The following is a 57479-nucleotide window of genomic DNA, read 5'->3' as shown; positions in this document are numbered from 1 at the left end:
TGCGGAACGCGCGCTGCAGAAGCTCGTTCATGCTGCGGCATCCGAAGGCATCCTCGAACCCGGGTTCGACCGAGGCCACCGTCTCAACGACCACCGCCTCCAGGAGCCGGAGCGCGTCTCCTGCACTACGCAGAACGGCCAGCTTTGCAGCATCCGACAGGCCCACGATGGAGTCCGCGCGCACCAGCGCACCGAGATCGGAGACGACCTCTTCCAGGACGACCGCAGGGCTGTTCATACCTCCCATTCAACACGGGGCCACCGACATTCCAGCCCTGAATTCTCGCTGGTCAGAGAATGATTCTGCCTGTTCTGGTCGGCCTCCCTCCGTCGATGACAGAGGGAGGCCGACGACTCACCTCACCACGCAGGAACGCGAGTTCTCCCAGCCCCAGCCGTCGCCATCGGGGTCGGATGCCGCGCTCGCGCAGTACGGGTATCCGTTCGGGGCAGTGCCGCCACCGGTGCGCACGACGCAGGAGCGCGAGTTCTCCCAGCCCCAGCCGTCACCGTCCGGATCGGATGCCGCGCTCGCGCAGTACGGATACCCGTTCGGAGCCGTTCCACCTCCCGTGCCGCCACCGGCACCGAAGACGCTGGCGATCTGCGGCGCGCGCGCCCTGAGGCCGTCCGCGCCGTTGATGAAACGGTCGCCCCATGGCGTGAGCGAGGAGGCGTTGAAGCCGTTCGCCATGTCGAGGTACTCGACGCCGCCGCTGTTGCCCGACCACGACCAGCCGAGCATCCCGATGCGGGTGCTGCGGGTGTAGCTCATGATGGTCGCCTCGTCAGGGTTGCCGTCGGAGTGATCGATGCCGAACTCGCCGACCATGAGCGGCAGCCCGCGGCTGCGGAACGAATCGATGTACGCGCGCACCTCGGCCGCGGTGTCGAAGACGCCGTACATGTGCACGCTGAACACCGTGTTGCCGTCGGCCGCGGCGACGGCGCCCGCGTTGTCGCGCATCGTGAACGACCAGTCCTGCCCCCAGTTCGGGGCGTCCGCGATGAGGGTGTGCGTGATCCCCGCCGCGCGCAGCGTCTGGATCGCCGAGATCGTCGCCGACGTCCAGTTCTGGTAACCCGCGTTGCCGAACGGCTCATTGCCGAGGTTGATCATCACGTACTTCTCCTGGCCGATCAGCGCCTGCTTGATGCTCGTCCAGTACTGCGCCGCCGCGGCGAGCGTTCCGGCAGCGGCATCCTCTCCGTAGCCGGTGGTGTCGTGGTTCTCCAGGATGCAGACGAGCTGGTTCTCCTTGCACTTCGAGATGATGCTGGTCACCTCCGATGCCGACGTCGTGCCGTACCGGCCGCCGCTGATCACGACGCGCACGGAGTTCGCCCCGGCGGCGCGGATCGCGGCGAACGAGCCGGTCTGGTCCGGGTACCAGACGTGGGCGTGGTTGATCCCCTGCGGGACGAACTCCGTGCCGTTGGCGTCGAGGATGCGACCACCGCTCACCGAGAATCCGGTAGTCGCGGCAGTGGCCGCCGTGGGGGCGGCGGCGAGCGCCGCCAGCGCGATCACCGCGCCGATCAGAAGTGCGAACAGGCGTTTCATCATTGATCTCCTTCGCTGCGAGCGTCAGCGCTCGCGTTGTGGGGTCCAGCAACTGCGGCCGCGTGGCGAGGCGGCGGCAGCCCGGTCAGCGGGCGCTGACGAGGTCGGTAGACACCGCTCCGGTGGGGCGCGGGGTCAGAAACGCATCCCATTCCGCGTTCTGCGATGTCTTTCTGACCTCGCATCGTCGCGAAAGGGGAAGGGCGGCCAGGAGGAACGGTCAGGTGGCGGTCTGGGCCAGGTACCTCTCCCGCAGGTACGCACCGGCGGGCTTGCCATAGGGGCAGTAGTCGTCGTTCGAGCCGGCCTCGTCGAGCGCGTACAGCGTCGCGGGCCAGTCCCACAGCATGAAGCCGCGCATCCAGGGGCGCGCATCGCACGCGTCGAACATGGCCCGGTAGTAGCGCAGCTGCTCCTCGCCGGAGGGAGCGCCGACGAGGCTCCAGTCGTTCGGCTTCTCGGGCGAGCCCACGCGCGAAGGACACCCGGCCTCCATGAAGAAGAACGGCTTGCCGGATGCCTCGACCACCCGCTCGATGCGATCGAGCTCGGCATCCCACCGGTCGATCGGGTAGTAGCCGCTCGAGGTGATCACGTCGACGGCGTCCCACCAGGTGACGTGATCCTCCTGGTACTTGTCGCAGTTGTAGGTGACGATGCCGGAGTACACCTCGCGCACGGCCGCGATCAGCGCGCGCCACTCACTCTCCCGCGAGTCGGCCCGCACCATCTCGCAGCCGATGCAGAGCATCTCGCAGCCCTCAGCTTCGGCGATGCCGGCGGCGTGCAGGATGAACGCGGTGTACGAGGCGAACCAGTCGGCCCAGCTGGGCTCACCGGGAACGTCCCAGTCGAAGAAGCCGATGTAGGCGCGCCAGGTGCCGTCGCTGACGTTCACGACCGGCTTCAGGCACACCTTCAGCCCGTGTGCCTTGGCATCGCGGATGGCTCCGACGATCTCCTCCTCGGTGACGGTCGGCGCCTGATCCCAGGGCATCTCGGTCGACTGCGCCGTGGCCTGCTCGACCGCGTACGCGATGGCCGTCCAGTTCACGCCGTGCTCGGCCATCGCGGTCATCGACTCGGATGCCGCATCCGCGGCCCACGTGCCGCGGATGCCGGTCCATCCCCACGTCATGCCGGCCACGTAGGGGGCGAGGGCGTCAGTCACAGCGCGACCAGCTCGTTCGCGGTGCGGACGACGCTCGCCGAGATGAACGCCTCGGCATCCACGCCGGCCGGATGCCGCACCACGAAGGTCGCGGTCTCGCCGGGCAGCAGCGTCACCAGGCCGTCCTCGGTGAAGGCGGCCGGGTCGACCTTGTCGACGAGCAGTGAGAGATCGCGAACCAGGTTCGCCGCGGTCACCCGCACCTCGGTGCCGCCCTCGACCGGCGTCGTCTGGAACGACAGCGACGCCGCGGCGAGCGCCGAGTCGCGCGGCTCGGCGTAGAACCAGAAGCCCCGCTCGCCGGCATCCACCACGAGCACCTCGGTGGAGGCATCCGCCGGAGCCGTCACCGATGCATCGAGCGCGATCGTCGCCGCACCCCATGCCTCGACCCTGAACGGCACGTCCACGGTCGCCAGCGAGGCGCCGTCGAACGACAGGCGCCGCACCGCCAGCGCGCCCTCCCACGCGGAGGCGCTGTCGTTCGAGAGCACCGCAGCCAGCCCATCGCGCCGCGGCTGCACCGACACCACGCGCGGCGCGAACGCCAGCTTGAGCGCATGCCACAGCGGCTTCAGTCGCTCGTCGCCGTCGATCGCGGCCCATGAGGTGACCGGCCAGCAGTCGTTGAGCTGCCAGACGACGGCTCCCATCGTGTGCGGCGCCGAGGAGCGGAAGTGCTCCAGCGCGAAGCGCACCGCGTTCGCCTGGTTCAGCTGCATCGCCCAGTGCCAGCTCTCCATGTCCCTCGGCATCCGGTAGTGCGGGAGCAGCCCGTTCGTGAGCTTCGTGTTCCCCTCGAGAGCCTTCTGGTGCACGACCATGCCGGGCGACTCGGGGGTGAGAGGCGAGTCCGAGACCGACCGCACCAGCGTCGACCAGGCTGGCGGACCCTGCCAGCCGAACTCGGCGACGAAGCGCGGGCGCTGGTCGCGGTAGGTCGGGTAGTCGAGGCGGTTCCACTGCTCCCACAGGTGCATGCTGCCGTGCGACTCCGCATTCGGATGCTCGCCGCCGGGGCTGAACGGGCTGCCGGGGCTGTACGGCACCTGCGGGGCGAGCTCAGCGACCAGCTTCGGGAAGAGCTCGTGGTAGTAGTACGCACCCCAGGTGCTGCCGTCGAGGGAGGTCTTCCACCCCCAGTCCTCGAACCCCCACAGGTTCTCGTTGTTGCCGGTGAGCAGCACCAGGGAGGGGTGCGCTGCGAGCCGGGGGATCTGCTGGCGCGCCTCGGCCTCGATCTCGCTGCGCAGCGGCTCCTCCTCCGGGTACGCCGCGCAGGCGAACAGGAAGTCCTGCCAGGTCAGCAGGCCCAGCTCGTCGCAGAGTTCGTAGAAGTCCTCGGACTCGTAGATGCCGCCGCCCCACACCCGCACGAGGTTGAGGTTCGCGGCGACGGCCTGACGCAGCCGGCGCTCGTACCGCGCGCGATCGACCCGCACGGGCAGGGCATCATCCGGGATCCAGTTGACACCCTTCACGAAGATCGGCCGCCCGTTCACGACGAGCGTGAACGGGGTGCCCTCCGCATCCGGCGCGGTGTTCCACTCGACGGTGCGGAACCCGACGCGGCGGGTCGTCTCGTCGAGCACGCCGTCGTCGTGGCGAAGGGAGACGGATGCCTCGTACAGCGGCTGCTCGCCGTGACCGACGGGCCACCAGCGCTCGGCGTCGGCGGCCTCGACTGCGACCGAGGCGCTGTCCCCGACGACCTGCGCCGAGACACTCGATCCGCCGAGCGACGCCACGACCGTGAGCGGCGAGGTCGCGGCATCCGCCCGCTCGACCTCGATGTCGATGTCGACCCGGCCTCCGACTGACGTGGGGGCGGCCGCGAACCGGGCCTCCGCGATGCGCGCGACCGACCAGGACTCCAGGCGCACCGGTCGCCAGATGCCGGAGGTGTAGGTGGCGATGCCCCAGTCCCAGCCGAAGTTCGACGCGGACTTGCGGATCGCCTCGTACGGCAGCGGATATGGGCGTGGGCGGGCGCCGAGCTCGAGGCTCTGCGCGTTGGCGTACCGGATCGGCGAACGGAAGGCGACCTCGAGCGAGTTCGCGCCCTCGACCAGCAGGGCCCGCACGTCGACGCGGAAGGAGCGGTGCTGGTTCGCCGTCTCGAGCACGACCTGCCCGTTGAGGCGGACCGTCGCCGCGGTGTCGAGACCGTCGAACACCAGGTCATGCCGCTCGTGCGCGTCGGGCGCCCAGTCGAAGCTCGTCGCATACGTCCAGTCGACGAGGCCGATCCAGGCGAGGAGCGCCTCGTTGTCGTCGAGGTACGGGTCGGGGATGAGGCCGGCCGCGAGCAGGTCGGTGTGCACGCAGCCCGGCACGGCGGCCGGCACGGCATCGGGGAGCGCGAACGTCTCCGGCACCGGTCCGGATGCGGCGGTGAGGCTCCATCCGGAGTGCAGGTCCCGGCGGATCGGGGCGATGAGCGTGGTGGGAAGGTCGAGGGTCATTTGACGGCTCCGGAGGTGAGGCCCTTGTAGATCCATCGCTGCAGAAGCAGGAACGCGATGAGGGTCGGGACGATGACGATGAGTGCGCCGGCGGAGATGATCTCCCACTGCGAGCCGAACGGGCCCTTGAACCGGAACAGGGAGGTCGAGATGAGATCTTCTGAGGGCAGGTAGAGGAACGGCGAGTAGAACTCGTTGTACACCGCGATGCCCTTGATGATCACGACCGTTGCGATCGCGGGCTTGAGCAGCGGCAGGATGATCCGCCAGTAGATCGTCCACCTGTTGGCGCCGTCGATCATAGCCGCCTCGTCGAGCGAGACGGGGATCGACGCCATGAACTGGATGAACAGGTAGATCGCGATGATGTCGGTGCCCATGAAGAGCAGGATCAGTGCGGCCTTGGTGTCGTAGAGCCCCAGGCCGTTGATCACCTGGAAGGTCGCGACCTGACTCGTCACGCTCGGAATGAGCGTCGCCACCAGGAACAGGCCCATCACGAGCTTGCGTCCACGGAACTCGAACCGGTCGAGCGCATACGCGGTCATCGTTCCGAGGATGATCGTGCCGACCAGCGAGACGCCCAGCACGATCAGCGTGTTCACGAAGCCGATGAGCATGTCGCCCCGGGTGAACGCGGTGACGAAGTTCTCGAAGTTGAACCAGTTCTGCGGGGGTTCGAGCGCGCCCGTGGCACCGTACTCCTGCGCCGTCTTGAGGCTCGCGAAGACCACGGAGACCAGAGGCAGCAGCGTGCACAGCGCCGCGATGATCAGGCTGAGGTACTTCGCGGTGCTGGCCGAGACGCCTCGCGCACGGATGGCGACCAGGTCGGGTCCGCGGCGCGTGCGGCCCCGCGGATTGACGGCGGGGTTCGTGGTCGTGGCGGTCATGTCAGATCCACCTTCTCGTCGGGGAAGAGCCTGCGCTGGATCCAGGTGACCGCCAGCACGATGAGGAGCAGCACCACGGCCATCGCGGAGGCGAGGCCGACCTGGCGGAAGTTGAACGCGGACTGGATCGTCTGGATCACGAACGTCGACGTGCCGTTGGCGCCGCCGGTCATGATGAACGGGATCTCGAAGACGCTGAGGGAGCCGGCGACGGCGAGGATGAAGGAGAGCCCGATCACACGGCGGATGCCGGGGAACACGATCGCCCAGAACTGCTGCCATCTGCTGGCGCCGTCGAGTTCGGCTGCCTCATAGAGCTCACTGGGCAGAGACTGGATGGCACCGAGGAACAGAACGAAGTTCATGCCCATGTAACGCCAGACACTGGTGCCCGCGAGCGACCAGTTGGCGATGTCGGGGTCGCCCAGCCACTGCGGAGACTCGGAAACCCCGAACCACGACAGCACCGTGTCGAGCGTGCCACCCGGCTGGAACAGGTAGAGGAAGACGAAGCCGATCGCGACGCCGTTGATCAGGTAGGGGAAGAACAGGATGCCGCGGAACAGGTTCTGGAACCGTGTCGAGAAGCTGAGGATCGTGGCGAAGTAGAGAGCGAGGCCCATCTGCACGAAGGAGGCCGCGAAGTAGTACAGGCTGACCCCGAACACCTGGAGGATGCGCGGATCGGTGAACACCTGAACGTAGTTGTCGAGTCCGATGAAGTTCTTCTCGAGGTCGAGCCCGTCCCAGTCGGTGAAGCTGTACCAGATCAGATTCACCGCGGGCCAGTAAGTCAGCAGCAGCAGCAGGCCGACGGCAACGGCGATGAACAGGTACGGCGTGAGCCGCCGCATCACCTTTCCGCGCGTCGCGCGGGTCGTGGCGCGGCCGGAGGGCCGCTCGATGCGGCCCTCCGGTGCGCTGCCGACGACCGTCTCCGGTGTCGTCGTGATCGCCATCGTCACACTCTCCGTCGCGTCGATTCAGTCCGTCACTCGGCGAGCTTCGCGACCGAGGCCGCCCAGCGCTCGTTGAGTTCGGCGAAGTAGCTCTCCTTGTCGCCCTCGGCGGCGCCGCGAGCGATGTCGACGAGCTTCTGACGGTAGATCTGGCCCCACAGGTCGATCTGCGAGTCGTTGGACACGTCGCTGAGCAGGCTCTCCTCACCGGCCGGTGCCGGGTTGGTCTCCATGAGCTCGACCTTCTCCACGGTGAAATCGCCCAGGTTCGCGGGAAGCTCCTTCTCGCTGACGGTCGAGATCATGCCCTGGGTCTCGGTGAAGCCCGAGTCCTCGATGAGCCACTGGATGAACGCCCACGCCGCGGCCTTGTTCTTCGAGTGCTTGCTGACACCGAGGTTGTAGTCGCCGCCGATGATGGAGTACTGCGTGCCGTCGACGGTGGAGGGGAAGGCCATGTAGCCGATGTCGTCGGCCGACGCCCCGTTGTCCTCCGCAGCCGCCTGCATCTGCGAGATGGCCCACGATCCGAGCGTCATGGCCGCGATCTTGCCGGTGCCGATGTCGATCTTGGACTGCTCCCAGTTGGTCGTCAGCGGGTCGGGCTCGGTGAGGCCGGCCTCGACGGCGTCATAGAGGAGCGAGTCGATCGCGTAGATGTCGGTGCCCTCGGTCCACGGAGCATCGTCCTTGGCCATGTGGATGCCGGCGTCAGGGTCGTTGGTGATGGAGCCGAGGTTGCTGAACGCCTGCGACAGCGGCCAGCCGTCCTTGTAGTTGGTGTAGAGCGGAATCGCGTCTGTACCGTCCTTGACCTTCTTCAGAGCGTCGAGGAACTCGTCGTGCGTCTTGGGAAGTTCTGTGACGCCGGCCTCTTCGAAGACCTTCTTGTTGTAGAGCACGCCCTGGGCGTTCCCGCCGATGGCAAGGCCGTACTGGGTGCCGTCGTAGGTGTGCGTGTTCAGGAACCGGTAGGTCTCGGCGAAGTCGCTCGTCTCGCCGAGCGGCTCGAGGAACTGCTCGAACTGGCTGGGCTGCATGGTCGGGATGCCGATGACGTCGCCGTAGTTCTTCGTGGAGAGGCGGGTCTTCATCTCCCCCTCGTAGTCGGTGATGCCCTCGAACGTGAGCTTCACGTCGGGGTACTCCTTGTTGAACTCCTCGGCGTACGCCTCGAAGGTGCCGTCCTCGACGAGGTCGGTGCGCCAGGTGACCACCTTGACGTCGCCCTTCACCTCGCCGTCGATCGTGTTGTCGGGGTCGCTCTCGCCACCCGCCGAGCATCCGGTCAATGCGATCGCCGTCACGGCGAGCGCCGCTGCTGCCACCACTGTCTTCTTTGCCATGTGAGGACTCCTGTCAGGTTCACCCTTGAACTGGGGCCGCCCCGGTGTGCCGTGGGGCTGCTCGGGACAGATTAGGCCGCGCTGTAAGCGTTTCGCAACTAAATGTCAGCGCTGTCCGACGCAAGATCGAAGGCGAGATCCATGCCCTAAATCGCTTTGAACTGGCTTTTTAAAGTGGCGCAACTCTTGACGTACCCAGCTAATGTCGCGTAAATGTCCTTCGATAGACATATCGACATCGCCTTTGCTAGGCTCTCCCTGCGGAACGCGAGGCGAAGGAGCGGACATGGCAGTGCAGCCCAGGGCGACGCTCGACGACGTCGCCCGCCTCGCCGGCGTCAGTTCGAAGACCGTCTCCCGCGTCTACGCCGATCGTGAGCTCGTCGCGCCTGAGACCGTCGAGCGAGTGCTCAGCGCCGCGAAGCGGCTGCGCTTCCGCCCGAACACGCTGGCACGCAGCCTCCGCCGCGGAGGCGCCACGAACGCCATCGGCTTCATCATGGGAGATCTCGGCAACCCGTTCTACTACAAGGTCGCCTCGGGCATCGAGGAAGAACTGCGCAGCACCGGCCACGCACTCATCGTCGCGACCACCGACGACACCCCTGACGGCGAGGAGCGGGTGGCCGACGCCCTGCTCGCGCAGCGCATCGGCGCCCTCCTGCTCATCCCGGTGGCCGACGATCAGTCGTATCTCGAAGGTGAACGGCAGCTGGGCACACCCGTCATCGCCCTCGATCGTCCGGCTCGCAACCTCGTCGCCGACTCGATCGTGCTCGAGAATCGCCGAGGCGCCCATGATGCGACGGTGCGGCTTCTGGAACTCGGCCACCGGCGCATCGCCTACGCCTGCAACCCCGCCGACGTCTACACGCAGGCCGAGCGCCTGCGCGGCTATCGCGAGGCCATGGCCGCATACGGCGTGCGTGACACCGCTGAGCTCGAACGACTGGCCGACGACAAGTCGGTGCAGGGCGAAGACATCATCGGCGCTCTTCTCGACGAACCAGACCCGCCGACCGCGATCCTCACCGGCAACAACAGGATGACCATCGGCGCGCTGCGCGCCTTCCGCGCCCGGCCGGGCCGCACCGAACCGGCCCTGATCGGCTTCGACGACTTCGACACCGCCGACGTGCTCGGCATCACCGTGGTGTCATACGATCCCGTCGAGCTCGGCCGTCGCGCGGCGAAGCTCGCCATCGCACGCATGGCCGAGCCGACCGGCTTCACCAGCCAGATCGAGCTTCCGACCTGGCTGGTCGAGCGCGGCTCCGGCGAGCGTCCCCCCACCCCTGAAGGAGATAATCGATGACCACCCCGCTCGTGCACCTCGAGGCTCACGGCACATCCGTCATCATCGACCCGGCCGGGCAGGGGTTGCCCCGGGTGCTGCACTGGGGCGCGCCGATCGGGATCCGTCTCGACGGTCACGACGACGCCCTGCGCGACGCACTGTCGCGCCAGAGCGCGCCCCGCACGCTGGATGCCCCCTGGCAGGTCTCCCTCTCGCCGCAGGACGCCGATGCGTGGAGCGGACGACCCGGCATGCAGCTGCGCTCCGAGGGCGTGCTGCTGCGTCTGCGCTGGTCTGTCATCGGGGCGGATGCCGAGGCGGATCGCTGCACCTTCACGGCAGTCGACGAGGCAGCCGCGCTCGAGCTCACGATCACGCTTCTGATCGAGGCCGGAGGCGTCGTGCGCGTCGATCAGCGTCTGCGGCACACCGGTGCGGCCGGGTCGCCCTCGGTCGAGGCGGATTGGCTGGAGAGCATCCTCCCGGTGCCGACGACGACGGACCATCTGCTGACTTTCGACGGACGCTGGGCGCGGGAGAAGCGCCCCGTCGTGACGGCGATGCCGGCGGGATCCACCGTGCGCCAGTCCCGGCGCGGACGCCCCGGCCATGACTCGCCGACGCTGATGGTCGCCGCGGAGGGCGTGCCGCGCTGGTCCGATGGCCGGCTGTGGGCCGCGCACGTCGCGTGGTCGGCCGATACCACCTACCGTGTGGACCGGGTCACCGACTCGTTGACCCAGCTCGGCGGCGGAGAGGTGCTGCGCCCCGGAGAGATCGTGCTCGCCCCCGGCGAGGAGCTGGCGGCGCCCTCCGTGCTGTTCGCCCACTCCGAGGCCGGGCTCGACGGCATCGCCGCGGCGTTCCACACGCTGCTGCGTGCTCGCACCGAGCATCCGTCGTCCGTGCGTCCCTTCGTGCTCAACACGTGGGAGGCGGTGTACTTCGACCACGATCCGGCGAAGGTGACGGCTCTCGCAGAGCGGGCGGCATCCGTCGGCGTCGAGCGGTTCGTCCTCGACGACGGCTGGTTCTCCGGCCGGCGCGACGACAGCACGAGCCTCGGCGACTGGGTCGTCGACCGCGAGGTGTGGCCCGACGGTCTCGGCCCGCTCGCCGCCCGGGTGCACGAGCTCGGGATGCAGTTCGGCCTGTGGTTCGAGCCGGAGATGGTGAGTCTCGACTCCGACGTGGCGCGGGCGCATCCGGACTGGCTGCTGCACGACGTGCGCCACCTCGAGCACGACAGGTCGCTGTCCTGGCGCGGGCAGTTCGTGCTCGACTTCGCGAACCCCGCGGCCTACGCGCACGTCTTCGGTCAGATCGACGCCCTCGTCACCGAGCTCGGCATCGACTTCATCAAGTGGGACCACAACCGCGACCTCGTCGAGAGCGTGCACGACGGCCGCCCCGGCGTGCATGAGCAGACCCTCGCGACGCACCGCATGTTCGACGAGCTGAAGGCGGCGCACCCCGGGCTCGAGATCGAATCGTGCTCGTCCGGCGGGGCGCGCACCGACCTCGGAATGCTCGCCCATGCCGACCGCGTATGGGCCAGCGACTCCAACGATCCGGTGGAGCGACAGGACATCCAGCGCTGGACCGGGCTGCTGCTGCCGCCCGAGCTCGTCGGCGCGCACGTCGGACCCGCCGAGACGCACAGCTCGGGGCGCGTGACCCCGCTGTCGTACCGGATGGCCACGAGCCTGATGGGGTCGGCCGGGCTCGAGTGGGACATCCTCGGCTGCTCCGACGAGGAGACCGCGGCGATCGCGCGTTTCACCTCTCTCTACAAGGAACTGCGGCCGATCGTGCACGGTGGCCGCACCGTGCACGCGGATCTGCGGGATCCGGCATGGCGGGTCACCGGGTTCACGACGAAGGCGGCGGCCGTCTACGTCATCGCCACCGTCGCGAGCCTGGAGGACATGCGCGCGGAGCGCCTCCGACTAGGCGGCCTGGACCCGGCCAGGAACTATCGTGTGCGCGTGCGCCGGGAGATCGGCGAGACGAAGTACGGGTGGGCGGCGCCGGAGTGGTTCACCGGCGACGGCATCGAGCTCCCCGGAATCGTGCTCGCCGAAGTGGGCCTGCAGCTTCCGGCGCTCTGGCCGGTGCAGGCTTTCGTGCTGCACGTCGAAGCGGTCTAGGGTACGACGGTGGGAACAGGTGCGCACCCGAGGCAGACGGTCACGATCGCCGAGATCGCCACGCGCGCCGGCGTTTCCCCCGGCGCCGTCTCGTTCGCGCTCAACGGACGCAAGGGGGTCTCCGAGAGCACCCGGGCCCGCATCCTCCTCGTCGCCGATGAGCTCGGCTGGGCGCCCGGAGCGGCGGCCAAGGCGCTGACCGCGAAGAAGACGAACAGCTTCGGTCTCGTGCTCGCACGCGACCCGATGAACCTCGGCGTCGAGTCGTTCTTCATGCAGTTCTTCGCCGGAATGGAGAGCGAGCTGTCTCCGCGCGGCTACGGCCTGCTGCTGCAGGTGGCTCCGGACTCGGAGAGCGAGCTGAAGACGCTCCGGCGCTGGCGCACCACCAGGCGCGTCGACGGCATCCTCCTCGTCGACCTGCACGTCGACGATCCGCGGGCCGAGTACTTCGCGAAGCATCCGGAGTTCCCCTCCGTGGCTGTCGCGGACCCGACCGCGGCACCGGGCCTCACGTCGGTGTGGACCGATGACGCCGAGGCCATGCGCGAGGCGGTCAGGGCGCTCGCCGCCCTCGGACACCGTCGCATCGCGCGTGTGGCAGGCCTGTCCGAACTCGCTCACACGCAGATCCGCGATGCGGCGTTCCATGAGGAGATCGCAGCCCTCGGGTGCGAGGGGATGCTGCTGCGCACGGATTACTCCCCGGAGGAGGGGACGCGGGCGACCGAGCGGGCGCTGGATGCGGAGCATCCGCCGACCGCGTTCGTCTACGACAACGACATCATGGCCATCGCGTCGCTCGGCGTGTTCTCCCGGGCCGGTCTCCGGGTGCCGGACGACGTCTCGATCATCGCCTGGGACGACTCGCTGATCTGCCGGCACATGGTGCCGAAGCTGACGACTCTCAGCCACGACGTCGTCGCCTTCGGCGCGCACGCCGCACGGCGACTGTTCGATGTGCTCGGCGGCGCGACTCCTGCCGCATACCTCGACTCGACGCCCCGGCTCGAGGTGCGGGAGTCGACCGGAGTGGCGCACGGCTGACAGCGTCGGCACTCAGCCGGCGAGGGTGAGCAGCATCCGCGCGAGCGCATAGCGCGTGTGACCTCGGGAGGTGCGCGGGTCGTAGCCGAGGGTGTCGACGAGCGCCGTGAGCCGCTCCTGCACGCTCGAGTGGTGCCTTCCCAGCCGCGTCGCGGCGGCGCGCACGCTCTGCTCGTCGACGACGGCATCCAGCAGGTCAAGGCTGCGCGTGTCCAGGCGCGCGAGCGCTGTCACGTCGGGATGCGGGGCGCCGGAGTCCGCCGTCTCGGCGACGATGAGGGCCGCCCCGAGGTCGGCTGCATGGATCATCCGCTCCGAAGGTCTGGACAGTCGCGCGGCGACGAGGGCTGATGACCAGGATGCCGGCAGCTCGACGCTCGGGCCGGAGATCCCGACCCCCAGGCGCAGATCGGCGAGGTCGTCCCACGCGTGCGCCGCCTCAGTGGCCGTATCCAGGATCGTCGCGCGCGTGAGCCCGTGGCGCGTGGCGACGATCGCGGACGGATGCTGCGGCAGCGGCGCCGGGTCCGGCGGGGAGGCGACGACCCGCACGGCGCCGGTCGGCAGCCGCAACCGTGACACCGCCGACGCCCGTTCGTCGGCGTTCGCGTACGAGCTGATCGCGAGCTCGACGGCGCTCTCCGCACCGAGGGTGCGACGGGCCCGGATGATCGCGAGCGCCAGTGCGAGCCGCTCGAGGATCATCGCGTCGTTCGTGTGCGGTTCACCGGTGCGTTCGATCCAGACGACGGCTTCGGGCCCGCTCTCCCGCAGCGTCCAGGCGTCTCCGGGGTCGACGGGATCCATGCGCACGCCGTCGGCCCGCACTCGGATGATCTGCCGGCCGTCGCGCTGCCCGACCGTCGTCCCGCTGAGCACGGCGGCCCCGCGCAGCATGCTCTCGACACCGACTGAGTGCTGAACGAGCGCGTCGAAATAGGAGACGACTTTGAGCGTCTCGCTCGCATCCGGGTCGAGGGCGGTGAGCCGCCCCAGCAGATCTTGCATCGTCGGGCTCCATCGCGCGGGAGTTCCACACTATGGGGTCAGGATCCGACCCCATAGTGCAAGTGATCAGCCCAGCAGGCGGTTCACCCAGTTGTCGCGTGCGGCGGCGCTCGCCTGAGATACGGCCGCGTGCGGCGCGAAGGAATCGAACGCGTGGAAGCCACCGGCCCACACGTGGAGTTCGGCCTGGACGCCGGCGGCCCACAGGGCCGTGGCATAGGCGACATCCTCATCGCGGAACACCTCGGCGCTGCCGCAGTCGATGTAGGCCGGCGGGAGCCCGGAGAGATCGGTCGCCCTGGCGGGTGACGCGTAGATCGAGACGGCATCCGTACCGCGACGATCGCCGAGAAGGGCCGTCCAGCCGATGACGTTGGAGCCGCGGTCCCACACTCCGATGCCGTCGATCTGCTGCGCCGACACGGTCGAATCGCGGTCGTCGAGCATCGGGCAGATGAGCAGCTGTCCGATGAGAGCCGGCCCCTGTCGATCGCGGGCGATCAGCGCAGTCCCGGCGGCGAGGCCTCCGCCGGCGCTGCCGCCGCCGATCAGGACTCGGGCCGGATCGATGCCGAGCTCGCCGGCGTGGTCGACGGTCCAGATCAGCCCCGCGTAGCAGTCCTCGACGGGATAGGGGTCGGGGAACTCAGGTGCGAGGCGGTACTCGACCGTGACGATGACGCCGTTGAAGCGCTCCGCCCAGTCGAGGAAGGCGGTGACCCCGAGCCAGCGGCTGCCGACGATCATGCCCCCGCCATGAGTGTGGAAGAAGCCGGGACCGGTGCCGACTCGGCCCTCTTTCTCGATCACCGAGACGATGATGTCGTCACCCTCGTGGCCCGCGATGGTCACATCGCGCCAGACGAAACCGCGCTCGGACAACAGCCGGAAGGTCTCGTCCTCCCCGGTGAGAATCATCCCCTGCCTCATCAGCGGGATCATCTCGGCCGTGAGCGTCGGAGGCATCTGCTCCAAGACCAGCGCGAGCGCCGCCTCCAGCTCGGGATCGAAGGGGGGTCGGGCGAGCGTCTCGGTCATCGGAACTCCTTTGTCACTGGGTCCATCGCCACCCGAACGGTGACGCTCGCCCCAGCTTCGCTCTACGCGATTCCGAGGGTAACCCGCCGTGCGAGGCCGATCCGCCGTCGGATGACCGCCGAGTGGCGGGTCCTACGCCGTTCGGTCGATCGGGACGCGATGGATGCCGAGATCGGTGCGACCGGGAAGCAGATCCGCTCGGAGCGCTCGGGTGCCGTGGTACTCACCGTCGCGGAGTCGGCGATACGGGCGGCTCGGCGATTCGTCGCGGATGCCGGAGAGCCGTTCGACCAGCCGCGCGCTCTCGTGCTCGACCCCCGTCGGCTCCAACCCGTCGGCGTCGTGGACGACGTGCAGGTCGAGCGGCTCGATCCCGGTGTACCAGAGGGTGCCATGGGTGAGCGGGAACAGCAACGAGTCCACGTCTCCGCTCACGCCCCGTTCCCCGATGGAGCGTTCGTCCTCACCGGCCGTCACGATCACGAGGGCACGGCGCCCGGTGAGCAGGCCGTCGCCGTAGCGCAATGGCAGACCGGTGCGCGGATCGACCGGACCGTAGGCGAACCCATTGGTCAGCACGCGATCGAACCACCCCTTGAGGATCGCCGGGGGTCCGTACCACCACAGCGGGAACTGGAGCACGACGAGATCGGCGGCCTGGAGCTTGCGCTGCTCCTCGCTCACATCGGACGGCACCTGGCCCTCGGCATACGCCTCGCCCATGAGGTCGACGACGCTGCCCTCCCTCCCCTGCGGATCGCCCAGATCCTGGGCCGCGAGGACGGGGTCGAACCGCTGACGATAGAGGTCGGTCGTCGCAACGTGGTAGTCGCGCGACAGCGCCTCCACCCCGTCGCGGAACAGCCGGGCGTTGAACGAGTTCTCCTGGGGGTGCGCGTAGATCCAGTGGACGGACGGACGTGATGCGGACACGGATGGCCTTTCTTCAACGGGATTCAAGGACAGAGGGCTCGGGTGCGCGCCTCCAGAGCGGCAGGAGCGCTGCGGCGACGACCATCCCGGTCGCGACGAGGAGCGCGACGATGAAGCCGCGAGTCCCGACGATCGAGGCGATCGTGCCGAGCACGGCGATTCCGAGGCCGCCGCCGAGGGCGAAGCCGACCTCCTGGATCGCCCCGACCTGGCCGGCGTCGTCTTCGGTCGTCACGTCGAAGAGGGTCGTCGCGGCGAGCGTGGCCGCGACGCCGAACCCCACTCCGACCAGCACGAGCGGGATCGCGACGAGATCGACCCCTGTCGCGAGCCAGGCGAGTCCCGCCCCCTGCACCATGAGCGCCAGCACCGTCAGCGCGGGTGACGTCAGCCAGCGGAGGAACAGGGGTGCGAGCACTCCGCCGAGCGCGATCGCCACCGCCTGCGGAAGGATCGCGATCCCGGCTTCGGCCGCGCTGTACCCACTGACATCCTGCAGATGCAGACTCACCAGGAGCACGGATGCCGTCGACACGCCGCTGCTCGCCACGATGCGCACGATGGCAGGGCTGAACCCGGGTACGCGGAAGAGTCGCATGTCGATGAGGGGTTCGCGCAGGGTGCGCTGGCGGCGGATGAAGAACACGAGCGTCACGACCGCGACGAGTCCTGCGATGCCCGCGGCGAGCGGAGCTGCGAGCACCTCGTGCAGGGCGAAGACGAGAGCCCCGAGGGCGACGATCGACGACACGATGCTGAGGATGTCCCGCGACGGTGGCCGCGAGCTGCGTGAATCAGGCACGAGCCAGATCGCGAGCACGCCGGCGACGACCGCGAGCGGCACGCTGCCCAGCAGCAGCCAGCGCCACCCTGGGCCCTCCGTGACGAGCCCGCCGAGTACCGGACCCAGAGCGCTGCCTGCGCCGAAGGTCGCGGTCCACAGCCCGTAAGCCAGCACGCGCTGGCGTGCGTGATAGTGCGCCCCGATCGTGGCCACGACGCCGGCCACGACGAAGGCCTCGGCGACGCCCAGGAGAGCCCGCACCACGACCAGCAGCATCCCGTCCTGGGCGAACCCGCCCACGACGTTGAGCACCGCGAAGCCGGCGAGCCCGAAGAGCACGATCCGCTTGCGCCCGAACGCGTCGCCGATCCGCGCGGCGACGATCAGCGTCGCGGCAAGAGAGAGGGCATAGACGTCGACGAGCCAGAGGGCGCCGCTCTCACTGAGGGTGAGGTCGCCTCGGATCGCCGGCAGCGCGGTCGACATGCTGCTGATCGCGAGGGCGCCGATCAGGATGCCGAGAAGCAGCGGGATCATGGCAAGCCACGGGTGGAGGGTCGAGCGGGGCCGAGCGGCTGTTGCGGGTGTCGAGAAGGTCACCATGTCAGTCTCGCGGGCGGGTACACTTCTAGCAAGTACGGTCATTCAGGGTACATAGTGACCTTTTGGATACTATGACGCAGCGGAAGGCAGTCCGATGAGGGAGAAGACGGAGCGCATCATCCGGGAGTGGGGAGACGCGTGCGACGCCGAGGTCTCGATCGCGGTGCTCGGCGGAGCCTGGAAGCCCAGCATCCTCGGCCTTCTCGACCAGCACGAGGTGCTGCGGTTCGGCGAGCTCAGCAGGCTGCTCGACGAGCCGACCGCTCGCGTGCTGACCCGACAGCTGCGCGAACTGGAAGACGACGGGCTCGTCATCCGCACTGTCTATCGGCAGGTCCCGCCCAAGGTCGAGTACCGGCTGAGCGACCTCGGCCGGGGGTCGACGCCGCTCGTCGAGGCGCTGACGAGCTGGGGCGGTCGCTACGCCGCGCACCAGCGGCGCGAGCTGGCACAGACGGCAGCCGAACCCGAGCTGCTCGACGAGCTCGAGACCGCCGACGCGCGCTGACCCCCGGGTTCCTTCTGCGGTTCGGGCCGCGGGATGATCGCCTGAGGCCGTCGCCAGCCCGTCTGAAACAGCCGACATGCCGCCGATAGACTGGGAACCATGTCCAAGGTCCTCCAGTCCCTGCCCGTCGGCGAGCGCGTCGGCATCGCCTTCTCGGGAGGGCTCGACACCTCCGTGGCCGTCGCGTGGATGCGCGAGAAGGGCGCGGTGCCCTACACGTACACCGGCGACCTCGGGCAGCCCGATGAGGGCGACATCGACTCGATCCCGGGCCGCGCCCTGGAGTACGGTGCCGAGGCCGCGCGGCTGATCGACTGCAAGACCGCCCTGGTCGAGGAGGGCTTCGTCGCCCTCGCCTGCGGCGCCTTCCATATCCGCTCCGGCGGCAAGACCTACTTCAACACCACGCCCCTCGGCCGCGCGGTCACCGGCACGCTGCTGGTGCGCGCGATGAAGGAGGACGGCGTCGACATCTGGGGCGACGGCTCCACCTACAAGGGCAACGACATCGAGCGGTTCTACCGCTACGGCCTGCTCGCGAACCCGCGCCTGCGCATCTACAAGCCCTGGCTCGACGCCGATTTCGTCACCGAGCTCGGCGGCCGCAAGGAGATGAGCGACTGGCTCGTAGCCCACGACTTCCCGTACCGCGACTCCGCGGAGAAGGCGTACTCCACCGACGCCAACATCTGGGGCGCGACGCACGAGGCGAAGACGCTCGAGCACCTCGACGTCTCGCTCGAGACCGTCGACCCGATCATGGGCGTCAAGTTCTGGGACCCGTCCGTCGTCATCGACACCGAGGACGTCACCGTCACCTTCGAGAAGGGCCGCCCGGTCGCGCTCAACGGCGTCGAGTACTCCGACCCGGTCGCACTGGTGAACGAGGCGAACACGATCGGCGGACGCCACGGCCTCGGCATGAGCGACCAGATCGAGAACCGCATCATCGAGGCGAAGTCCCGCGGCATCTACGAGGCCCCGGCAATGGCGCTGCTCTTCATCGCGTACGAGCGCCTCGTCAACGGCATCCTCAACGAGGACACCCTCGCCACCTACCACGAGCAGGGCCGCCGCCTCGGCCGCCTGATGTACGAGGGCCGCTGGCTCGAGCCGCAGTCGCTGATGCTGCGCGAGTCGATCCAGCGCTGGGTCGGATCCACGATCTCCGGCACCGTCACGATCCGCCTCCGTCGCGGCGACGACTGGACCATCCTCGACACGGTCTCCCCGAACCTCTCCTACGGTCCGGAGAAGCTCTCGATGGAGCGCGTCGGCGACGCCGCGTTCGGCCCGGTCGACCGCATCGGACAGCTCACGATGCGCAACCTCGACATCGCGGACTCCCGTGCCCGCCTCGAGTACTACGCGGGTCTGGGACTCGTGGGCGGCGCAACGGCCGAGCTGGTCGGACGCGTGGCGGCCGGCGAGTCGAGCGAGATAACCGAAGCCGTCCACGGCTCGATCTCCGAGGCCGACGAGTCCCTCGCCGATGCTGTGGACACGGCATCCGAGGGCGCAGCCTTTGACTCCGGCACCGACTGACGCTTGTTCTGCAATGGGGGCGGATGCTGCGGCATCCGCCCCCATTGCTGTGAGTACACCGAACTATCTTGCACACAACTGTGCATGATAGTTACGATGGACGCATGACCATCCGTGCACCCCGAAGTGATGCCAGAGCGAACCGCGCCGGCATCCTCGCCGCTGCGATCGAGACGCTCGCCCACGATCCACACGCCTCGGTCGATGTGATCGCCCGCAGTGCCGGCCTCTCGCGCCGCACCCTCTACGGACACTTCGACGACCGCGATGCGCTCATCCGCGAACTCATCGCGAACGGCGCCCAGCGCTTCAACGCGATCGCCGAATCTGTGGCCGACGCCGACTCCCGGCTCGCCCTCGCCCGCCTCACGGCGCGCCTCTGGCAGGAGGCCGCTCACGTGCAGGTCACCGCCGCGCTCGCACTCGACGAGACCCATGTCGAGCACACGGCCCTCGCCCTCGCCCCGCTGCGCCGCACGGTCGCCGCCCTCGTCCGCCGCGGACAGGACGACGGCAGCTTCCGCACCGACCTCACGGCGCCGACGCTCGCCCGGCTCATCGAGGAGATGGCGCGCACGGTCGTCGCGCGCACCGACGCGGCGAGCGCGGGTGCCGCGAGCCTCGCCGTCCGCGCGGTGCTCTCGATCGCCGGGCTCTCCTGGCGCGAAGCCGACGCGCTCCTCTCCGCGCACCCCGACCTCACCGAGATGCCCGCATGAGGGTCACCCTGCACGACGTCAGCAAGGGCCGCGGCGGGCAATCGCTCCCCACGACGAGCCTGGAGTTCCACACCGGCGCCGTGCGCTTCGCGATCGCCGAGACGGAGCAGCGTCCCACGGTGCTCGGGCTCATCGCCAGCGGCCGGATGCGGCCGGAGACCGGACGGGTGAGCATCGACGGCTCGCCGAACGCCCGAGCGCTCCGGCGCGCGGTGGCACTCGTCGACGCTCCGACCGTCAGCGATCCGCATGCCGACATCGCCCTCGCCGGGGTGGTCGGCGAGGAGCTCATGTTCGCCGGCGTCGGTGCGACGCCGCTGCACGCCCGGCGCTGGCTGAAGAACCTCGGATTCGCCGAGCTGGCCTCGGTGCCGATCGGCGACGTCGACCCCGCCGTGCGGGTGCGCATCCTCTGCGAACTCGCGATCCTGCGCGAGGGCGTCCGCGCGATCGTGCTCGTGTCGCCCGACCGGCACGGCGGCAGCCCCGACGGCTGGTGGCGCATCGCCGCCGAGTTCGCGGACCGCGGCTACGCCATGCTCGTCATCGTCGGCGGTGCCGCCGCCGTGGCGCTCGAGCGGATGCAGGAGCTCGGCGCCGTCAACGCGACCGGCCCCGTCGAGCCGCTGGTGCTCGAGTCCGTCGCCGACGCGGCACCGGCCGCGACATCCGCCCCCGAAGAAACGACCGAGAACGGAGCGGCGCGATGAAGGTCCCCGCGATGATCGCCGCCGAACTGCGGCGCCTCACCTCCAGCAGGATGGGCATCATCGCGCTCGTCGCGCTGGTCTGCGTGCCGATCCTGTACGGCGGCCTGTACCTCTGGGCGAACCAGGACCCGTACAGCCGCTTCCCCGATGTGCCGGTGGCCCTCGTCGTCGAGGACGACGGCGCTCCTGCTCCGGCGACGGGCGTCGACCCGTCCACCGGCGCGGTGCCGGCGTCGACCACGACCGTGAACTACGGCGACGACGTCGCCGACAACCTGATCGAGGGCAACGCCTTCGACTGGCAGCGGATGACCGCAGACGAGGCGGCGGATGCTCTGCGCGAAGGCTCGGTGGATTTCACCGTGACCATCCCCGCCGATTTCTCCACGGCTCTGACCTCGGCCGCAGGCGATGACCCGCATCAGGCACGGATCGAGCTGGAGACCAACGACGCCAACAACTACCTCGCCTCCTCGATGGGGACAGCCGCGGTCGAGAAGATCCGCAGCTCGGTGGCTGAGATGGTGGGCAGCGAGGCGGCGGAGCGTCTGCTCACTGGCCTCAGCGACGTGCGCGACAGCCTGATCTCCGCCACCGATGGCGCGACGCAGCTCACCGATGGGGCGAACACCGCCGCCTCCGGCAGCTCCACCCTCGCGGACGGGACCGCGCAGCTGGCGACCGGCACCGCCCAGCTCGCCGCCGGAGCGAACACTCTCGCCGCCGGCGCGCAGCAGGTCAGCGACGGCAACCGGCAGCTCGCCGACACCGCCGACCACGCCGGGGCCGTCGTCCAGCAGGCGGCGGAGGCACTGCCGCAGGTGCGCGCCGACCTCACCGATGCGATGGTCGCGCAGGGGTTGAGCCCAGAGCAGATCGACCAGGTGCTCGCCGCCCTCGATCCGCTCGCCGGGCGGCTGCAGGACGGGAACGCCCAGGTGCAGACCGCGGTCGGCAAGATCGACCAGCTCGCGGATGGCGCGGCCTCCGTCGCATCCGGAGCATCCGAACTCGCCGGCGGCGCCGGCACCATCGCCACCGGGGCCGCGTCTGCGAACGACGGCGCCGGACAGCTGCGCGACGGCCTCAGCACGCTCGCCGCCGGCACCGCCCAGTTGCGTGACGGCCTCGCCGGAGGCGTCGACGCGATCCCGGCATCCACTCCCGACCTGCGGACTCTGCAGGCCGACACCATCGCCGACCCGGTGAAGGTGTCCAGCGACAAGGTCGCCTCCGCCGAGGACTACGGCGCAGGGCTCGCCCCGTTCTTCGCCGCGCTCTCGGCCTGGATCGGCATCTACGCGCTGTTCCTCATCGTGAAGCCGATCTCCCGCCGCGCGATCACGGCTCTGCACTCCCCGATCCGCATCACCCTGGCCGGGTGGCTGACCCCGGCGATGCTCGGCGCGGTGCAGATGCTCGGCCTCATGGGCATCCTCGCGATCACCCTCGGCTTCACGTTCAACCACCCGCTGGGCACCCTCGGCGTGATGTTCGTCGCGTCGGCGACGTTCGCGGCGATCATCCTCGCGCTGAACGTCTGGCTCGGGTCGGTCGGGCAGTTCCTCGGCCTGGTGCTGATGGTGCTGCAGCTGGTGACGGCCGGCGGAACCTTCCCCTGGCAGACGCTGCCCGCGCCTCTTGCCGCCCTGCACCACGTGCTGCCCCTCGGCTATGTCGTGGATGCGATGCGCCAGCTCATGTACGGGGGCAACCTCGCCAGAGCCGGGTGGGATTTCGCGGTCCTCGTTCTGTGGATGGTGGGCGCCCTCGTGCTGGCGATGATCGGGGTGACCCGGATGACGCACCGTCGCACTCTGCGCGACCTGCAGCCCAGCCTGATCGGGTGACCGCGGATCGCGAGCCTCGGAAAACGCCGGGTGGCGGGTAGGATTCGATGGCGCGCACCCTGAAACGCGCACCGGGACTCGGTGGCACTGAGTTCCAGCACGCTACCCGAAAGAGCTCTCAACGATGACGACTGATTCGCAGGCGACCACTGCACCCTCGAAGCCACCGCTCGGGGTGCGCATCGGCCGCATCGCGTTCCTCGTGGTCGCAGCCGTCATCGTGCTCGCCGTGGCTGCCGCGTTCTTCGTCACCTGGACCATCCAGCGATCGTTCCCGCAGACCGCGGGCGAGGTGGCGCTCGAGGGCCTGAAGGTCGAGGTCACCGTGCAGCGCGACGAACGCGGCGTGCCCACGATCACCGCCGACTCCACCGACGACCTCTTCTACGCCCAGGGATTCGTGCACGCGCAGGATCGCTTCTTCGAGATGGACTTCCGCCGCCACGTGACCAGCGGGCGCGTCGCCGAGATGTTCGGCGAATCGCAGGCGGGGACGGATGCCTTCCTGCGGACTCTGGGCTGGCGCGACGTCGCAGAGCAGGAGGTCGAGGCCATGGATGACACGACCCTCGGCTACTACGAGGCCTACGCCGCGGGCGTCAACGCCTACCTCGACTCGCGCTCCGGAGCGGAGCTCTCCCTGGAGTATGCCGTCATCGGCATGCAGAACCCGGACTACTCTCCCGAGCCATGGGAGCCGGCCGATTCCGTCGCCTGGCTCAAGGCGATGGCCTGGGACCTCCGCGGCAACGTCGAGGACGAGACCGAGCGCGCTCTCCTCGCGGCGACCCTCGACGAGGGCACCGTGCCGTCGACCCTCGAGCAGCTCTACCCGGCGTACCCGTTCGGCGATAACCCGGTCATCGTGCCGAAGATCAGCACCGTGCCCGCCCTCGACACCGGCGCAGAGGCTGCCTACGCACCCGCGACGCCGTCGGGTGACGACGAACTCCAGCAGGCGTCCACGACGGTCGAATGGCAGGAGACCTCGGGCGTCATCGAGGCGGCGAGCGTGCTGGTCGGCGATGTCGGTGAGGGCATCGGCTCCAACTCGTGGGTCGTCGCCGGGTCCCTGACCGAAAGCGGCATGCCGCTGCTCGCGAACGATCCGCACCTGGGCGCATCTCTGCCATCGGTCTGGTACCAGGTGCAGCTCAAGTGCTCCGAAGTCAGTGAGGCCTGCCCGTTCGATGCCGGCGGGTTCTCGTTCTCCGGCCTCCCCGGCATCGTGATCGGCCACAATGCCAAGATCGCCTGGGGCTTCACCAATCTCACCACCGACGTCACCGACCTCTACATCGAGCGGATCGAGGGCGACCAGTACTGGCGCGACGGCGCGCTGGTCCCGCTCGAAGAACGGACCGAGACGATCAAGGTCGCCGGCGGCGACGACATCGAACTCACCATCCGCTCCACCGTGCACGGACCGATCATCTCGGGCCTCGCCGACGACTTCACCGCGCTCGCCGACGACCCGGCACCCGCTCTCGGTGCTCCGGGAGCGACTCCCCCGGCGGGCGGGGACGAGGCGGAGTACGCGGTGAGCCTGCGTTGGACGGCGCTCGACCCCGGCACCGCATCGACCGCCGTGTTCGCCCTCTCCACCGCACAGGACTTCGAGGACTTCCGCCGGGCGGCATCGCTGTTCGACGTGCCCGCCCAGAACCTGATCTACGCCGACACCGAGGGGAACATCGGCTATCAGACGCCGGGTCGCCTCCCGATCCGCGGGGCGGGAGACGGATGGATGCCGCAGCCGGGCTGGGACAGCAGCTACGACTGGACGGGGTTCATCCCCTTCGAAGAGCTGCCGGTGTCGTACAACCCCGGTTCGGGATACATCGTCACGGCCAACAACGCGATCGTGACCGACGACTACGAGTACTTCCTCTCCCGCGACTGGGACTACGGATACCGGGCGGCACGGATCGCGCATCTGATCGAGCGGCGGGCCGCAGCCGCCCCTCTCACCGCCCAGGACATGCGCGACATCCAGATGGACAGCGAGATGTGGGTCGGCAAGCAGCTGGCCATCGCGATGACCGACGTCGACGTCGAGGGAGCGGGTCCCGCCTCGGCCGTCGAGCTGCTGAGCACCTGGGACGCCCAGAACGCGGCATCCTCGGCTGCCGCCGCGTACGCCAACGTGCTGTGGTCGAACCTCGCGCAGAACCTGTTCGCCGAGCGGGAGCATCCGTTGCCCCTCGGTGACCAGGGCCGCATGTCCACCGTGCTCGCCGCGCTGCTCGACGACCCGTCGGACCCGCTCTGGACCAACGAGACGATCGACGTCGACGGCATGGAGGAGATGCTCGCGCTCTCCGCCGAGGAGGCGTACGACGAGCTCGTCGCGCTGCAGGGCGATGTCGTGACGAGATGGAACTGGGGCGATCTGCACGCGATCACCCTCACGAGTGACACGCTCGGATCCTCCGGTATCGCACCGATCGAGGCGCTTTTCAACCGGGGCCCCTACCCGGTGAGCGGCGGGTCCTCCGTCGTGAACGCGACCGGCTGGGAGCTGGGCACCTCCTACGCCACGACCACGGTGCCGTCGATGCGGATGGTGGTCGATCTGTCCGACTTCGACGCCTCCACCTGGAACCACTTCACCGGCGCATCCGGGCACGCGTTCCACGCGAACTACACCGATCAGACGACGGACTGGGCGGCGGGCATCCAGAATCGATGGGCGTTCAGCGCCAAGGCCGTGGACAGGACGACGGTCGACAAGCTGGTGCTGACTCCGGCCGGCTGAGTCCGCACGCCCATGGATCTCGCCGACCGGATGGCGGGCGGCACCGTGCGGCACCGCCCGCCTCTGCAGGTTCAGCTCTGGCGCCGTCAGCCCTTGCGAGGAGATGTTCCCGGAGTCGCGTCGCGCAACGAGCGGAGCATCACGTCGAAGGCGGGCTTCGGCGAGTAGTCGTCCTCGAGGATCGTCGCCCAGCCCTCGCCGGGGAACACGTCGGGAACCCAGGAGTTCGCGTCCGGGAATCCCCACACGGTGAACGACGAGCACGCCTTCACGTTCAGGCACGCCTGGAGCATCCCGTCATAGCGCTCGGCCTGCGTGGCGACCTGCTCAGGGGTCGGGCCGGTCTCCCCCGCGAGCAGCGGGATGCGCACGTCGGCCTCGGTCACGGCGACCTGGAGCCCCAATGCGGCGAACCGCTCGAAGTTCTCCTGCATGGAAGTGTCGAAGCCGTACTGCAGGCTGAGGTGCCCCTGGGCGCCGAACCCGCCGAGCGGTGCTCCGGCGACGAGCATCTCCTGCGCGAGTGCGTAATACGCGTCGGTCTTCTCGTTGACGCCCTCGGCGTTGTAATCGTTGAGGAACAGCACCGCGTCGGGGTCGGCCTCATGCGCCCATCGGAACGCGTCGACGAGGAGCCCGACCGGATCGTCGGAGCAGGCCTTGAGGAACGGGTTCGCCTCGGTGCGCAGCCGCACGCCGCCGTTGTCCCAGGTGTCCTGGAAGATCTCGTTGGCGACATCCCACTCGTAGATCTGGCCCTTGAAATGCCCGACCACGGTGCGGATGTGGTCTTCGAGCACAGTGCGCGCCTCGTCGCAGGTCCACGTCGTGCTCGCCTCGGTCACCCACGCCGGGTTCTGACTGTGCCAGAGCAGCGTGTGGCCGCGCACCTGCTGGTGATTCGCCTGCGCGTAGGCGACGAGTGCGTCGGCCGATGCGAAGTCATAGACGTCGGGAGCGGGTCGGAGCGCATCCCACTTCATGTCGTTCTCCGGCGTCAGCGACGAGAACTGGGCGCCCAGGACCTGCTGGTACTCGGTCGGATCCGCCGGGTCGTACCCCACGAGCTGCTGCTTTCCCCACACGGCGCTGCCGATCGCGAGGTCGATCGGGGCCTGATTGCGCAGGGCTGACTTGTCGGCGTTGCTGAACCCGGGAGGAGCCGCGCTGGCGGCGGTGACGCCGCACAGCGGCAGCACCAGGGAGGCGGTGGCCGCGGCCACCAGAAGCGATCGCATCGATCGGCGCATGGGAGATCTCCTGACATCGTCGTCGTCATATCGCGGCTGGGCCGCGTATATGTTGTTGATTTCAACAAAACGTAGTCGGATGCGCCGCGGAGATGAACGAGTTTCGAAACTCGCGGATGCAGCGAAGGCTATGGGGTCGTGGATGCGACGACGGATGCCGCTGCTGCCCTTCGCGCGATGAGCCAGATGCCGGCGGCGGCGGCGAGGAAGACTCCGCCGAGGATGACCCAGCCCACCAGGCCCAGGCTGATCGCAGTGGCGTTCACGACGATCGGAGCCGCCAGCGCACCGAGAGAGAATCCCATGCCGAAGACGCCCTGGTAGGCGCCGGCGCGCACCGGGTCGGCGAGCTCGAAGCTCAGCCCCCACGCCCCGGCCTGCGACAGGATCTCGGCGAAGGTGTGGGCGATGGCGGCGGCGAGGATCACGGCGATCGCGAACCAGGTCGGCAACCCCGCGGCGAGCGCGTAGACGACGCAGGCGACCAGCATCAGCCACCCCGCGATCAGCGTGACCCGGCCCGCCACTCGCAGGTCATGCGTGCCGCGCGAGGCAGGCACTTGGAAGATCACGACCAGCGTCGTGTTCACGATCAGGATCACCGAGACGAGCACCTCGGGCGCCGTGGTGCTCTGCGTGATCCACAGCGGCACGCCGAGTTCTGCGACGCCGAACTGCATCCCGAAGATCGCCGACAGGATGCACATGAGCAGGTACCGCCGATCGCGCCACGGCGAGCGACGGCGCCAGTCGCTGCGTTCCGATGCGACCGAAGTCGCGGCCTCGACGTCGATCGAGCCGGTCTCGGTGAGCAACGGCGCGATGCGGGCTCGCGAGGGCGCGTCGACCGCGGCGGTCAGCCGCAACAGCGGCAGCGACCCGAATGCGCACAGCAGCCCGGCTGCGGCGATGACGACGCGGTACGCCTCGGCGGTGCCGAGGGCGAGGGCTATCGCCGCGAAGCCCGAGCCGATCGCGATGGAGACGTTGGTGACGGTGCGCAGCACGGCTCGGGCGTGCACCCGGCGCTCGGATGCGAATCCCCGCGCGATGATGGCGGCGCGCGCCGAGTACGCCATCGAGTCGAAGAAGCCAGAGAGACTGGCGAGCACGAGGGCCGAGACGAAGTCGCCGGCGAACGCGTACGCGGCCAGCATCAGTCCGGCCAGCACCTCGAAGCCGAACGTCATCCGGCGTGCGCTCCAGCGGTCGGCGAGCCAGCCGCCGAGGAACGAGGCCACGACGCCGCATCCGCTCGATGCCGCGAGCACCACAGCTGCTTCGCCGCCGGAGAGCCCGATGATCTGGGTGAAGAACAGCACGGTGACGGCGAGGAAGACACCCCGGCCGATCCGCGAGACGGCGGTCGCCGACACCAGCGCCCGGAGCACGGGATCGCTCAGGTCATCGGCGATCCGGGCGAACAGCCCCTTCTTCGACACCACCACCGGGATCTCGTCGGTCGCGGGTTCTGAAGAATGCACCCTTCATCCTCGCACGCGCGGCTCACCACGTCGGATAGCGTGGTCGGATGCCGCAACGCCTGCTCGCGCCTCAGGACGCACCCGCTTCCGTCGTCGAATTCGAGCACGGCGGCGCGACGCTGATCGCCGAGACCTTCGGCGAAGGTGAGCGCACGTTCATCCTGCTGCACGGCATCGGCATGGGGCGCAGCGTGTACCTCGACATCGTGCGGCGCCTCGACGGTCACGGACGCGTGATCGCCTTCGATCTTCCCGGTTTCGGCGAGGCGCCGGAGCCCGCTCGCACTCTCACCATGGAACGTCACGCCGACCTCGTCGCCGCCTATCTCCGCGATGCCGGTGAGGGGCCGGTGATCGTGATCGGCCATTCGATGGGCAGTCAGATCGCGGCTGAACTGGCGAACCGGCATCCCGAGGTCGTCGCAGGCGTCGTGCTCGCCGGGCCCACCGTGAACAGTGCCGCCCGCAGCATCCGCGCTCAGGCCTCCTACCTGTTGTGGGACCTGATCGGCGAGCGGCCGATCGTGCTCTGGCGGGGCGCCCGAGAGTACCTCCGCGGCGGCCCGCATCTGATCAGGAAGATCCGCGCGACAGTCGTCCACGATGCCAAGCGCGCCTACCAGCGCATTACGCATCCGACACTGGTGCTGCGCGGCGAAACCGATCCCCTCGCGCCGATCACGTGGTGTCGCGACATCGTCGCAGCGATCTCGGACGCGGAGCTGCGTGAGATCGACGGGCACGGGCACAGCACGCTGATCAGCGACTCCGGAGGCGCTGCCGAGTACATCCGGCGCTTCGCCGACCGGATCTGACGGGCGGCCGGCCTCCCTCTCTCGGCTGCGCGGCCTCCACAACTCCGGAGAATCGCGGACATCTGACCCACGCAGTTCCGAATTCTGGCCTCAGGCGACGGATCTCCGGAGTTGTGGAGCGCGTTTCGAGTTGAAGATGGGTCCGAGCGTGGCAATGACCTCACCAACCGCGGCGCGAACCGAGGCGGAGTCACCCAGAAGGTCCGCCGCAATGGGCCTGATCGTGATGTAGCCCAGTCGGGCTGCTGCTAGATCTCGCCGACGATCGGTCACCTGCTTCTCCCACCCTTCGTGGTGAGCCTTGCTGTCGCATTCGACGATGAGCCAGCCCTCCACGACGAAGTCGACACGGCCCACGCCGGGTATCTCGACCTGCGTCTCGAACCGAAGCCCCAGCGAGCGCAGGATGAGACGCATGAACGTCTCCGGACCCGACTCCGCCGAGGCGTCGACCAGATCCAACAACGTCGCGAATCGCACCGGCAGTTCGGCGATGATCGCCGCGAGTTGCTGCATCGTGATCAACCTGTGGTGGAGCAGGCTGTCCAGAGTGGCGATCGATGCTCGCGGAGGCTGGCATCGTATCGATTGACGCACGGCGTCGTGCAGCGAGACCACGTGCAGCGGCGCCTCATCAGCACAGGATGCGACCCAGTGAAGAACTGCACCGTCCGGACGCCTCCTGCGACTGCGCGAAAGATGGGGCGCGACGTGAACATGAAGGGCCGGGTTCGAGAGCACGAAGACTCCGATCAGGCTCAACAGCGTCAGGCATGTCAGCCGTCCGCCCACCCGGACGGCGCTGATGATCTCCGGCTTCGTGTCAGGGAGTGCATAGACGCCACGACGCACGCGGAGGAGCCGTCCTTGGCGAACAGCCGCCGTGATCGCGTGCGTCGACATGCCGCCCCGAGTCAACTGCTCCCGGCGGAACACCATCGCCGCACGGATCTCCGCGAGCGCCTCGGCCACAGTCTTGTCCGTGTTCTTCGTACCGACCATCCCGTCAGGATGTCCGCGATCTCCGCACGTCAGGCGGCGTCCGGCGTGATGAGGACGGATTTCTGAGTTGGCATGATTGTGCAGGAGAAGTCGCCACCGCCAGAACTCCGGAGATCCGGCCCGGAATAGGGTCGATTCGCCGATCTGCGCAGGATCAGGGGGCGATCTCCGGAGTTGTGGAGCCCAGACGGATGGGTCCGGACGCCAGGATCGCCCCGCCCCTGACCTACCCGGCGCCGGGCGGGGTCTGCTTCGACTCGGCGAGTTCGTCGACGACGAGGTCACGCTGCCCCGTGGTCCCGTTGCGGTAGGCCTGGCGGCCGACCATGTGGGCGGAGAGCGGGGCGGTCGCGAACTGCATGAGCACGATCGGCGCGACGAGCACGACACCGATCAGGATCCCGCCGATGCTGCGCTGCGACAACGCCACCGCCGCGCAGATCAGCACGAGTCCGAGCACCTGCGGCTTCGTGGCGGCGTGCAGCCGCGACGGCACATCGCGGAAGTGCAGCAGCCCCACGGCGGCGGAGAGGCAGAGCAGGGCTCCGATGAGGATGAGGACGAGCACCGTGACGTCGATCACAGCGTCGGGGATCACGAGACCGAAGACGTTCATGAGGTCGTGTTGTCCCTTCTCGCCACGAACCGGGCGACGGCGATCGAGCCGAAGACGCCGACGGCGGCGATCGTGAGCAGCACGGGGATGGAGCGCGTGTGACCGTTGATCGCCATCTCGGCGCCGAGCACGCACATCACCTCGGTGAGCAGCACATCGGATGCGACGGCCCGGTCGAGGATCGACGGGCCGCGCACGATCCGGATCACGGTCAGGATCGCCGCCAATCCGAACACGACCATGATCGCTGTCATCAGGACGTTCATCGGGCACCTCCGCTTCCTGAGGCCGTCGAAGCGCGCTCGTCGGCCCTGAGCGCGCGGTACTGGGCGGGGTCTCCGAGGGCGCGGACGATCCGACGCTCCCAGCGCAGCACGCCGGCACGCTGCTTCTCCACGTCGTCGCGGCTGCGGACACCGATCACGTGCAGATACAGCACGCGGCGATCGCGATCGGCCTCGACCACGAGAGACCCGGGGATCAACGACGAGACGACTGCGACGTGCGTCATCACCAGGTCATCGGCGTAGCGCAGCGGCACGGCGATGATGGCAGCCCCCGGCTGCCGGCGGAAGTCGAACACCTGCACTGTGACGCTGAGCGCCCCCTGCACGATGGCGAAGAGGAACTGCGCGACGAACAGAGCGGCGTACCAGAGGTTGATCCGCCCGGAGAGCTCGACCGTCGGCAGCCGGAAGACGCGCGTGACGAATACCGCCACTGCGAGCCCGGTGACGAAGGAGAGCACGGTGAACTGCGCCCACAGCAGCATCCAGAGCACGACCAGCCACGCAAGGAAGGGGAGCTGCGCGCGGATGCCGTGCAGAACGCTGCGCCGGTTCTCGGGGCTCATGATTCCACCTCGTCCTCGAGCTGGACCAGACTGACCGGTTGCAGCAGCGATGAGCCGATACGGTCGCAGAGCGCGTAGAGGGGGCCGGCGAAGATCGACAGCGACACGGTGACGACGACCATCCCGGCGGTCGCGACGGTCATGATCGCCGGGATCCGCCGGCGTTCCTGCTGCTCATCGGCCGCCGGGGCGTTGCCGAGGTGGGAGATGCGCCCCTCGGTCTCGGTGGAGTCCTCCTCCTCGCGCCAGAACGCGAGGTTCCATGCGCGCATCAGCGCGTACAGCGTCAGCAGGGAGGTGAGGATGCCGCCGAAGATCAGCACGATCATCAGCGGCGTGCCGACGGATGCCGCCGCCTCGAACAGCGCGAACTTGCCGATGAAGCCGGAGAACGGCGGGAGACCGCCGAGGTTGATGGCCGGAACGAAGTAGAGCACGGCGATGACCGGCGCGACCTTCAACAGTCCCTTCACCCGCAGGATCGAGGTGCTGCCCGCCCGGCGCTCGATGAGCCCGACTGCCAGGAACAGCGTCGTCTGCACGACGATGTGGTGGACGATGTAGTAGACCGTCGCGCCGATGGCCGCGGGGGTCGCGATCGCCAGGCCGAAGATCATGTAGCCGACGTGGCTGACGAGCGTGAACGAGAGGATCCTCTTCAGCTCGGCCTGTGCGACGGCGCCGAGCACGCCGATGATCATCGTCGCCAGTGCCACGATGAGCAGCACGGTGTCGATGCTGTTCTCGGCGAACAACTGGGTCTCGGTGCGGATCAGCGCGTACACGCCGACCTTCGTCAGCAAGCCGGCGAAGACCGCCGTCACCGGGGCCGGCGCGGTCGGGTAGGAGTCCGGCAGCCAGAACGACACAGGGAAGACGGCGGCCTTGATACCGAAGGCGACCACGAGGATGACGTGCAGGACGAGCTGGGTCTCCTGCGGCAGCTCGGACATCCGCTCGGCGATCTGCGCCATGTTCACGGTGCCGAGCGCGCCGTAGATCACGGCGATCGCCGCGAGGAACAGGATCGACGACACCAGCGACACCACGATGTAGACCGCGCCGGTGCGGATGCGCGATTCGGTGCTGCCGAGCGTGATCAGCACGTACGAGGCGACGAGCAGGATCTCGAATCCGACGTACAGGTTGAACAGGTCGCCGGCGATGAAGGCGTTGAAGACGCCCGCCGCGAGGATGAGGTACGAGGGATTGAAGATCGAGATCGGCGTCTCCTCGGCGCCGTCCGCGACACCCTGGCCGATCGAGAACAGGAGCACCGCGAGCAGCACGATGCTGGAGATCAGCACCAGGAGGGCGGAGAGCCGGTCCACGTACAGGATGATTCCGAACGGGACCGGCCAGCCCCCGACCGAGACGGCGAGGGGGGAGCCGCTGTCGACGGCGATCAGCAGGATCGCGGCGATCACCGAGACGGTGGCGAGCGTGGCGACCGTGACGATGACCTGCAGGCGCGCGTTGCGCCCGAACACGAGGGTGATCGCGGCGCCGAGCAGAGGCAGGGCGACGAGAAGGGGGACGAGCGCGCTCACGTGCGGTCCTCCTTTCCGTCGTCGGGTGCTGAGTCGTCGGGTACTGAGTCTTCGGATGCCGCGGCATCCGATCCCGGCCTCGAGCGCTCGACCCAGTCCGCCGGGTGATCCATCGGTGCATCGTCGTGGATGGCCGGGTTATCGCGCATGTGCAGGACGGTGATCGGCGAGGTCTGCACTCCGACGAAGTCGGTCGTGGCCTCCTCCTCGCTCTCGTCGCCCTCGTCCTCCATGACGTCCTCATCGGCATCCGTACGGGCACGAAGGGCGATGTCGGCCTCGTCGTCCTCGACGGTGTCGGCCTGGCCCAGCTGCCAGGAACGATAGATGAGGGCGAGCAGGAACGCCGAGACGGCGAAGGTGATCACGATGGCCGTGAGGGTGAGGGCCTGCGGCAACGGGTCGCTCACCGGTCCGTCGACGCCGTGGAACGGGGCGTTCCCCGGCACCCCCATCACGATCAGCAGGAGCAGGTTCGTGGCGTTGCCCAGCAGCAGGAAGCCGATCAGCACGCGGGTGAGGCTGCGCTCCAGCATCGCGTAGACACCGCAGGCGAACAGCACGGCCATGATCACGATCAGGGTGAGGGAGACATCCATCAGGCCGGCCCCCGCTCTGCCCGCCGGACCGCTGACCCCGTCGATGAGCCCTGTCGCAAGGCCGCGGCCTGCCGGTCGACCTCGGCGCCGAGACTGCGGAGCACGTCGAGCACCAGCCCGATGACGACGAGGTAGACGCCGATGTCGAAGATCGTCGAGGTCACGAACTCCATGTGCCCGAGCACCGGCAGTTCCCACTCCCAGAACGAGCTCGTGAGCGGTGACAGTCCGAAGAACAGCGGAACGACGGCGGCGCCGACGGCGAGGATGAGGCCCCAGCCGAGGAGTCGCCCGGCATCGGTGGGTGCCGCGGCACCGAGCTCCCAGCGGCCGCCCGCGATGTAGCGCATGACGAGTGCCATGCCGGCGACGAGCCCGCCGGCGAAGCCGCCTCCCGGCAGGTTGTGCCCGGCGAAGAGAAGGAAGATCGACACCACGATGATGGTGTGGAAGAGGACGCGGACGATCACCTCGAGCAGGATCGAGCGGTTCTCCGGCTTCATGTTCGGACCACCGACCAGCCACGCCCGGGGGCTGCTGCGATTCTCCGAGGTCTGGACGCGGATGCCCTTGGTCGTCTCCACCAGGGGCCGATGACGGGCTCCGCGCCGGCCGCTCTTCGGCAGCGTCCTGGTGGCGGCGAGCAGGTCGGCGCGATGGGTCACGAACACGAGGGATGCGACGCCCGTCGCCGCGAGCACGAGCACGGACAGTTCGCCCATCGTGTCCCAGCCGCGCAGGTCGACGAGAGCGACGTTCACGACGTTCTTGCCGTGGCCGATGTCATAGGCGATCTCGGGGAAGACCAGGGAGATCGGATCGGCGATGCGCGACTGCGTGGCGACCACGGCCACGAACGCCATGGTGACGCCCACGCCGATCCCGAGGAGTGCCCGGGGGATGCGGCCGACGGAGGCGTTGCGCTCGCCCATCCGGGCGGGAAGGCGACGCAGCACCAGTGCGAACGTCACCATCGTGACGGTCTCGACGAGGATCTGGGTGAGGGCGAGGTCGGGGGCGCCGCTCGTCGCGAAGAGGGCGACCATGCCGAGTCCGGTGACCGACACCAGGACCACACCGGTGTAGCGCTTACGAGCGATCACGGCGAAGACGCCGGCGGCGGCCATGATCGGCGCGACGACCAGCTGTGCGGGGGTGTGCCACGCCGAGAGCTGGAAGCGGTCGACGTCGCTGGCGATGAGCGCGGTCACCTCGGCCGCGACGAAGACGACGAAGATCGTGCCGACGTACACCGGCAGCGATCCCCGCTGGGTGAAGGTCGTGCTGAGCACCGAGAGCCGGTCCACCCCGCGCATCACGAGGTAGTAGGCGTCGGCGGCCGTGAACGGCAGCACCCGGGCGCGCCGGTCCCAGCCCGTGCGGCGGGTGATCCCGAACACGGCGAGGCCGATGAAGATGGAGAGGATCGAGATGCCCAGCGCCGGCTCGAAGCCGTGCCAGAGCGCGAGGTGCCCCGGGTCGGACTCCCGCGAGAGCGGTGCCTCGGCGGTGAGGGCGTAGCCGCGGAGCGCGATGTCGAGCGCCGGGGCGCCGATCCCGGCGCCGATGGTGGCGGCCGCGAGCACGATCGGAGCTGAGAGGAAGCCGACCGGCGGGTCCGGCCAGGCCGTCTCCGGCATCCTGTCGCCGCGATCGTCGCGCTTCGTCCAGAACGCTCCCCAGAGAAACCTGGCCCCATATGCCGCGGTGAGCATGGACCCGACGATGACGCCGATCAACGCCAACAGACCCCAGGGTTCGCCCGCCACCGCGGCGTCGAGCAGGGCGGTGAGTGTGGACTCCTTCGCGACGAAGCCGATCGTCGGAGCGATGCCGACCATCGAGGCCACCGAGATGAATGCCGCTGTCGCCATGACGGGGGCCTGCCGGCCGACCCCGGAGAGCTCGTCGATGTCGCGGGTGGAGAGCTGGCGGTCGATGACGCCGACGATGAGGAACAGTGCCGACTTGAACAGCGCATGCCCGATCACCAAGGCGAGTCCGGCCAGCGCCGTCGCCTTGCTGCCGTAGCCGACCACGACCGCGAAGAAGCCGAGCTGGCTGACGGTGCCGAAGGCGAGGATGCGCTTGAGGTCGGTCTCGCGCAGCGCCTGGATGCCGCCGATCAGCATCGTCAGCACGCCGAGCGAGACGATGATCGGCCGCCAGGGACCGGTGAAGGCGAAGATGGGCGCGAAGCGGGCGATGAGGTAGATGCCGGCTTTGACCATCGCGGCAGCGTGCAGATACGCGCTCACCGGGGTGGGGGCGGCCATGGCTCCGGGGAGCCAGAAGTGGAAGGGGAAGAGCGCCGACTTGCTGATCGCGCCGATGAGGAGCATGACGATCGCCGCATCCACCATCGGCCCGGCCGGGGCGAGGGCGAGGATCTCGGTGATGCTCGTCGTGCCGGCGTCCACCACCAGGAGCACCACCCCGACGAACATGACCAGTCCGCCGAGCGTGGTCACCAGCAGCGCCTGCAGTGCCGCACGACGACTGGCCGCACGTCGGCGATAGTGGCCGATGAGCAGGTACGAGAGGATGCTGGTGACTTCCCAGAACATCACGAGCATGACGAGGTCGTCGGTGAGCACGAGGCCGTACATCGCCCCCGCGAAGCCGAGAAGCACCCCGGCGAACTGACCGAGCCCCGTGGCGTCGTCGTGGAAGTACCAGCGGCAGTAGAGCAGCACGAGCGCGCCGACACCCGTGACGATCAGGGTGAGCACCCAGCCCAGCACATCCATGTGCATCGAGAGCTCGAGACCGAGTTGCGGAATCCAGGGGACTGCTTCGAACGGCGTGGTCTGCGGATCGAGCACCTGCGGGGTGACCACGAGCGCCTGTACGAACGCGGCGGCCGGCACGAGTGCGGCGATGGCGAACGCCCGGGCTCCGAGCCAGCGAACGAGGACCGGCATGAGCAGCGATCCGAGGAGGAACGCGACGAGGAGCATCAGCATCGAGCGACTCCTCGGGGCTCGTCGGCCATACGGCACAGGCGGGCGGATTCACTCCAGTTTACGGGTCGCACATTGCCGGCGGGTTTCGCGGCGATCAGCGACGCGTGATACGGGCCGGGACCGGCGGCCGGCCCGTGCGAGAGTTGACGCATGCACGGGGGATGGATGCGGGAGGCGGCCGGCTGGCTCGGTGCCGTCGCGATCGGCGTGCTGGTGGCCGGGCAGATGGCTGCATCCCCTCGCTCCGAGGTTCTCTTCCGTGACGGCGACTCGCTCGTGGTTGCGCTGTTCGTGCGATCCCTGCTCGATGGACAGGTCCTCGACTGGGCGATGTCCAGCGTGCTCTTCCTGCCCGAGTCCGCTGTGTTCGCGGCGCTCTCGATGCTGCCGCTCGGGGTGGACGGCGTCCTCGCGGCGAACGCCGTCGTCAATGTCGTCGCCCTCTACGGCGCACTCCGGCTCGCAGCCGGGCGTCGGAGAGCGGATGCGGCGCCGGTGGCGTGGTCCCTGCTCGGGCTCGGCGTGTTCGGGCTCATCGCGATGACCGAGACATCCGCATCACGCGATGCCATGCAGCTGGCCTCGCTGCAGCTCACGACGACCTACTATTCGGCGACGGTGGTCGCGGTGGTGGCGTCCGTGGGGATGCTGCGCCGCGCGCTCGACCGCGAGCGACCCCGCCCGCTGCTGCTGATCGCGCTGTTCGCCACTGCGGCGATCTCGACCCTCTCGAACCCGCTGTACGCCGTGTGGGGGACGGTGCCGCTCACTGCGCTGCTCGTCGCCTCCGCGCTCCGCCGGCAAGGGCGCGGACTCGCGCTGGCCCTGGGTGCGGTGCTGCTCGGGGGAAGCGCCGTCGGCATACTCGGGCGTATTCCGCTCTCGGCATGGATCGCCAACACAGGAGCGGCGTACGTGCAGCCCGCTGACTGGATGCGGTCCCTGACGTACTACTCCGGGCTCCTGACCGAACGGCTGGCGACGCCGGGAGGGTGGGTCGCGGCTCTGCTCATCCTGACGCTGCTCGCTCTGGCCGTCCGGCAGACATTGCACCTCGTGCGGGAACCCGGCGAGCGCGGCGCGCTCCTCGTGGCCGCCATGGCCTGGGTGGCTCCGCTCCTGGTGATCATCGGCGCCGTCGCTCTCGGCACGCACGCCGCCCGGTACCTGCAGCCCGCGGTGTTCGCACCGCTGCTCGCGCTGGTCGCGGCACCGCGCGCGCTTCGCCCGCCTCTCCCCCGGCCGCTGCTCGGTCCCCGGGCGCTGCTCGCAACGGCGGCGGTGTTCCTGCTGCTCGGCGGGTTCCTCGGCATCCCGCGCCTCGCAGGGGCGACGCAGCGGCCGGATGCCGACCTCGTCTGCGTGACCGACTGGGTGGATGCGTCAGGTCGCGTCGGCGCCGGCCAGTTCTGGACGGTGCGGCTGCCGAAGCTGCACCTGCGCGACACGGCACAGCTCGTGCAGGTCGATCATCGGCTGAACGGCTACGCCTGGCTGGTCAACCGCAGCGACTTCGCCGTGTCGAAGGTGACGTTCCTCATCGAGGACAGCGCGACCGTGGCGTGGCAGCTTCCGGTCTCCGCCATACCGACCGACCGGATCAGCTGCGGCAGGTACACGATCTTCGACTACGCGACGACGCCGCTCCCGCTCGGTCCGCAGCGCTCCTGACCGCCCAGTCAGCGCGAGGGCGGCGCCGTGGTGGTTCCGGCGCGGAAGCGGCAGGTGAGATGCTGCGTGGTGGCCGGCTCTCCGCGCAGCATCCGTGCCACCTGCTCCCCCGCCGCCCTGCCCTTCTCCACAGCCGGCTGCACGCTCGTGGTGAGGGTGTGCGCACCGAGTCCGTCGACGGTGATGCCGTCGAAGCCGGCCACGCTGACGTCCTGTGGCACCCGCAGTCCGAGTTCCTCCGCGGCGCGGATGACGCCGGCGGCGAGCAGATCGCTCTGCGCGATCACCGCGGTGGGGCGTCTGGTCGGGTCGGCCAGCAGCGTCCTGCCGACCAGCAGACCCTCGTCGATGAAGCTCCCCGCCGCCGCATAGGCCGGCGCATCCGGGAACACCTCGCGCGTGCCGAGGAGCCGATGGATCGTCACGTCGACCGTCGCCGTCGCGAGCTGGTCGGCCGTCACCGGTCCGCGCCGGCGATGGCTGTCCAACGGCAGGGTGACGAGAGCGACGTTCTCGTGGCCGAGGTCGCGCACATGCCGGGCGACATCGGCGGCGGCGGCGGTGTTGTCCAGCATGATGCGCGGGATGCCCTCACCGGCGTCGCCCTCGATCACGACCACCGGCAGTCCGCGGCTCCGGACGACCTCCAGGGAGTCGCGCGTGCGGCCGGAGCATCCGATCAGCACGACGGCGTCGACCGGCGCGCTCGAAAGCGCCAGACCGCCGCCCTCTCCCGGCTCGTCGCGCATCAGCAGGATTCCGGCGCTCAGCTCGGCGAGGCCGTCGGTGAGGCCGTCCATCATCGCGGTGGTGACGGGATCGAGGAAGGCGGTGCGCAGATGCCCCTCGAGGACGACGCCGACGATGCCGCTGCGGCCGCGCCGCAACGAGGCCGCACGCGGATCGGGACCGGCGTAGCCGAGTTCGGCGGCCGCTGCGAGCACGCGCTCCTTCGTGGACGCGGCGACCTTGGCCTTGCCGCTGAACACCACCGACGCCGTCGAGGTCGCCACACCGGCGGTTCGTGCGACGTCGGCGATCGTCGCGCGGCGCGGGCCGTCTGAGCTGCTCATACTCCGAGGATAGCTCCCTGGGGTTTCCTGGGCTCGAATCGATTCGATAGGCTTCCGGGATGGACACCGCTCTCACTCGCTCGCAGTTCGTGCGCTGGCGCGCCGCCATCTTCGTCATCTTCCTCGCCAGCGGCCTGTCGATCGCGACCTGGGCGTCGCGCGTGCCCAGCATCAAAGCCGATCTCGGCCTCGACAACGCCCAGGTCGGCATGATCCTGCTCGGCATGGGGATCGCATCGATCCTCGGCATCTCGACCAGCCCGGCCGTGATGGCGCGCACCGGCGCGCGGCGCGGAATGCTCATGGCGATGCTCGCCTTCGCAGTCGGCATCGCCCTCGTCGGCCTCGGTGCGACGGTCTTCACCTCGGTCCCCGTCGTGCTCCTGGGCATGGCGCTGTTCGGATTCGGCAACGGCTGCGTCGACGTGATGATGAACGTCGAGGCCACCGCGATCGAGCAGCAGATGGGCAAGACGATCCTGCCTGTGTTCCACGCGTTCTTCAGCTTCGGCACGGTGCTCGGAGCCGGGGCGGGTGCTCTTGCGGCCGGGTCGGGCATGGACGTCGCCACGCACTCCTCGATCATGGGAGCGGTCATCGCGATCATCGCGGTCGTCTGCTTCTTCCACGTGCCGGTGCGCGAAGCCGCACTCGATCCCGAGGGCCACGAGAAGCCGGCATGGAGCGAGCGGATGCACATCGCCCTCGAGGCGTGGCGCGAGCCGCGCACCTACCTGCTCGGCATGGTCATGCTCGGCATGGCGTTCGCCGAGGGCGGCGCCAACGACTGGATCGCCCTCGGCGCCGAGCAGGGTCACGGCTTCGATGAGGGCACCGGCGCGGTCGCGCTTGCCGTGTTCTCCGTCGGCATGACCGTGCTCCGCCTGTTCGGCGGGCCGCTCGTCGACCGCTTCGGCCGCGTCGCCGTGCTGCGCGTGCTCGCCGTCGCGGCGGCCGCCGGCATCCTGCTGTTCATCCTCGGCACCTCGCTGCCGCTCGTCCTGATCGGCGCCGGGCTCTGGGGCGTCGGCGCCTCGCTCGGGTTCCCGCTGGGCATGTCGGCGGCGGCGGATGATCCGCTGAAGGCGGCCGCGCGGGTGAGCGCGGCGGCGACCATCGGCTACGTCGCGTTCCTCGGCGGCCCTCCGGTGCTAGGCGTGATCAGCGAGCACATCGGCCTGCTGAACACGCTGTTCATCCTGGTGGCCCTTGTCGTGGCATCCGGCCTGTTCTCCGGAGCGGCGCGCCCTCTCCGCGAGGAGGAGAAGACAGAGACCGCGCCCGCGGCGTGACCGGCGACCTCGTCAGCGATCGCGAGCCAGGGCTGCCGCGTGCGAACGGCTCCGCGCGCCGAGCTTGGCGAGCACGTTGGAGACATGCGTCTTGACCGTCGGCACCGAGATGCCGAGGCGGTGCGAGAGCTGGGCGTTCGACCAGCCGCGCAGGATGCCGTCGAGTACCTCCCGCTCCCTGGCCGTGAGGTCGGCGCGCATCACCTCCTCGCTCGTCGCCCGCGGCTCATCCGGCGACGTTGCGTTCGAGATGGCGGCGAGCGCACGCCGGGTCACCCGGGCATCGAGCACGCCATCGCCGGCGGCGACGGTGCGCACCGCCTGAACGAGCGTCTGAGCATCGGCGGTCTTGAGCAGGAATCCTGCAGCACCTGCCCGGATCGCACCGAACACCAGCTCGTCCTCGTCGAAGCTCGTGAGCACGAGCACTTCTCCGAGGCCGCGCTCTACGATCTCCCTCGTCGCGGAGACACCGTCGCGCCCCGGCATCCGCAGGTCCATCAGCACGACGTCCGGAAGCAGGGCCGCGGCGTTGCGCACGGCGACGTCACCATCGGCCGCCTCGCCGACCACCGTCAGTCCGTGGGATTCGAGCATGATGCGCAGCGCCTCTCGAATGGCGCCGTGATCGTCGGCGAGCAGCACGCGCGGCGAGGCGGCGGAGGTCATGCCCTCACCGCCGCAGGCAGCTCGGCCCGCACCGACCAGCCCTCGTCCGTGGGCCCGGCGATGAACGTCCCGCCGAGTGCACGCACCCGCTCGGTGAGCAGGCTCAACCCCCACCCGTTGCCGGAGTAGTCCCGCTGCGAGACCGGCGATCCTCCGCGCGATGCCACCTGCACGTGCACGGCCTCCCCGATGTTCGCGACGACCGTCACATCGACTTCGGCGCCTGAGGCGTGCCGCACGCAGTTCGCCAGAGCCTCGCGCACGACCCGGACGATCGCCTGTTCGGCCGTGGCTCCGACGGCGCCGTCACCCTCCCGGACCAGGCGGACGCTCAGGCCGGCGCGCCGAGACGTGTCGACGATCCCCTCGAGATCGTCGAGCCGCAGCATGGGCCGCGGCTCTTCGCCGCCCTGCCGGAGCACGGCGATCATCGAGCGGAGCTCGGCATGGGCCGCGAGCCCGGCGTCGCGCACCGCACGCAGAGCCGAACGATCGGCGGCTCCGTCGGGCGGAGTCGAGAGCGCCGCCTCCGAACGGATGGCCATCGCCATGACGTGTCCGGCGACGGCGTCGTGAAGCTCGCGCGCCATCTGCTCCCTCTCGCGGCGCACCGCTTCGGCGCGGTCGCGCTCGGCCGCGAGCACCGCATCCTCGGCTCGCTGCCGGTGCAGTTCGGTCAGCTCGTTCGCCTGCGAGACCGCGACCGCCCACCAGTAGTCGGTTCCGAGCAACGCGCCCATCTGGACGGCCAGGAGGAAGGCGATGGCCGGGGTGGCTTCCGTGAAGAGCAGTGCCGCCGCGAAGGTCAGCGCCACGGCGATCGCGAGGACCACGAGCATCCTGTTCCGCGTCCGGCGAGTCGCGAGGAAGACGGCCGTCCAGAGCACATCCAGGAGAACGACCAGCGGACCCAGCCCGCCCACGGTGACCACGTCGACGAGGAACAGGGCCGAAGCCGCGAGCAGCGCGAGCATCGGCGCCCGCCGCTTCGCCAGGATCAGCAGAGTGCCAGGGAGAGCCGTCGCCAGCGTCCACCACGATGACACCTCGTCCGGCATCACCGAGAACACGTCCCACACGCCGTCGAACCCGAGCGCCGCCGCGACCACGCAGAACAGCGCGATGCCCGCGGCGGTGAGGCCGTCACCGTGCCGGCGGCACCACGCCCGCAGGCGCACGGTGGTGTCGTCATCCATGACTTCATGCAACCACGCGGATGCCGCCGCTGCATCCGACGAAGGGATGAGAGCCCGATCGCGACCTTAGCCCGATCCGATCCTCTCGGGTGCGGCACACAGTGGAGGAATGGAACTCTTCGCCGGAGCACCGCTCGCCCTGTCGCTCATCGTGCTCGCCCTGCTCGACGGTCTGAGCGTCGGCACGCTGCTGATCCCCGTCTTCCTGCTACTGAGTCCGGGGCGCGTGCGCGGGGGACGCATCATCCTCTACCTGGCGACGATCGCGGGGTTCTATCTCGTCATCGGGCTGCTGTTCCTGTGGGGCCTCGTGAACGTGGTCGATGTCGCCAACGAGTTCCTCGGCTCCCCCGCCGGCCTGATCTGCCGGCTCGTCGTGGGCGTCGGCCTGATCATCGCGGCGTTCGCGGTTCCCACATCGAAGCCGAAGGAGCGGGTGGATGCCGCGCCCGCGGCGCAGCACGGGCTCGTCGAGGCCTCCGCCCTGTCTGCGGATGCCTCGCGATCCGGATCGCCTGCGACGGACTCCGGCGCACCCCCTCGCCCCGGACGGATCGTGCGCTGGCGGGAGCGGATGCTCGACCCGAAGACGTCACGCGGAATGGTGATGGGGGTCGCCCTGGCCGCAGGAGCAGTAGAGGTCGCGACGATGCTTCCCTACATCGTCGCGATGACGATGCTCGCCGACGCCGGCGTCGACGTGAGCCTGCGAGTGCTCGCCCTCGCCGGTTACTGCCTGCTGATGATCCTCCCCGCCCTCGTACTGCTGGCGCTGCGGATCGTCGCCGCGCCGCTGGTCGCCCGGCCACTGCAGCGGTTCGCCGCCTGGATGGAGCGGACCGGGGCGGAGAACACCGCCTGGATCATCGGCATCATCGGTTTCCTCGTCGCCCGCACGGCCGCGAGCGAGCTCGGCATCTTCGATGCACTGGCGAAGGTCGGCGGCTGAGGCCGTTAGGCTCAACGGGTGCGTCTTGTCATCGCCCGCTGCTCCGTCGACTACACCGGTCGACTCAACGCCCATCTGCCGCTCGCCACGCGCCTGCTCGTGCACAAGGGCGACGGGAGTCTGCTCGTGCACTCCGACGGCGGCAGCTACAAGCCGCTGAACTGGATGAGCCCGCCGTGCTCCCTCGCGACCGAGCAGCCCGGCGAGGAGGAGATCATCGCCGGGGTGACCGAGGTGTGGCGCGTCACCCACAAGAAGACCGGCGATGCGCTGCGCGTGCAGATCTACGAGGTCATCCATGACTCCTCGCACGAACTCGGCGTCGACCCTGGCCTCCAGAAGGACGGTGTCGAAGCCGACCTGCAGCGGCTGCTCGCCGAGCAGGTCGACCTCATCAGCGAAGGCGCGACCCTGGTGCGCCGCGAGTTCCCGACGGCGATCGGTCCGGTGGACCTGATGGTGCGAGATGCCGCGGGCGGAGCCATTGCGGTCGAGGTGAAGCGCCGCGGCGACATCGACGGCGTCGAGCAGCTCACCCGGTACCTCGAACTCCTCGGGCGCGATCCGCACCTCTCACCGGTGCAGGGCGTCTTCGCCGCGCAGGAGATCAAGCCGCAGGCGCGCGTGCTCGCCGAGGATCGCGGGATCCGCTGCCTCGTCCTCGACTACGACGACATGAAAGGCATCGAGTCCGGAGTGCCCCGGCTGTTCTGAAGCCCTGCTCAGCTGGCCCCGGCAAACGGCGCAAAGATCGGAAGACGTGGCAATCGCAGTCAGCGCGCGCTGAGCAGCCGCTTCTGCGGTCCTTCGAGTCTCGCAACCGCGATCTTCACCTCGGTCAGCTGGTGCTCGACCTCGCCGGCTCTGGCCTCCAGCTTGTCGATCCGAGCATCCACCCTGTCGAACCGAGCATCGAGACGCGCGTCCTGCGCCGCGAACCGGGCGTCCATCCGGGTGATCAGCCAGCCGAATCCGCCCGCAAGCGCGATGAGCATCGTCGCGGCGCTCGCGAGTGTGGTGACGATCTCCACCGGCACGATCATTACCCCATTCTCGCCGGAGATTCCGGCTTTGTCACGAACCTGGCCACCGCCGCCGAGGACATCTGCGGATTGTGGATAACCGTTCGCTCAGGTCATCTGTGCAGGAGAGTCGCCCATAGGCTGGATCCATGCCTCACTCCCCCTATTCCTGCGTGCTGTGGGACGTCGACGGCACCATCGTCGACGCCTCGGTCGGGATCCTCCGACGCCTGAACGTCGCCCTCACCCACTTCGGCCACCCGGCGCCGACGCGGGAAGACCTCGTGCACTGGATCGGTCCTCCGATGTTCCAGTCGTTCCAGGATCAGGTCGCGATGACCCCGGCACAGGCTGCCGAAGCCGTCGCCTTCTACCGCACCCTCGGCAAGGCCGACGGCTACACGACCGACGTCGCCACCTACCCCGGTGTGACCGAGCTGATCCACGATCTGTCTGCGGCGGGCGTGCCGCAGGCGACGGCGAGCTCGAAGCCCGAGCTGCAGGTCGACGCGCTGGTCGACCACTTCGGGTTGCGCTCGGCGTTCCTGGCGACGGTGGGCTCGACCCCCGATGAGTCGACGCTGGCATCGAAGACCGACATCGTCGCCGAAGCGCTGCGACGCCTCGGCGAGCGCGGAGCAGACACCTCGCGACCCGTACTGATCGGCGACCGGCACCACGACGTCGAGGGCGGGAACGCGAACGGCGTGCCCGTGATCTTCGTCGACTGGGGCTTCAGCGAGCCCCACGAGGGCGACGACGCGGCGTTCCGGGTGACATCTGTCGACGAACTCCGCGCACTGCTCCTGACCTGAGTTCCGCGCCGCGGCGGCGCACGCCGAGCCTGAAAAGCACAGAACTCCCTGCCGGAAGACGCGAAGCGCCTCCGGTCAGGGAGTTCTGTACTGCCCGCCCTTAGAGGGGGCGGATGTTCTCTGCCTGCAGGCCCTTGGGGCCCTGCGCGACATCGAACTCGACTCGCTGGTTCTCATCGAGAGACCGGTAGCCGGATGATTCGATGGCGGAGTAGTGCGCGAAAACGTCAGCGCCGCCGTCGTCGGGGGAGATGAAGCCGAAGCCCTTCTCCGAGTTGAACCACTTGACCGTGCCCTGGGTGCTCATGTACTGCCTGTTCTGCTGGTGAAGAAGCCGACGCAGGTATGCCCCGACATCGCTAACGCTAGTGGAGCGGGGGCTTCTGGCAACAGTGGTCGCCAGAAGGTAACCCAAATGTTGCATGAGCGGGATGCGCCATGCGGCACGGCATCGGATGCTCGGGGATCGGACGTTCTCGCCCGGAAAATTGTGTGGCCCCCACCGCGGGGGGAGCGATGGGGGCCGAAGACGACCGGAGGGTGCGTCAGAATCAGCATATATCAACGAGAAGAGATTTGTCCCCCATATGGGGGACAAAATCGAAAAATCGTGGGAGGATGTACGGGAACGGCCCCCTCGATGAGTCCATTGGGGATTGAACTCCTCGAGAGGGCCAGATCACATGCACGGATCGTCAGACCTCGGGGGAGGTCGCCCGCCATCTGGGGTGACGGAGACGATCGGGATCCCCTCGTGCATGCACCTTCACCGTAAGGGGAAGGGCGATCTCGTCCACGGGCCGGCAGCGCGCAGCGATCGTCGGCCTCGTGGGCCTGATCCTCGCAGGTTCCGGGCGGTGGCAGGCGAACAGCACGGGTGATGAGCCCGGCGCCGGCCGCCCCCGGAACCGCGCTCTCACCGGAACTCACCGACTCGAAAGCGTGGTGAGCGTGGCGAGATGGTCGCTGGCACCGGCGCGTACGGTCGAGGCCGAGCCGACGTCGAAGCCGCGCTGGAACACGTGGTCGATCTTGACGAGCGGGAACGCCGCCGGCCAGGTGTAGCCGGTGATCCCCGTGGTGGGTCGCACCAGGTTCAGTTCGGCGCTCAGGAACCGGAGCGCGGGATCCGTGGTCGCGGCGTTGAAGTCTCCGAGCGCGATGACGTGCCGGGAGGGATCGGCGCGCACCGTCTCGGCCAGAGCGGCGAGCATCTCATCGCGAGCGGACTGCGCGCCCGGCCTCAGCGAGGCGGCATGGATGAGGTACACGCTCGTGTCTCCGCCCGGACTCTGCACCGTGACGTGAAGCGCCCGCTTCCACGCGAGTCCGAGATCCAGCGGCTCCTCCGCGACGAGGGGATGGATGCTCCAGACGCCGACGGTGCCGACCGTGTAGGAGTACGGATAGGCGTCGGCGAGGACGCGGTTCGCGGCCTCTCGGCTGGAGTCGTCCAGTTCGGTGAGGGTGATGAGCTCCGGATGGCTGGCCATGAGGTCCGTCGCCGAGCCTTCGCCACCACCGGACTGCGCTCGCACATTCTGGCTCGCGATCGTGATCGCCGTCGCCGTGGAGGCGCCGGGCAGTGCCGGGAGAGCCGGGGCGACAGCGAGGAGCCAGATGAGCACCGTTGCGGAAGCGGGGATGGCCGCGCGGCGGAGGAGGGCGAACACGGCGACCGTGAACACGATGGAGACGACTCCGAGCAGCGGCAGGATGACCGACACCGCCGCACCGATCGGTCCGGGTATCCACCCGCAGACGATCACGGCAGCGACGATGAGGTTGCCCGCGACCAGCAGGCGCGCGGTGCGGCGGCGAACGGCCTGGCCTGTTCGCCGCATCGTCGTCCGGCCGTCGTTTCGCATCGCCCCCATCCTGTCCGCTTCCGCTGTGACCTCTCTGGGCGGGCCGGCGAAGCCTCCGGTCGGTACTCTGAGGGAATGCCGATGCTGAACAAGGACATGACGCTGTGCATCTCGCTGTCGGCTCGCCCGAGCAACAACGGAACGCGCTTCCACAACTTCCTCTATGAGGCGCTCGACCTCAACTGGATCTACAAGGCGTTCGCACCCACCGACCTCGGCCAGGCGATCGCCGGCGTCCGCGGTCTCGGCATCCGCGGGTGCGCGATCTCGATGCCCTACAAAGAAGACGTGATCGCCCTCGTCGACCGCATGGATCCGTCGGCGACCGCGATCGACTCCGTCAACACGATCGTGAACGACGACGGCGTGCTCACCGCCTACAACACCGACTACTCCGCGATCGCCCAGCTGATCGAGCGGAACGCTCTCGACCCTGCCTCGTCGGTGATGCTGCGCGGCTCCGGCGGGATGGCCAAGGCGACGGCTGCCGCATTCCGCGACGCCGGCTTCGCGAACGTGACGATCGTCGCCCGCAACGAGGAGGCCGGCCGCGGCCTGGCCGGCCTGTACGGCTTCGCATGGATGCCGGATGCGGGCGACTCCACCGCCGACATCCTGGTCAACGTCACGCCGATCGGCATGGCCGGCGGCACCGACGAGCACGCGCTGTCGTTCACCGAAGAGGCGATCGCCGCGGCATCCGTGGTGTTCGACGTCGTCGCGCTTCCGGCCGAGACTCCGCTCGTTATGGCGGGCCGGGCGGCCGGGAAGACCGTGATCAGCGGCGCCGAGGTCGCCACGCTTCAGGCTCTCGAGCAGTTCGTGCTGTACACCGGCATCCGCCCCAGCGCCGAGCAGGTCGAAGCCGCCGAGGAGTTCATGCGCTCATCGCGGGCGTGAGAGCGTCAGACCTGGGTACCCTAGGCCCATGACCGCGCCCCGCTCCGCACGACCGTCCATCGCCCGGCGGATGCCCGGGATGATCGCCCTCGCGACCGTGCTCGTGCTCACGCTCGCCGCCTGCACCGGCGGGGGTGAACCCGAGGTCAGCGAGGGCGGCCAGGGGTTCCCGGACGACGGCTGCACGCACATCACCGTCGCGACATCTTCGGAGAAGGTCAACATGCTCGACGAGCTGGCGACCGCCTTCAAGGACTCGCCGGAGCACAAAGGGCTCGCCACCTGTGCGACGGTGCGTCCGACGAACGTGTCATCCGGCAACGCCACCCGCTTCCTGACCTCCGGCGAGGACTGGCCGAGCGATGACCGCTCGCTCTGGCCGACCCTGTGGTCGCCGGCATCCACCGTCTGGACCGACCGCGTCGCCGCTGCGGCATCCCAGAACCTCGTGGGGGAGCCCGCGTCGTTCACCCGCACCCCGATCGTCTTCGGGATGCCGGAGCCGATGGCCGAAGCGCTCGGCTGGCCCGCCAAGCCGATCAGCATCACCGACCTCTCCCGCCTGTGCCAGGATCCCGCCGGCTGGGGCGCCGTGGGCAAGGACATCTGGGGCGCTTTCAAGATCTCCAAGACCAACCCGAACACCTCCACCACGGGTCTCTCGACGATCCTGATGCAGTCCTACGAGGCGTCCGGAAAGTCGGAGGGACTCGCCGCGGCAGATGTCGAGGCCGCAGCCGACTTCTCCCGCGTGTTCGAGGAGTGCGTGATCCACTACGGAGACACGACGGGGAACGTGCTCACGACCCTCTACGACGAGACGCAGAACGGCGCCAACGGATCCGCATACGTGTCGGCGGTCGCGCTGGAGGAGACCTCGCTGATCAACTACAACACCGGGAACCCCGACTCGCACACCGTGCAGCCCGGCGAGACGCTCACTCCGCCGAAGACGAAGCTGGTCGCGGTGTATCCCTCGGGCGGCTCCATGTGGTCGGACAACCCGATCACCGTGCTCGGGGCGGACTGGGTGACTGCCGAGCAGCGCACGGCAGGCGAGGCGTTCGCGGAGTTCGTGCAGACCACAGCGGCGCAGAAGATCCTGCCGGAGTACGGCTTCCGTCCGCTCGACGAGTCGGTTCCTCTGGGTGACCTGTTCACGGCGAAGTACGGCATCGACGCCGCTCAGCCCGCGGTGACCCTGCCGAAGCCGGAGGTCGACGTGATCTCCACGGCGATCGACCAGTGGACGCAGGTGCGCAAGCCCTCGTCGGTGCTCGAGCTGATCGACATCTCGGGGTCGATGGACGAGCCGATCGGCGACGGCCGTTCGCGACTGGACGGCGCGATCCAGGGAGCGCAGAAGACTCTCGACCACTTCCGCTCCACCGACGAGATCGGCGTGTGGGCGTTCACCACCGGGATCTCGTCCGATGAGGGAGAGGGCATCCAGGTGCTGCGGGAGGTCGCGGCACTCGGCGCCGACGGCGAGAAGCTCGACTCGGCTCTGGATGACCTGCGCTACGCGCAGCGCAACGGCACGCCGCTCTACGACTCGGTGCTGCTGGCGTACGAGGACATGCGCGAGCGCGCCGAACCGGGACGCATCAACGCGATCGTCGTGCTCTCGGACGGCGAGGACACCGACTCCTCCATCTCGCTCGATTCGCTCATCGCGAAGATCGGCAAGAGCACGAAGGAGGGCGGCGACGACGCACCGGTGCGCATCTTCACCATCGTGTACGGCGAGGGTGCCGACCCCACGGCGCTGCAGCGGATCGCGGATGCCACGGGAGGGCAGCTCTTCGACGCCTCGGATGCCACGCGGATCGACCTGGTCTTCGCCTCCGTCATCAACAACTTCTGAGGTGCGAATGTTCACCGCCACGTCTTCGTCGGGCTGGGTCGATGACGCCATCGCCGGGATCCAGGCCGGCGACGTGTACGTCGACCCCGACGTCCCGGGCGCGTCGGACCTGCAGGCCGCTCTGACGAGCGTGGTCCCGGGCGACGGGTCGATCGCCGTCGTGGTGCTGCCGGCGGATGCCGCCATCGAGAACGAGCAGTACGACATGTACATCCTCGATCAGCTCACGAAGTCCGCAGATCAGCAGACGGTGATCCTGGCGATCGGCGACGACCTCATGGCCGACTCCGTCGCGATCGACGGCGGCGACGCGCTGCGCATCGCCAACGAGAACCAGGGGTCTGCCGAGAGCACTCAGGCGGCGCTGGTCGAGACGGTACAGGAGATCTCATCCGCGACGCCGTCCTCACCCGGCGGCGGAGCAGGCGGAACCGACCTGCTGCTGCCGGTGGTGATCGGCGGTGTCGTGCTCGTCGCGGCCGCGGGCGCCGCCATCGCGCTGATCGCCCGGCGCCGTCGCACGCCGGCCGTCTCGACCGATCCCGTGCCGCCCGGCATCCGTCTTCGGGTGAATCGACTGCGCGAGCTGCGCGCCGACTATGCCACCCTGCCCGGCAACGCGGTCGCCGCAGAGACGGCCGCCGGCATCGACGCACTCGCCTCGCACGTCGAGCAGCTCTTCACCCGCCTGGATGCGAAGGCCGGCGAGGATCAGACCGCCATCGCCGAGGCGGAGTACTCCGACAAGCTGGCCCGGCTCGTCGCCGCTCTGGATCGCGACTACCTGCTCGACCTGCTGACGCGCCCCGACCTGTGGGACGATCCGGACGAGCGGATCGGCGAGGTCCGCGAGGCCCTCACCGCCGTGACGACGCAGATCGTCGACAACATCAAGCAGGTGAACGCCCGCAAGGGCCTGCTGTTCCAGGTCTCGCTCGACTCGCTCATCGGCCGCTCGGAACTGCGCGACTGGGAGCGTCAGTTCAAGCGGAACTCCGGGGACCCGGCACCGTAGCCGGTCACGCCTGCGGAACCGGCTGAAGACCTCGCCAGAGGATGTCGCCCGCAGCGGTGACGAGTTCGTCGACCGGCACTCCATCGAGCAGGCCTCCCGAGGCGAGCGAGGCGATGCCGTGGAATGCGGCGAATGCGGCGAGCGCGATCCGGTGCGGATCAGCGGGCGCGATCGCGCCGACATCCTGGGCGTCGACGACGATCCGGACGGTGAGTTCCATCGACTCCTGACCCGCGGCGAGAAGCTCCGCGCGGGCGTCGGGGGCGTGCTTCATGCCGAACATCAGCGACAGAAGAGTGGGCTGGGCCAGCGCGAAGGAGACGTAGGCGCGAGCGAGGTCGTCGAATCTGCTGCGCGCTGCGGCGGCTGTCGCCGCAGCGCTCCCGGTGGCCTCCTGGAGCACGCCCGACAGGCGGCGGAAGCCGTCCTCTGCCAGCGCATCGAGCAGCGCCTGCTTGTCGCGGAAATGCCGGCTGGGCGCGGCGTGGCTGACGCCGGCCTCTCTGGCGAGCTGCCGAAGCGAGAGTGCGTCGACGCCGTCGCGCTCGATGCTCGACGCAGCGGCCTCGAGGAGGGTCCGCCGCAGATCGCCGTGATGGTAGGGCTGCGAAGGCACGCTCAGAGTCTACCGCTCCAATGTAGACATTGACAACAACGGCGGATCGGTGCACAATGATGTCACTGTCTACATTGCCAGAATCGACTGAAGGACTGCACCATGACGATCGACCTCCGCGGCGGAACCGCACTCATCACCGGCGCGAGCTCCGGTCTCGGCGTCGAGTTCGCCCGGCGCTTCGCGGCACGCGGATCGGATCTGGTGCTGGTCGCCCGGCGCGGCGACCGGCTCGAGGAACTCGCGACAGAGCTGAGAGCCTCCGCGCGGATCAGGATCGAGGTCGTTCCGGCCGATCTCGGCGTCATCGGCGCCGCGACAGCCCTGCGAGATGAACTCGAGCGCCGCGGCATCCGCATCACCTCACTCGTCAACAACGCCGGGTTCGGAACCCACGGCGCCTTCGATGCGGCGGATCCCGATCGGATGCTGAGCGAGATCCAGCTGAACGTCGCGACGCTCGTCGAGCTCTCGCGGGTGTTCATGCCGCAGCTGCTCGAAGGACGAGGCGCACTCGTCACGGTCGCGAGCACAGCGGCGTACCAGCCGACACCGGGCATGGCGGTCTACGGCGCGACCAAGGCGTTCGTCCTGAGTTTCACCGAGGCGCTCTGGGCGGAGGCGCGCGGAACAGGATTGCGCGTGCTCGCCGTGAGCCCCGGGTCGACGAAGACCGAGTTCTTCGACGTCGTCGGCACCGACGACGCCTCGGTCGGCCGGCAGCAGACCGCGGGTCAGGTGATCGACACCGCGTTCCGACAGCTCGATCGCGCGAATGGCGGACCGAGCGTCATCTCAGGCCGGGTCAATCACCTCACGGCGCTGAGCACACGGCTGCTCTCCCGCCGCGCATTGACGCGGACGAGTGCCCGCGTGCTGGGTGAGATCCGTCTGTCGGCCTGATCGGCGGGCGAACGGCGGCCGGTCTCAGGTCGCCGGTGCCGCAGTCGATGCGCGCACGATCAGCTGCGAACCGAGCGTCGCGACATCGCTGACGGGGGCGCCCGCCATCGCCTGAAGGAGCAGGTCGACCGCCAGAGCGCCACTGCGCTCGATGGGCATCCGGACCGTCGTGAGAGCGGGAGTCACCGCTCCGGCGAGGTCGATGTCGTCGATTCCCACGATGCTGACATCGGCCGGGCACCGTCGGCCCAGTTCCAGCAAGCCCGCCTCGAGTCCGAGCGCGACGAGGTCGTTGTAGGCGACGACGGCCGAGGCCCCGCTCGCCGCCGCCGGAGCAGAGGCGGCGCGCCCGCCCTGGATCGACGCGGCGTGGTGGCTGAGCCTGGTGAGGCGGATGCCATGACGCTCGCAGGCCCGCGCGATCGCGTCCGCTCGGCGGACGTCGGCCCATGACCCGCGGGGCCCTGCGGCGTAGGCGATGTGCGTGTGCCCGAGTGCGGCAAGGTGCTCGATCGCCTGCCCCGGACCGTGCTCGGCGTCCATCAGAACGCAGGACGCACCTTCGATCAGGCGGTTGATCACGACGTAGGGAGTGTCGCCGACGAGCTCGAGCACCTCTTCATCGGGGAGGCGCGGCGAGCACAGCAGCATCCCGTCGAGCTTGCGCGCCTGCTCGATCTGCTCGCGTTCCCGGTGAAGGTCCTCATCGGCGTCGAACAGCACGATGCGATGACGGCCGTGCCAGGCCTGCCCCTGGATAGCCTTGAGCAGGGTCGCGTAGACCGGGTTCGCGACGTCGGGAACGACGACGCCGAGCGTGCGCGTGGTGGTCGCCGACTGGGGCGTGGCATAGCCGAGCTCACCCGCGGCTTCGAGCACGCGGCCCAGCGTGCCGGGCGCCAGACGATCCGGCTCTCCGAAGGCCCGGGAGGCGGTCGCGATCGACACACCTGCGCGCCGTGCCACGTCCGTCAGCGTCGCTGCCATGTGCATCTCCCACCCTCGCAGCAATCCTACGATCCTCCACCCGAATGTAAAACGTGTTGACAAGTTTGTACAACTAATGCACACTGATTGCATGACGATCATCGCCGATCACCCCGAACGGCTCTCCGCCTGCAACGACGGAGCGGCAGCATGAGCGCCGATGCACCCGTTCTGGGTCGCACCGTCTCGGCGGCAGCCGCCCCTCTGGTCAGCCCGGCCCGCGCCGGCATCCTGCACCTCGGACTCGGAAGCTTCCACCGCGCGCACCAGGCCGTCTACACGGCGGCCGCGCTCCAGTCCGCCGGCGGCGACTGGGGAATCATCGGCGTCGCATCGCGCTCACGCTCGATCGTCGACGGCCTGCACGCCCAGGACTTCCTCTACTCGGTCGCGACCATCAGCCCGGGGAGCACCTCCCTCGCCATCCCCGGGGTGCACACCGACGCCTTCGTCGGTGCCGAGGAACCGGAGCGGGTGGTCGCGCAGATCGCTGATCCCGGCATCCGCGTCGTGACCCTCACCGTCACCGAGAACGGCTACAGCTACTCCCCGGCCACGCAGCACCTCGATCTCGACGACGACACGGTGCGCGCGGATCTGCGCGGCGGTGCTCCGCGTTCGACGATCGGCCAGCTCGCCCGCGGACTGCAGGCACGGGCCGATGCCGGAGGAGCACCGATCTCGATCCTCAGCTGCGACAATCTCTCATCCAACGGGGCGCACACCGAGAAGCTCGTCCGCGAGTTCCTGCACGAGCTCCCCGGATCCGAGGGCGCCGATGCCCTCGTCTTCCTCGACCGAGCCGTCTCGTTCCCCTCGAGCATGGTCGACCGCATCGTCCCGTCGACGACCGCAGAGCTTCGCACCCGCGTCAGCGCGCTGCTCGGAGCTCGCGACGACATCCCGGTGCCCGCCGAGCCGTTCACGATGTGGGCGATCGAAGACCGCTTCGCCGGCGGCCGTCCGGCGTGGGAAGCCGGCGGGGCCGTGTTCACGAGCGAGGTCGGGCGCTACGAGCAGATGAAGGTGCGGCTTCTCAACGGCACCCACTCCCTCATCGCCTACCTCGGCGCCCTGAGCGGGGTCGGTACCATTCCCGAGGCCATCGGCCTCGACGGCATCGAGAGTGCCGCCCGCACCGTGTTGCGCGACGAGTACGAGCCCTCCATCGAGGTGCCGTCAGGCGTCGACATCCGTGCGTACGAGAGCGAACTGTTCGAGCGCTGGGCCAACAGCGCACTCGGTCACCGCACCAGCCAGGTCGGCACCGACGGCTCGGTCAAGCTCCGGCAGCGCATCCCCGAGCCGGCACTCCTCAGTCTCCGCAGCGGCGAGATGCCGCACCTCATCGCACTCACCGTCGCCGGATACCTGTCGTGCATCGCTCCGCTCCCCGGCTTCGACCCCGGCCGGCACGCCGCCGCGATGACTGACGGCGCCCGCGAGCGCCTCGCCGGTCTCGCGGCGACAGCCCGCGATGGCCGGGAGCTCGCACAGCGCGCGATCGCCGAACTGCACATGTTCGGAGAGCATCTCGGTGCACAGGACGCGTTCATCACCCGCGTCGGCGAACTGGTCGACACCATCCGGCGACGGGGCGTCGATGCCGCCATCACCGATGCCGTCTCGGCATCACGGACCATCACGAGGGAGATGCAGCCATGAAGGCTCTCGCCATCCACGGCAAGGAAGACATCCGCTGGGAGGACCGCGAGGTCCCGACGCCGGGCGACGGTGAAGTGCGCGTCCGGGTGAACTACGTCGGCATCTGCGGTTCCGACCTGCACTACTACTTCCACGGAGCGAACGGGGAGTACACGATCCGCGAGCCGCTGACCCCCGGTCACGAGCTCTCCGGGGTCGTCGACCTCGACCCATCCGGTCGCCTGTCCGCAGGAACGCCCGTGACCGTGCACCCCGCGCGCTACGGCCCTGTCGTTCCCGGTCTCGAGAACCGGCCGCACCTGCGTCCGGGCGGCGACTACCTCGGCAGCGCCGCGGCGGACCCGCACCGTCAGGGCGGAGCATCCGAACTGCTGATCGTCGAGGATCACATGATCCGCGTGCTCCCGGCGTCACTGCCCCTCGAGCGCGCAGCCCTGGCCGAGCCGCTGGCCGTCGCGATCCACGCCGTGAATCTCGCCGGTGACATCACGGGGAAGCGCGTGCTCGTGATCGGCGCCGGCCCGATCGGCCTGCTCGTCGTGGCATCCGCAGTCAACGCCGGCGCCGCCGTCGTCGGCGCCGGCGACGTGCGCCCCGAGCCGCTCGAGCGCGCGACGGCGCTGGGCGCCGGCGAGGTCTCCCTCGTCGGCCGCGACACGATCGAGAACGAGTCGTACGACGTCGTCTTCGAGTGCTCCGGCGTCGGAGTCGCTCTGGCGCAGGCCGTGCGGGCCGCCCGCCGCGCCGGCACGATCGTGCAGGTCGGGATGCTCCCGAACGCCGACATCGGTGTGAACCTCGCCCCGCTGCTCGCGAAGGAGCTGACGATCCGCGGCGCCTTCCGCTTCTCCACCGAGATCGACGACGCGGTGGCCCAGCTGGCCGAGTCCGACACTCTCGACGCCGTGATCTCCCACGTCCTCCCGGCATCCGACGCCGTCCGCGCGTTCGAGCTCGCTCGCGACTCGTCCGCCTCGGCGAAGGTCCTGCTGGCCCTCTGACGACACACCGCTGCCCCCGCGCGCCAGCGCACATCACTACAAAGGAGTATTCCGATGAGCAGTTCCTCCGTACCCAGCGTGGACGCCCCCGCGTCTCCGCCCGTCGCCAAGCGCTCCATGGGCGATCTCGTCCGAGCCGCCGTCTCCGGCTGGCTCGGCACAGCCCTGGAGTTCATGGACTTCCAGCTGTACTCGCTGGCGGCAGCCCTGGTCTTCAGCCAGCTGTTCTTCGCCGGTGAAGACCCGGGCATGGCCGTCGTGCTCGCCATGGCCACCTACGGCGTCGGTTACGTCGCACGCCCCGTCGGCGCGTTCGTGTTCGCCCGCATCGGCGATCGCGTCGGCCGCCGCAAGGTGCTTTTCTATACGATCCTGCTCATGGGAGCGGCGACCACGCTCATCGGCTTCCTGCCGACCTACCAGCAGGTCGGCATCATCGCGCCCATCCTGCTCGTCGTCCTGCGACTCGCGCAGGGCTTCGGCGCCGGTGCCGAGATCTCCGGCGCCGGGGTCATGCTGTCGGAGTACGCACCCGCCAACCGTCGCGGCGTCATCGCCTCGCTGGTCGCCCTCGGCACGAACTGCGGCACGCTGTTCGCCTCGGCGATCTGGGCGATCCTCCTCGCGGTGATGCTCGAGTCCGACGTGATCGAGTGGGGATGGCGCATCCCGTTCATCGGCAGCGCGGTCATCATGCTCTTCGCCCTGTGGGTGCGGTTCAACCTCAAGGAGAGCCCCGTCTTCGAGGAGCGCACCGACGTCGTCGACGGCAGGGCGCTCTCCCGCGATGAGGTCGTCAAGCTCGCCACGGAGACCAACGACATCCGCACGCTCCAGTCGCTCGAGCGCAAGCCGATCAAGGCGGTCATCGTCTCGTTCTTCCTGCGCTTCGGTCAGGCCGGCAACTCGGGCCTCGTCCAGACGTACCTCATCTCGTTCATCACGATCACGCTCGCGATGTCGAAGGAGGTCGGCCCCGAGGTCGTCATCGTCTCGTCGCTGATCGGCTTCCTGACGATCCCGCTCATGGGCTTCCTCGGCGACAAGTTCGGTCGCCGCCGGATGTACATCATCATGACGTCGCTGTCGCTCGTGCTGATCGTGCCGACCCTGCTCATGATCAACACGGCAGAGCTCGTCTGGGTCTTCGTGGGCTACGCGCTGATCCACAACATCTCGGTGCTCGGCCTCGCATCGATGGAGAACATCTCGATCCCCGAGATCTTCGGCGCCCGCAACCGCTACACGCTCACCGCCATGGTGCGCGAGATCGCGGCGATCATCGCCACCGGTGTCGGCCCGATCGTCGTCGCGGCCTGGGTCTCGGCGACGACGGGCAGCATCGTCCCCGTCATGGTCCTGATGGGCATCTTCACGGCATCCGCTCTTGCGGCCGCCATCTGGGCTCCGGAGTGGACGGGGCGCGATCTCACCGATCCGCGCGCCGCCATGTGACCTGCCGCCCCACCTGAGAACCCGGGGTGCGG

Annotated in this window: 50 protein-coding genes and 1 pseudogene (1 of these 51 running past the window's edge); 22 read left to right on the top strand and 29 right to left on the bottom strand. The window is 68.9% G+C overall.

The window, feature by feature from the left end; all coding sequences use genetic code 11:
• From CUR96_RS12900 to CUR96_RS12870, 7 genes are all read right to left on the bottom strand, one after another.
• Positions 1-238 carry the start of an HNH endonuclease signature motif containing protein gene (locus tag CUR96_RS12900; protein WP_180969025.1) on the bottom strand. Its footprint begins 1187 nt before the window's first position, so only the first 238 of its 1425 coding nucleotides appear in the window; it begins with the start codon at positions 236-238; its stop codon lies beyond the left edge, outside the window.
• 117 nt (positions 239-355) lie between these two features.
• Positions 356-1567 carry a cellulase family glycosylhydrolase gene (locus CUR96_RS12895; protein ID WP_245861248.1) on the bottom strand — a complete coding sequence of 404 codons (1212 nt, stop codon included), beginning with the start codon at positions 1565-1567 and terminating at the stop codon, positions 356-358.
• Between the two features lie 217 nt (positions 1568-1784).
• Positions 1785-2735: a glycoside hydrolase family 113 gene (locus CUR96_RS12890; RefSeq protein ID WP_432612426.1), complete on the bottom strand. Its 951-nt coding sequence runs from the start codon at positions 2733-2735 to the stop codon at positions 1785-1787.
• Positions 2732-5200 (bottom strand): glycoside hydrolase family 2 protein, encoded by a 2469-nt coding sequence (locus tag CUR96_RS12885; protein ID WP_102193697.1) that lies wholly within the window; start codon positions 5198-5200, stop codon positions 2732-2734. The genes CUR96_RS12890 and CUR96_RS12885 overlap by 4 nt, the downstream gene beginning before the upstream one ends.
• On the bottom strand, positions 5197-6093 hold the full coding sequence (locus CUR96_RS12880) for a carbohydrate ABC transporter permease (protein ID WP_102193696.1): 897 nt from the start codon (positions 6091-6093) through the stop codon (positions 5197-5199). The genes CUR96_RS12885 and CUR96_RS12880 overlap by 4 nt, the downstream gene beginning before the upstream one ends.
• Positions 6090-7052 carry a carbohydrate ABC transporter permease gene (locus tag CUR96_RS12875; protein WP_102193695.1) on the bottom strand — a complete coding sequence of 321 codons (963 nt, stop codon included), beginning with the start codon at positions 7050-7052 and terminating at the stop codon, positions 6090-6092. The genes CUR96_RS12880 and CUR96_RS12875 overlap by 4 nt, the downstream gene beginning before the upstream one ends.
• A gap of 32 nt (positions 7053-7084) precedes the next feature.
• The gene (locus tag CUR96_RS12870; RefSeq protein ID WP_102193694.1) at positions 7085-8398 is read right to left on the bottom strand and encodes an ABC transporter substrate-binding protein; all 1314 of its coding nucleotides are present in this window, start codon (positions 8396-8398) and stop codon (positions 7085-7087) included.
• Positions 8399-8684: 286 nt separating this feature from the next.
• On the opposite strand from CUR96_RS12870, the gene CUR96_RS12865 reads away from it, so the two are divergent.
• The 3 genes from CUR96_RS12865 to CUR96_RS12855 are packed head-to-tail and all read left to right on the top strand — an operon-like array spanning position 8685 to position 12892.
• Positions 8685-9713, top strand: a complete 1029-nt coding sequence (locus CUR96_RS12865; protein WP_102193693.1) for a LacI family DNA-binding transcriptional regulator — start codon at positions 8685-8687, stop codon at positions 9711-9713.
• Positions 9710-11845, top strand: coding sequence for an alpha-galactosidase (locus CUR96_RS12860; protein WP_102193692.1), 2136 nt, complete (start codon positions 9710-9712; stop codon positions 11843-11845). The genes CUR96_RS12865 and CUR96_RS12860 overlap by 4 nt, the downstream gene beginning before the upstream one ends.
• A 9-nt stretch (positions 11846-11854) precedes the next feature.
• Positions 11855-12892, top strand: a complete 1038-nt coding sequence (locus CUR96_RS12855; protein ID WP_102193691.1) for a LacI family DNA-binding transcriptional regulator — start codon at positions 11855-11857, stop codon at positions 12890-12892.
• A gap of 12 nt (positions 12893-12904) precedes the next feature.
• On the opposite strand, the gene CUR96_RS12850 is transcribed toward CUR96_RS12855, so the two are convergent.
• The 4 genes from CUR96_RS12850 to CUR96_RS12835 form a co-directional block, all read right to left on the bottom strand.
• On the bottom strand, positions 12905-13900 hold the full coding sequence (locus CUR96_RS12850) for a hypothetical protein (RefSeq protein ID WP_102193690.1): 996 nt from the start codon (positions 13898-13900) through the stop codon (positions 12905-12907).
• A 66-nt stretch (positions 13901-13966) separates the two neighbouring features.
• Entirely contained in the window at positions 13967-14938 is a 972-nt protein-coding gene (locus CUR96_RS12845) for an alpha/beta hydrolase fold domain-containing protein (protein ID WP_102193689.1), read from the bottom strand.
• A gap of 132 nt (positions 14939-15070) precedes the next feature.
• Complete coding sequence (locus CUR96_RS12840; RefSeq protein ID WP_102193688.1) at positions 15071-15871, bottom strand: NAD(P)H-dependent oxidoreductase; 801 nt, start codon at positions 15869-15871, stop codon at positions 15071-15073.
• 13 nt (positions 15872-15884) lie between these two features.
• Complete coding sequence (locus CUR96_RS12835; RefSeq protein WP_180969024.1) at positions 15885-17255, bottom strand: MFS transporter; 1371 nt, start codon at positions 17253-17255, stop codon at positions 15885-15887.
• Positions 17256-17352: 97 nt separating this feature from the next.
• On the opposite strand from CUR96_RS12835, the gene CUR96_RS12830 reads away from it, so the two are divergent.
• The 6 genes from CUR96_RS12830 (at position 17353) to CUR96_RS12805 (ending at position 25348) form a co-directional block, all read left to right on the top strand.
• Entirely contained in the window at positions 17353-17766 is a 414-nt protein-coding gene (locus CUR96_RS12830; protein ID WP_102193686.1) for a winged helix-turn-helix transcriptional regulator, read from the top strand.
• Positions 17767-17865: 99 nt separating this feature from the next.
• Positions 17866-19311, top strand: coding sequence for an argininosuccinate synthase (argG, locus tag CUR96_RS12825; RefSeq protein WP_102193685.1), 1446 nt, complete (start codon positions 17866-17868; stop codon positions 19309-19311).
• Positions 19312-19415: 104 nt separating this feature from the next.
• The gene (locus CUR96_RS12820; RefSeq protein ID WP_102193684.1) at positions 19416-20030 is read left to right on the top strand and encodes a TetR/AcrR family transcriptional regulator; all 615 of its coding nucleotides are present in this window, start codon (positions 19416-19418) and stop codon (positions 20028-20030) included.
• Complete coding sequence (locus CUR96_RS12815) at positions 20027-20740, top strand: hypothetical protein (protein ID WP_180969023.1); 714 nt, start codon at positions 20027-20029, stop codon at positions 20738-20740. The genes CUR96_RS12820 and CUR96_RS12815 overlap by 4 nt, the downstream gene beginning before the upstream one ends.
• Positions 20737-22590: a YhgE/Pip domain-containing protein gene (locus CUR96_RS12810; protein WP_102193683.1), complete on the top strand. Its 1854-nt coding sequence runs from the start codon at positions 20737-20739 to the stop codon at positions 22588-22590. Before CUR96_RS12815 ends, CUR96_RS12810 begins: the two co-directional genes overlap by 4 nt.
• Positions 22591-22714: 124 nt before the next feature.
• Positions 22715-25348, top strand: a complete 2634-nt coding sequence (locus CUR96_RS12805; protein ID WP_102193682.1) for a penicillin acylase family protein — start codon at positions 22715-22717, stop codon at positions 25346-25348.
• An 86-nt stretch (positions 25349-25434) separates the two neighbouring features.
• Here CUR96_RS12805 and CUR96_RS12800 read toward each other — a convergent pair whose 3' ends face one another.
• Both CUR96_RS12800 and CUR96_RS12795 read right to left on the bottom strand, forming a co-directional pair.
• Entirely contained in the window at positions 25435-26598 is a 1164-nt protein-coding gene (locus tag CUR96_RS12800) for an endo-1,4-beta-xylanase (protein ID WP_102193681.1), read from the bottom strand.
• A gap of 128 nt (positions 26599-26726) precedes the next feature.
• Positions 26727-28082, bottom strand: a complete 1356-nt coding sequence (locus tag CUR96_RS12795) for an MFS transporter (RefSeq protein ID WP_245861246.1) — start codon at positions 28080-28082, stop codon at positions 26727-26729.
• Positions 28083-28129: 47 nt separating this feature from the next.
• Here CUR96_RS12795 and CUR96_RS12790 point away from each other — a divergent pair, with 47 nt between their 5' ends.
• Positions 28130-28897 carry an alpha/beta fold hydrolase gene (locus CUR96_RS12790; RefSeq protein WP_102193680.1) on the top strand — a complete coding sequence of 256 codons (768 nt, stop codon included), beginning with the start codon at positions 28130-28132 and terminating at the stop codon, positions 28895-28897.
• A gap of 90 nt (positions 28898-28987) precedes the next feature.
• Here CUR96_RS12790 and CUR96_RS12785 read toward each other — a convergent pair whose 3' ends face one another.
• The 8 genes and pseudogenes from CUR96_RS12785 to CUR96_RS12755 all read right to left on the bottom strand — a co-directional run bounded on the left by CUR96_RS12785 (position 28988) and on the right by CUR96_RS12755 (position 36483).
• Positions 28988-29689, bottom strand: a complete 702-nt coding sequence (locus tag CUR96_RS12785; protein ID WP_245861244.1) for an endonuclease domain-containing protein — start codon at positions 29687-29689, stop codon at positions 28988-28990.
• A 45-nt stretch (positions 29690-29734) separates the two neighbouring features.
• Positions 29735-29836 (bottom strand): annotated as a pseudogene (locus CUR96_RS18885) (type IV toxin-antitoxin system AbiEi family antitoxin domain-containing protein); the annotation flags it as partial.
• Positions 29837-30125: 289 nt separating this feature from the next.
• Positions 30126-30515 (bottom strand): monovalent cation/H(+) antiporter subunit G, encoded by a 390-nt coding sequence (mnhG, locus tag CUR96_RS12780; RefSeq protein ID WP_102193678.1) that lies wholly within the window; start codon positions 30513-30515, stop codon positions 30126-30128.
• Complete coding sequence (locus tag CUR96_RS12775; protein WP_102193677.1) at positions 30512-30781, bottom strand: monovalent cation/H+ antiporter complex subunit F; 270 nt, start codon at positions 30779-30781, stop codon at positions 30512-30514. Before CUR96_RS12775 ends, mnhG begins: the two co-directional genes overlap by 4 nt.
• Complete coding sequence (locus CUR96_RS12770; RefSeq protein ID WP_102193676.1) at positions 30778-31368, bottom strand: Na+/H+ antiporter subunit E; 591 nt, start codon at positions 31366-31368, stop codon at positions 30778-30780. The genes CUR96_RS12775 and CUR96_RS12770 overlap by 4 nt, the downstream gene beginning before the upstream one ends.
• Positions 31365-32918, bottom strand: a complete 1554-nt coding sequence (locus tag CUR96_RS12765) for a Na+/H+ antiporter subunit D (protein WP_102193675.1) — start codon at positions 32916-32918, stop codon at positions 31365-31367. Before CUR96_RS12765 ends, CUR96_RS12770 begins: the two co-directional genes overlap by 4 nt.
• Positions 32915-33517: a Na(+)/H(+) antiporter subunit C gene (locus CUR96_RS12760; protein ID WP_245861242.1), complete on the bottom strand. Its 603-nt coding sequence runs from the start codon at positions 33515-33517 to the stop codon at positions 32915-32917. The genes CUR96_RS12765 and CUR96_RS12760 overlap by 4 nt, the downstream gene beginning before the upstream one ends.
• A complete protein-coding gene (locus CUR96_RS12755) occupies positions 33517-36483 on the bottom strand; it encodes a Na+/H+ antiporter subunit A (protein WP_102193674.1) in 2967 nt (988 codons plus the stop codon). The genes CUR96_RS12760 and CUR96_RS12755 overlap by 1 nt, the downstream gene beginning before the upstream one ends.
• Positions 36484-36633: 150 nt before the next feature.
• Here CUR96_RS12755 and CUR96_RS12750 point away from each other — a divergent pair, with 150 nt between their 5' ends.
• Complete coding sequence (locus CUR96_RS12750) at positions 36634-38154, top strand: hypothetical protein (RefSeq protein ID WP_102193673.1); 1521 nt, start codon at positions 36634-36636, stop codon at positions 38152-38154.
• Positions 38155-38162: 8 nt separating this feature from the next.
• On the opposite strand, the gene CUR96_RS12745 is transcribed toward CUR96_RS12750, so the two are convergent.
• The gene (locus CUR96_RS12745) at positions 38163-39227 is read right to left on the bottom strand and encodes a LacI family DNA-binding transcriptional regulator (RefSeq protein ID WP_102193672.1); all 1065 of its coding nucleotides are present in this window, start codon (positions 39225-39227) and stop codon (positions 38163-38165) included.
• 59 nt (positions 39228-39286) lie between these two features.
• On the opposite strand from CUR96_RS12745, the gene CUR96_RS12740 reads away from it, so the two are divergent.
• Complete coding sequence (locus tag CUR96_RS12740) at positions 39287-40519, top strand: MFS transporter (protein ID WP_102193671.1); 1233 nt, start codon at positions 39287-39289, stop codon at positions 40517-40519.
• 12 nt (positions 40520-40531) lie between these two features.
• Here the strand turns inward: CUR96_RS12740 and CUR96_RS12735 are convergent, their stop codons facing one another.
• Together CUR96_RS12735 and CUR96_RS12730 are read right to left on the bottom strand one after the other, a co-directional pair.
• Complete coding sequence (locus CUR96_RS12735) at positions 40532-41188, bottom strand: response regulator transcription factor (protein WP_102193670.1); 657 nt, start codon at positions 41186-41188, stop codon at positions 40532-40534.
• Positions 41185-42384, bottom strand: a complete 1200-nt coding sequence (locus tag CUR96_RS12730) for a sensor histidine kinase (RefSeq protein WP_102193669.1) — start codon at positions 42382-42384, stop codon at positions 41185-41187. Before CUR96_RS12730 ends, CUR96_RS12735 begins: the two co-directional genes overlap by 4 nt.
• Before the next feature lie 109 nt (positions 42385-42493).
• Between CUR96_RS12730 and CUR96_RS12725 the strand changes: the two genes are divergently transcribed.
• On the top strand, positions 42494-43333 hold the full coding sequence (locus CUR96_RS12725; RefSeq protein ID WP_102193668.1) for a GAP family protein: 840 nt from the start codon (positions 42494-42496) through the stop codon (positions 43331-43333).
• A gap of 18 nt (positions 43334-43351) precedes the next feature.
• Positions 43352-44047: an endonuclease NucS gene (gene nucS / locus CUR96_RS12720; protein WP_102193667.1), complete on the top strand. Its 696-nt coding sequence runs from the start codon at positions 43352-43354 to the stop codon at positions 44045-44047.
• 59 nt (positions 44048-44106) lie between these two features.
• Here the strand turns inward: nucS and CUR96_RS12715 are convergent, their stop codons facing one another.
• On the bottom strand, positions 44107-44376 hold the full coding sequence (locus tag CUR96_RS12715) for a response regulator (protein WP_102193666.1): 270 nt from the start codon (positions 44374-44376) through the stop codon (positions 44107-44109).
• Between the two features lie 128 nt (positions 44377-44504).
• Between CUR96_RS12715 and CUR96_RS12710 the strand changes: the two genes are divergently transcribed.
• The gene (locus CUR96_RS12710; protein WP_102193665.1) at positions 44505-45170 is read left to right on the top strand and encodes an HAD hydrolase-like protein; all 666 of its coding nucleotides are present in this window, start codon (positions 44505-44507) and stop codon (positions 45168-45170) included.
• Between the two features lie 100 nt (positions 45171-45270).
• Here the strand turns inward: CUR96_RS12710 and CUR96_RS12705 are convergent, their stop codons facing one another.
• Together CUR96_RS12705 and CUR96_RS12700 are read right to left on the bottom strand one after the other, a co-directional pair.
• Positions 45271-45477 carry a cold-shock protein gene (locus tag CUR96_RS12705; protein WP_046014597.1) on the bottom strand — a complete coding sequence of 69 codons (207 nt, stop codon included), beginning with the start codon at positions 45475-45477 and terminating at the stop codon, positions 45271-45273.
• A gap of 619 nt (positions 45478-46096) precedes the next feature.
• A complete protein-coding gene (locus CUR96_RS12700) occupies positions 46097-47038 on the bottom strand; it encodes an endonuclease/exonuclease/phosphatase family protein (RefSeq protein WP_102193664.1) in 942 nt (313 codons plus the stop codon).
• Positions 47039-47113: 75 nt separating this feature from the next.
• Here CUR96_RS12700 and CUR96_RS12695 point away from each other — a divergent pair, with 75 nt between their 5' ends.
• The 3 genes from CUR96_RS12695 to CUR96_RS12685 are packed head-to-tail and all read left to right on the top strand — an operon-like array spanning position 47114 to position 50820.
• Positions 47114-47938, top strand: a complete 825-nt coding sequence (locus CUR96_RS12695) for a shikimate 5-dehydrogenase (RefSeq protein WP_102193663.1) — start codon at positions 47114-47116, stop codon at positions 47936-47938.
• Positions 47939-47966: 28 nt separating this feature from the next.
• Entirely contained in the window at positions 47967-49805 is a 1839-nt protein-coding gene (locus CUR96_RS12690) for a substrate-binding and vWA domain-containing protein (protein WP_102193662.1), read from the top strand.
• 7 nt (positions 49806-49812) lie between these two features.
• Positions 49813-50820 (top strand): hypothetical protein, encoded by a 1008-nt coding sequence (locus tag CUR96_RS12685; protein WP_102193661.1) that lies wholly within the window; start codon positions 49813-49815, stop codon positions 50818-50820.
• A 4-nt stretch (positions 50821-50824) separates the two neighbouring features.
• On the opposite strand, the gene CUR96_RS12680 is transcribed toward CUR96_RS12685, so the two are convergent.
• Positions 50825-51436 (bottom strand): TetR/AcrR family transcriptional regulator, encoded by a 612-nt coding sequence (locus tag CUR96_RS12680; RefSeq protein ID WP_219721984.1) that lies wholly within the window; start codon positions 51434-51436, stop codon positions 50825-50827.
• A 102-nt stretch (positions 51437-51538) separates the two neighbouring features.
• Here CUR96_RS12680 and CUR96_RS12675 point away from each other — a divergent pair, with 102 nt between their 5' ends.
• Complete coding sequence (locus CUR96_RS12675) at positions 51539-52339, top strand: SDR family NAD(P)-dependent oxidoreductase (protein ID WP_102193659.1); 801 nt, start codon at positions 51539-51541, stop codon at positions 52337-52339.
• Positions 52340-52363: 24 nt separating this feature from the next.
• On the opposite strand, the gene CUR96_RS12670 is transcribed toward CUR96_RS12675, so the two are convergent.
• A complete protein-coding gene (locus tag CUR96_RS12670) occupies positions 52364-53326 on the bottom strand; it encodes a LacI family DNA-binding transcriptional regulator (protein WP_102193658.1) in 963 nt (320 codons plus the stop codon).
• 150 nt (positions 53327-53476) lie between these two features.
• Here CUR96_RS12670 and CUR96_RS12665 point away from each other — a divergent pair, with 150 nt between their 5' ends.
• From CUR96_RS12665 to CUR96_RS12655, 3 genes are read left to right on the top strand one after another with little or no spacing between them, the layout of a single operon-like run.
• Positions 53477-54991: a mannitol dehydrogenase family protein gene (locus tag CUR96_RS12665; protein WP_102193657.1), complete on the top strand. Its 1515-nt coding sequence runs from the start codon at positions 53477-53479 to the stop codon at positions 54989-54991.
• The gene (locus CUR96_RS12660; protein ID WP_102193656.1) at positions 54988-55992 is read left to right on the top strand and encodes an L-idonate 5-dehydrogenase; all 1005 of its coding nucleotides are present in this window, start codon (positions 54988-54990) and stop codon (positions 55990-55992) included. Before CUR96_RS12665 ends, CUR96_RS12660 begins: the two co-directional genes overlap by 4 nt.
• A 54-nt stretch (positions 55993-56046) precedes the next feature.
• The gene (locus CUR96_RS12655; RefSeq protein ID WP_102193655.1) at positions 56047-57447 is read left to right on the top strand and encodes an MFS transporter; all 1401 of its coding nucleotides are present in this window, start codon (positions 56047-56049) and stop codon (positions 57445-57447) included.
• The last annotated feature ends 32 nt before the right edge of the window (positions 57448-57479 follow it).

The organism is Microbacterium aurantiacum, from assembly GCF_002872075.1.
GTDB lineage: Bacteria > Actinomycetota > Actinomycetes > Actinomycetales > Microbacteriaceae > Microbacterium > Microbacterium aurantiacum_A.
The sequence above is the reverse complement of the archived record's forward strand: the minus strand, read 5'-3'. Positions and strand labels throughout refer to the sequence as shown.

Coding starts and splice junctions, on each gene's coding strand:
- CUR96_RS12690 (WP_102193662.1), top strand. CDS start 47,967: ATGACCGCGCCCCGCTCCGCACGACCGTCCATCGCCCGGCGGATGCCC.
- CUR96_RS12820 (WP_102193684.1), top strand. CDS start 19,416: ATGACCATCCGTGCACCCCGAAGTGATGCCAGAGCGAACCGCGCCGGC.
- CUR96_RS12880 (WP_102193696.1), bottom strand. CDS start 6,093: ATGACCGCCACGACCACGAACCCCGCCGTCAATCCGCGGGGCCGCACG.
- CUR96_RS12730 (WP_102193669.1), bottom strand. CDS start 42,384: ATGGATGACGACACCACCGTGCGCCTGCGGGCGTGGTGCCGCCGGCAC.
- CUR96_RS12715 (WP_102193666.1), bottom strand. CDS start 44,376: ATGATCGTGCCGGTGGAGATCGTCACCACACTCGCGAGCGCCGCGACG.
- CUR96_RS12865 (WP_102193693.1), top strand. CDS start 8,685: ATGGCAGTGCAGCCCAGGGCGACGCTCGACGACGTCGCCCGCCTCGCC.
- CUR96_RS12850 (WP_102193690.1), bottom strand. CDS start 13,900: ATGCAAGATCTGCTGGGGCGGCTCACCGCCCTCGACCCGGATGCGAGC.
- mnhG (WP_102193678.1), bottom strand. CDS start 30,515: ATGAACGTCTTCGGTCTCGTGATCCCCGACGCTGTGATCGACGTCACG.
- CUR96_RS12895 (WP_245861248.1), bottom strand. CDS start 1,567: ATGATGAAACGCCTGTTCGCACTTCTGATCGGCGCGGTGATCGCGCTG.
- CUR96_RS12845 (WP_102193689.1), bottom strand. CDS start 14,938: ATGACCGAGACGCTCGCCCGACCCCCCTTCGATCCCGAGCTGGAGGCG.
- CUR96_RS12830 (WP_102193686.1), top strand. CDS start 17,353: ATGAGGGAGAAGACGGAGCGCATCATCCGGGAGTGGGGAGACGCGTGC.
- CUR96_RS12755 (WP_102193674.1), bottom strand. CDS start 36,483: ATGCTGATGCTCCTCGTCGCGTTCCTCCTCGGATCGCTGCTCATGCCG.
- CUR96_RS12740 (WP_102193671.1), top strand. CDS start 39,287: ATGGACACCGCTCTCACTCGCTCGCAGTTCGTGCGCTGGCGCGCCGCC.
- CUR96_RS12670 (WP_102193658.1), bottom strand. CDS start 53,326: ATGGCAGCGACGCTGACGGACGTGGCACGGCGCGCAGGTGTGTCGATC.
- CUR96_RS12710 (WP_102193665.1), top strand. CDS start 44,505: ATGCCTCACTCCCCCTATTCCTGCGTGCTGTGGGACGTCGACGGCACC.
- CUR96_RS12875 (WP_102193695.1), bottom strand. CDS start 7,052: ATGGCGATCACGACGACACCGGAGACGGTCGTCGGCAGCGCACCGGAG.
- CUR96_RS12735 (WP_102193670.1), bottom strand. CDS start 41,188: ATGACCTCCGCCGCCTCGCCGCGCGTGCTGCTCGCCGACGATCACGGC.
- CUR96_RS12655 (WP_102193655.1), top strand. CDS start 56,047: ATGAGCAGTTCCTCCGTACCCAGCGTGGACGCCCCCGCGTCTCCGCCC.
- CUR96_RS12685 (WP_102193661.1), top strand. CDS start 49,813: ATGTTCACCGCCACGTCTTCGTCGGGCTGGGTCGATGACGCCATCGCC.
- CUR96_RS12700 (WP_102193664.1), bottom strand. CDS start 47,038: ATGCGAAACGACGGCCGGACGACGATGCGGCGAACAGGCCAGGCCGTT.
- CUR96_RS12815 (WP_180969023.1), top strand. CDS start 20,027: ATGAGGGTCACCCTGCACGACGTCAGCAAGGGCCGCGGCGGGCAATCG.
- CUR96_RS12800 (WP_102193681.1), bottom strand. CDS start 26,598: ATGCGCCGATCGATGCGATCGCTTCTGGTGGCCGCGGCCACCGCCTCC.
- CUR96_RS12745 (WP_102193672.1), bottom strand. CDS start 39,227: ATGAGCAGCTCAGACGGCCCGCGCCGCGCGACGATCGCCGACGTCGCA.
- CUR96_RS12805 (WP_102193682.1), top strand. CDS start 22,715: ATGACGACTGATTCGCAGGCGACCACTGCACCCTCGAAGCCACCGCTC.
- CUR96_RS12810 (WP_102193683.1), top strand. CDS start 20,737: ATGAAGGTCCCCGCGATGATCGCCGCCGAACTGCGGCGCCTCACCTCC.
- CUR96_RS12675 (WP_102193659.1), top strand. CDS start 51,539: ATGACGATCGACCTCCGCGGCGGAACCGCACTCATCACCGGCGCGAGC.
- CUR96_RS12775 (WP_102193677.1), bottom strand. CDS start 30,781: ATGAACGTCCTGATGACAGCGATCATGGTCGTGTTCGGATTGGCGGCG.
- CUR96_RS12725 (WP_102193668.1), top strand. CDS start 42,494: ATGGAACTCTTCGCCGGAGCACCGCTCGCCCTGTCGCTCATCGTGCTC.
- CUR96_RS12790 (WP_102193680.1), top strand. CDS start 28,130: ATGCCGCAACGCCTGCTCGCGCCTCAGGACGCACCCGCTTCCGTCGTC.
- CUR96_RS12885 (WP_102193697.1), bottom strand. CDS start 5,200: ATGACCCTCGACCTTCCCACCACGCTCATCGCCCCGATCCGCCGGGAC.
- argG (WP_102193685.1), top strand. CDS start 17,866: ATGTCCAAGGTCCTCCAGTCCCTGCCCGTCGGCGAGCGCGTCGGCATC.
- CUR96_RS12770 (WP_102193676.1), bottom strand. CDS start 31,368: ATGAGCCCCGAGAACCGGCGCAGCGTTCTGCACGGCATCCGCGCGCAG.
- CUR96_RS12660 (WP_102193656.1), top strand. CDS start 54,988: ATGAAGGCTCTCGCCATCCACGGCAAGGAAGACATCCGCTGGGAGGAC.
- CUR96_RS12760 (WP_245861242.1), bottom strand. CDS start 33,517: ATGGATGTCTCCCTCACCCTGATCGTGATCATGGCCGTGCTGTTCGCC.
- CUR96_RS12870 (WP_102193694.1), bottom strand. CDS start 8,398: ATGGCAAAGAAGACAGTGGTGGCAGCAGCGGCGCTCGCCGTGACGGCG.
- CUR96_RS12695 (WP_102193663.1), top strand. CDS start 47,114: ATGCCGATGCTGAACAAGGACATGACGCTGTGCATCTCGCTGTCGGCT.
- CUR96_RS12750 (WP_102193673.1), top strand. CDS start 36,634: ATGCACGGGGGATGGATGCGGGAGGCGGCCGGCTGGCTCGGTGCCGTC.
- CUR96_RS12665 (WP_102193657.1), top strand. CDS start 53,477: ATGAGCGCCGATGCACCCGTTCTGGGTCGCACCGTCTCGGCGGCAGCC.
- CUR96_RS12860 (WP_102193692.1), top strand. CDS start 9,710: ATGACCACCCCGCTCGTGCACCTCGAGGCTCACGGCACATCCGTCATC.
- CUR96_RS12705 (WP_046014597.1), bottom strand. CDS start 45,477: ATGAGCACCCAGGGCACGGTCAAGTGGTTCAACTCGGAGAAGGGCTTC.